Origin of the sequence: Methylobacterium tarhaniae, from assembly GCF_001043955.1 — a bacterium.
Classification (GTDB): Bacteria; Pseudomonadota; Alphaproteobacteria; order Rhizobiales; family Beijerinckiaceae; genus Methylobacterium; species Methylobacterium tarhaniae.
Genome location: NZ_LABZ01000058.1, coordinates 1 through 44,361 on the forward strand (window position 1 = coordinate 1; position 44,361 = coordinate 44,361).

Sequence of the window (44,361 nt, forward strand, 5' to 3'; positions counted from 1 at the left end):
GCCCTGAACCCTCCCCCCTCTGCGGGGGAGGGTGCCCCGCGGATGCGGGGCGGGAGAGGGGAACCACGCTTCCGGAGAGGTCGTGACCGCGGTGACGGGTGCCCCCCCTGGATCAGCGTCGCTCTGCCCCTCTCCCGGCCTGCTTCGCAGGCCACCCTCCCCCGCAGAGAGGGGAGGGTTCACGCGCGCCATGCATACGGAGTGCGGAAGTCGAGAGACGGCCTACCCCGCCTCCCCCCGAAACACCTCCTCCATCTCCCGCCGGAACCGGATCGCCGGATCGTCGGCCGCGAACGACACGTCGTCCCAGCTTACCGGCCGCCCGGCGGCGACGGGCCGGGTGAGGGTGAGGCCGTGGGCGAGCCCGATCGGCAGGCCGCCGGCGTGAAGGGAGTCCCGCGCCGGCATCAGCCGGCCGTAGACCGTATAGCCCCCCTCCCCGTCCAGGCGCTCGCCGGCCTTCAGGTCGCGCTTGGCCGTCGCCACCACGTCGCCGGAGAAGCCCCGCGTCGCACCGGTGGGCTCGCCCCGCACCGCGATGCTGGCGACCGAGAGGCCGAGCTCGAGCCCGATCAGGTGATAGGGCTTGTACATCGCGCTGTAGTGCCCGCTCGGATCGGTCTTCAGGCCGTACTCCGAAAAACACTTGCGGACGTAGTCGGAGGGCGCCTCGAAGGTGGCGTAGACGCCCCAGCGCAGGTCGCGGAAGACCGGGCGGCCGTCGCGCTCCAGGGACGAGACCACCTCGACCGTGCCGTCCACCGGCAGGATGCCGCCGGCGGCTTCCGGGCGCAGCAGGGTCGGCAGGTCGTCGACGCCGCAAGCCGGGAAGGCGAGGCCGGCGGGCGGGGGCGTCAGGTCGCAGGCATTGGCCACCGCCGCCATCTCCAGCGCCGACTTGGTGCCGTCGAGGAAGGAGTTGAACATCTGCGGGTTGAAGTCGCCGCCGGCGACCTGCTCCTCGGAGAAGCCGTAATGGCCCCAGACCGTGTCGGGGGTCGAGGCGTGGTAGACCGGCAGGTACTTCGTGCCCTTGCCGGCGCAGACCACGCGGAAGCCCGCCGTGCGGGCCCAGTCGACGATCTCGGCGATCAGCGCCGGCTGGTCGCCATAGGCGAAGGAATAGACGATGCCCGCCTCCGCCGCCCGGCGGGCGATGAGGGGGCCGGCCAGGGCATCGGCCTCGACATTGACCATCACGATGTGGCGGCGATGCCGGCAGCAGGCCAGCGCGTGGCGGATGCCGGCGCCCGGATGTCCGGTCGCCTCGACGATCACCTCGATCCCGTCCGCGGCGATCAGCCCTTCCGCGTCGTCGGTGAGGAAGGTCGTGCCGTTGCGCATCGCCTCGGCGGCGCTCTTCGCCGCGTATCGCTCCGCCGGCCAGCCGACCCGGGCCAGCGCCGCCCGCGCCCGCTGCGGGTCGAGATCGGCGATGCCGACGACATGCAGCCCCGGCGTGCGCGGCGCCTGCGACAGGAACATCGAGCCGAACTTGCCGGCCCCGATCACCCCGATCCGCACCGGATTGCCGGCCGCCGCCCGCGCGGCGAGCTTGTGGTACAGGCTCATGTCTCCTCCCCGGGGCGGCACCGCCGCCCTGCCGTTGCTTCGGCGCTCACTCGGGCACCGTTGCGGAAAGCGTCACGGATCGGCAGCCTGAGGTCAACCGGCGCGGATGGCCGGGTGGGGCTGAGGAACAAGCATGACGGTCACGTTCGCGCGGCTGACGCCGGAACTCCTGATCACCGACCTCGCGCGCAGCCTGCACTTCTGGGTCGACCTGATCGGCTTCCGTATCGCCTTCGACCGGCCGGAGGACGGCTTCGCCTATCTCGACCTCGACGGCGCGCAAGTGATGCTGGAGAGGCGCGATCCCGCCTCCCGGCAATGGGAGACCGGCCCGCTGGAGCCGCCGCTGGGGCGCGGCATCAATTTCGAGATCGGGGTCCCGGCGGTCGAGCCGATCCTGGCCCGGCTGGAGGCGGCGGGCTGGCCGCTCTTCCTGGCGGTCGAGGACCAATGGTACCGCGCCGGCGAGGTCGAGGTCGGGCAGCGCCAGTTCCTGGTGCAGGATCCGGACGGCTACCTGCTGCGCCCTGCGGCGAGCCTGGGAGAGCGGCCGGTGAGGATGCGTGGAGGTGAACCGGGGTCCCCTTGAGGATCCTCAGATCTCGATCTCGGTCCCCACCTCCACCACCTGCCGGGTCGGCACGCAGAAGAAGGCGCCGGTGCGTTCGCCGTTGCGCATCAGGAAGGCGAACAGGGCCTCGCGCCAGACGGCCATGCCGCGGTGGTCGCGCTTCGGGATGATGGTCTCGTGGCCGATGAAGACCGTGACATCCTCGATGAAATCGGCCGGCAGGCCGCGATGGGCCACCGCGCAGGCCAGGCCCTCCGGGATCGAGGCGTCCTCCATGAAGCCGTAGCGGAGCGTCACGCGGTAGAGGTCGGGGGCGAGCCGGATCACCTCGGCGCGCTCGGTCGCCGGCACCATCGGCTTCTCCTCGTAGAGCGCGGTGACGATGCTGCAGCGGGCCGGCAGGGCGTGGCTGCGCTCCAGGAGCCGGGTCATGTGGAGCGGGATGCCCTTGGTCGCGGAGGAGAGGAAGGCCGCCGCGCCCGGCAGGCGGATCGGCGGATCGGCGCGGAGAGCGGCCAGGAAGGCGCCCTCGTCCTGGCGGGCGCCGACCCGGTTGGCCTCGGTCAGCCGGGTGCCCTGGAGCCAGGTCAGCATCGTCACGGCGACGACGGCGGTGAGCACCAGGGGGTACCAGCCGCCCTCGAGCACCTTCACGCTGTTGGCGGCCAGGAACACGAGGTCGATCGCCAGGAAGAGGCCGTTGACCAGGAGGACCAGGAGCGGGTTGAAGCCCCAGCGCCGGGCGATGAGACCGCCGAGCAGCGTCGTGATCGCCATCAGCAGCGAGACCGCGATGCCGTAGGCGCCGGCCAGCGCATCCGAGGTCTCGAAGATCACGACGGCGCTCAGGGTGGCGGCGGCGAGCAGCCAGTTCACGACCGGCACGTAGATCTGGCCCTGCGCGTCGCGCGCCGTGTGGACGATGCGGATGAAGGGCAGGAAGCCGAGCTGCATCGCCTGCTGGGTCAGGGAGAACACGCCCGAGATGATCGCCTGCGAGGCGATGACGGTGGCGAGGGTGGCGAGCCCAATCAGCGGGTAATGCGCCCAGTCGGGGCTAAGCCGGTAGAACGGGTTGTCGATCGCGTCGGGCTCGGCGAGCAGCACGGCTCCTTGTCCGACATAGTTGATGACGAGGGCCGGCAGCACCAGGCCGAACCAGGCGAGGCGGATCGGCCGGGCGCCGAAATGGCCGAGATCGGCGTACATCGCCTCGCCGCCGGTCACCGCCAGGAAGGCGGCGCCGAGCATGGCGAAGCTGACCGCCCAGCCCGCATGGGTCAGGAATTCGATGGCCCTCAAGGGGTTGAGGGCCGCGAGGATCTGCGGTGACTGCAGGATGCCGCCGAGGCCCAGCAGCGCCAGGACGCAGAACCACGCCAGCATCACCGGCCCGAAGATCCGCCCGATGAAGGCCGCGCCCCGGCTCTGGATCAGGAACAGCCCGACCAGGATCACCAGGGTGATCGGCATCACCGCGGGGGCGAGGCCCGGTGCCTCGACCTTCAGGCCCTCGACGGCGCTCAGGACCGAGATCGCCGGGGTGATCGCCCCGTCGCCGTAGAGGAGCGCGGCGCCGACGAGGCCGACGACGAGGAGCAGGCCGGCCCAGCTGCGCGGTTCGGCGCTGCGGGCGCCGAGCAGCGCCAGCATCGCCACGATGCCGCCCTCGCCGTGATTGTCGGCGCGCAGGATCAGCACCGCGTATTTGAGCGACACCACGACGAGGAGCGCCCACAGGATCAGCGACACGGCACCGATCACCGCGGCGGGCTCGGCCTGGCCGTGGCCGGCCGCCCGCACCGCCTCCTTGAAGGCGTAGAGCGGGCTCGTGCCGATATCGCCGTAGACGACCCCGAGGGCGCCGAGGAGCAGAGCCGGCTTCAGCCGCCGCTCCGGCTCCCGCGCGACCGCCTTCGATGACGGATCCTCGTCCACCGTCGCGAGCTGACCCACGGGCGCCTCCGCCGGCACGCCCGGGCCTGTCCAGCCCCGCTGCCGCGTCTAGGAACGCGGATCCCCGCCTCCGGCTCCGTCCGGGTCGTGGCTTAGGCGAGGAAGCTATGCCACTCCATGGGGAGCGCCTTGCCAGCGCCGGGCTGGCCGGACGAGAGCCGCGAAATCAGCGATTGAGAGCTGCGCGAAGGACGGTTCGGATCATCGATTGATCAACAGCCGGCAAATGCTGATGGTGTTCCCTCAGCATTGAAGCCTTCGTCAGGTCGAGCGCGGATATCGGGTTCATCGATTCGACTGCGGCCAGAGCCTGGGCAGAACGGTCGGCTCCGCAGGCCCTTGAGACTACTTGGGCAATTTAAAACGCAAGCGGAAGCGGTGCTGACAGCAGGCACACCGGACGGGTGGAAGAAGAACCTCGAATAGCCGCCAGCCACGCGTCCAGATCCACAGCTTCAACTCGATCCTCGCCCATGGGCGCCCCCTCAGCCAGCAGGACAACGCACGAAGCCACTCTAAAATGCCCAGGTAGTGTTGAGCCTATTAAATTATCATCACAGACTGCGCCCAGGTATCAGAGTTGGTATCTGGGTACGCAGAAGTCTTAATAGGGCCCCCAGCTGCTCATCGGTAGTCGATTTCCTCGTCGATCTCGGGTCGAGAATGATGTCAACAATTGATTGCTTCACGCTTTCTTGTACTATTTCTTTGTCGGGAGTTTCAATCGCAAGACCGAAAAATTTGTTAATATCATTAATTATTTGACTCAAGTCCAAATAAGCTGAAGCATTTTGCCAAGCTGGTGTATTGCGGGTCGGCTCCCAATCTAGGGGAGTGACCGCCGACCCCTCTCCGGAAATGCCAACCTTACATCCCTTACGCGACAGCATGTTAACGAACAAATGTTCAACGCTCTGCCTGCTGCGGCGACAGATTATAAAAACCGAACTCTCTCTGACATCGCATAGTTCGAGGGTATGGATTGCGCTGCCTTCACTCAATATGATTGCGCTTGCGCTGTTAATTTTATTCATCATGTCAGAAATTGCAATTTCTTCTGGATATATAATTTCAAATCCAGCTTGATTTTTCAGTAATTTCTCAATCAGTCTTTCACCTAAATATGATCCAGAAAATGCATGCTTGGATCGTCTAATGTATATCTTGCCCGACCTCAACTCTCTATGCCTTTTTTCTGAAGACGTAGAGTCGTTTATTTTCTGAATGCAATCAATATACCGCCTGGATATTGGGCCAGCGCCGAGTACACTGCCTTGCTCAGGGACGAGCAATTTTTTAAACTTAATGTTTTTGTCTATGAAAATTATGTTGCTCTTATCGATACCAAACAGACTCAACGCCTGGATCATCCAAGGGTACAATTCATTGGCGAATCCGCGACCCAAAGGAAAAGGATGAAATGCAATAAAAGGCAGTCTTTTACTCTCGTTTTCAACAAATGCCCACAGTCTCGGTATCGACTCGGCGATAAAATGTCCAAAATGATTAAATAGCGGCCCTGCATACAAGCAATCATCATCTATAACAGTATAATCCAGTTCTTCGGTAGCAACATCGATCTTGGTTATGCTATATCCCCTGGCTGCGCGCCGATGCTCCATTGATGAGGCGTCTCCACCTACAACAGAAAATTGTTGCGAAACTTTTCCCGATCCCGATAGCAATGGCGTTACCAGGATATCTTCCAAAACATGTACAGACAATTTCCGGTCAATGAAACCATCAGACATAAATCGTAACTCCAAAGAAACGAACAACCTAGAAATGCCAAGCTGGCATGGGGGCGATAATAACCAGGTTCTGCGAGGCTTAGAAGGGCCCATATGATTTCTGTGAAGATCCGTCGTTCCTGCAACCAGCCGCTTGAGCGATTCAGCCATCCGCCGCAGGCGTCTCAGAGTTCGTTAGAAAAGATTTAATCCATAGTGATCGGCGCAAGAAGTCAGCCGATGGGCGCAAGCGTTGCGCCCGTCGAAACGTGACACAGTGTCTCGTAATATGTCTTGAGACGGAGCGAGATCTTCAGAACGCCGATTCTTTGAGTAACTCGCCATCGTTTTGGCAGATGAACAAATCCCTTCGACCCCTTTGGCCGAAGGACCACCTCAACGACGTGCTTCAATCCAGATTGAACGGCAGCGATGAACCGCGTCTTGTACCCACCATCGACGACGACGGTCTCCACCCACGGATAAAGACGTACCAGGCGCTTGACCAGCTTGAGGCCACCGTCCTGGTCCTGGACATGTGCTGGGGGCACCATCACGGCGAGCAAGCGTCCACCGCTGTTCACCACCGGGTGACGCTGGCGGCCCAAGACTTTCCTTGCCCGCATCATATTCAAGCGGCGAGCACATCATCCTCGCCGTCCTAATGAATAACAGCTGCGATGTCGAACATGTCGCGAGGCTGAAGACGAGTTTCGCGGGAATAAATCTACTTTTGCAGCAATCTCTGGCGCTGTTTCGAGACGATCGAGCCTGATGGAAATCTCATTTATATTACGCAGGCATCTCGGTCACAGGTCTGCAGCGGATGAAGTCGATCTCGCTCTTGCCGGCAAAAATCAGTTTCGCGACATGCGCGCCGTCGCTCTCATAACCGTCGGGTTGCCGATTCAAGCGATAGCCCTGGGTCGCCGGATGAAGAAAAGGCAGCAGCTGTGGATTATCCAGGAAGAGATCGATCTCATGGCTTTCGCAATGATCGATCTGGAGCATCAGGGCCATCTCGTTGCCGAAGGTCCAGTCAAAGGCGCAAGTTGCGGACTCGGCCTGCGCGATGATGTCCATCGCCAGATCGAACAACCACCATTGGCTGGATCGTACCACGCACGTGACATCAGCGAGCGAGAGGAAGCGAATACCCTGTCTTCAAGGCGAATTGGTCCGCGATCATCCGCACCTTACCTTGATCAAGCCTCGTAATACCGATAAAATTTTCCTATAGGCCTTCACGCCGCTCGGAAAAGAATGCGAAGACCGATCCATCATTCGCGGTAACGCTGGCGGGATCGACGATCCGCGCGGCGAGCTGCTGCGCGGCGAGGTTTGCCCCATAGGGCGCGTTCGCCATCGACAGCACTGTCATCGTCACATCGATCATGACGGCGTCTCAATCGGCAGAACACTTCTTTCTCGACATATGCCCCTTCTGCGACCCGAACAAAACGAGCGCATGGCAGTCCGAGGCAGGCGGCCGCACCGCGGCAAGGCCTGCGGGACCCTCCCGCCACTCAGACGTTGTCCCGGCAACCAAGCGCGAACAAAGGACCCGGGACATGACGGAAACCGTGCTGATCGTCGGGGCGAGCGGGATCGTCGGCAGCGCCGCGGCGGCGGTGATGGGGGAGGCCGGCTGGACGGTGCTGGGGCTCGCCCGCAACCCGCCGGCGCAATCCGGGGTCGTGCCGGTCGCCGCCGACCTGCAGGATGCGGAATCCCTCAAGGCCGCCCTCGCGCCGCACCGGCCGACCCGGGTGGTGCTCTCGACCTGGATGCGCCGGCCGACCGAGGCCGAGATGATCCGGATCAACGGGGCGATGGTGCGCAACCTCCTCGACGCCCTGCAACCGGCCGGCAGCGTGCGCCACGTCGCGCTGGTGACCGGGCTGAAGCACTATCTCGGGCCGTTCGAGGCCTATGGGAAGGGCGCCGTGCCCCAGACCCCGTTTCGCGAGGAGCAGGGGCGGCTGCCGATCGAGAACTTCTACTACGCGCAGGAGGACGAGGTCTTCGCGGCGGCGAAGCGCGACGGTTTCTCGTGGAGCGTGCATCGCCCGCACACCGTCATCGGCAAGGCGGTCGGCAACGCGATGAACATGGGCACCACCCTCGCGGTCTACGCCACGCTCTGCCGCGAGACCGGCCGGCCGTTCCGCTTCCCCGGTTCGGCGATGCAGTGGAACGGGCTCACCGACATGACCGATGCACGGCTGCTCGCCCGTCACCTGCTCTGGGCCTCCACCGCGCCCCAGGCGGAGAACCAGGATTTCAACGTGGTGAACGGCGATGTCTTCCGCTGGAGCTGGATGTGGGGCCGGCTCGCCGCCTGGTTCGGGATCGAGCCGGCGCCCTTCGACGGCACCGTGCGGCCGCTCGAGGAGCAGATGGCCGGCGACGCCCCGCTCTGGGCCGGGATCGCGGCGAGACACGGCCTCGCCGAGCCGGACCTGAACCGCCTCGCCTCGCCCTGGCACACCGATGCCGATCTCGGCCGGCCGATCGAGGTCGTCACCGACATGAGCAAGAGCCGCCGGTTCGGCTTCCTCGACTACCAGCCCACCGACGACGCCTTCATCGACCTGTTCGCGCGCCTGCGCGCCGACCGGCTGATCCCCTGACGGTCCCACTGGCGCTCACAAAGCACAGATCGACCGAGACAACCCCAGGTTTCCGAAATGCAGTAGGAATTGCTTCAGACCTCACCGTTATCCTCCATACGGTGAGGAGATAAAGAGAATGTCCATCAGGGCGCGCGTGTTCGGGGGGTTTGGTCTCATCCTCCTGCTGACGGTTGCAGTTGCGGCGATCGGGTGGCACAGCCTGACGGGCTTCGCCCGACGGGTCGATACGGCCAACGCGGCGCAGCTGCTGGCGGGGGAGATCGGCGATCTCGCCCTCGCCACCGACCGCGCCCTCAAGAGCGACGATGCGCGCCGGGACGAGGCGCTCAGGACGGCGATCGGGCGGGTGCGCGCCAGCGCCGGGGCCTTCTCGGGCCGCCTCGCGGACGACCCGCAGGCCGCCGCCGCCGCGGCCGGCATCGCCGGCGCCCTCGACGGGTTCGAGGCGGCCGTGAAGGCCTTCGGCACGCAGAGGGCCGAGAAGCAGAGTCTCCAGGACCGTCACGCCGCCCTCATCACCGAATTGCAGGCGACGGTGGCCGGCATCGGCACGGCGCAGGAGAAGCAGCTCGCCCAGGCCGCCAAGGACCTGGAGCGGGCGCTCGCCGACCAGAAGACCGCCACCAGCACCGGCGTCGTCGTGGCCTTCGCGATCCGTTCGGCGCTCGAGATGCAGGTGCTGCAGGTCGCCTCCCTCTCGGGCGAGAGCGACGAGGGCCGGATGGAGCTGGAATCGAAGGAGAATTCCGTCGCGGTGCTGATCCGGCGCCTCGGCGCCATGACCTCGACCGAGGCCGTCGAGCCGGCACAGGCCGCGCTCGAAGCCTACCGGGCCAAGCTCGACGAGCCGCTCGGGCCGGGCGGCAAGGCCGAGCGCCGGGACGAGCTCGCGCCCCTGTTCGGCAACCTGATCGTCGGCCTGCGCCAGATCGAGCAGGCGCAGAACAACGCCCAGACCGCCGCCCAGGTGACCCTGCGCCAGCAGCAGGACCGGGTCGCCTCGGGTACGAGCCTGCTCACCGCCAGCGGCAGGGCCATCACCGCCGCCAAGGAGGCGCAGATGCTGGAGCAGCGCCTGATCCTGGCCCGGGACGCCGAGGCCGCCCCGATCCTGGACGCGACCGCCGCCGAGCTGATCAACCAGGCCGAGACGATCCTGTACGGCGACATCGACGTCGGCACGCAGAACGTGCTGCGCGACCTGAACGCCAAGGTGCGCGAGTTCAAGGACAGCATCCCCGACATCGTGAGGGCCAACGCGGCGCAAGGGGCGATCTTTTCCGACCTCGACCGCCGCTCGGCCGAGCTGGTCTCGGCGGCGCAGGGCATCGGCGCGAGCGAGCTCTCCCAGCTCGCCGCCGAGCGCGACCGGGCGCTCTGGCTTCTCGCCGGCGGCGTCGGCCTCGCCTGCGCCATCGGGGCGGCCCTCGCCCTCCTGATCGGGCGCGGCATCACCCGGCCGATCGACCAGCTCTCGGGCGCCATGCGGGCGCTCGCCGGCGGCAACCTCGCCACCCAGGTGCCGGCGCAAGGCCGCCGCGACGAGATCGGCGCCATGGCGGGCACCGTGCGGGTGTTCCGCGAGGCTTTGCTCGCCAAGGATGCGGCCGACCGGGCCACCGCGGCGGAAGCCGCCGCCAAGGCCGAGCGGGCCGCGCGCCTCGATGCCGTGACCCGTTCCTTCGAGGCCAACGTGGTGGCGATGACCGAGACGCTGGGCGAGGCCGCCGCCGGCATGGAGGCGACCGCCCGGACGATGACCCAGGCCGCCGAGACCACCAACGGCCGCTCGACCGAGGTGGCGGGCGCCGCCGAGCAGACGCTCGCCAACGTCCAGATGGTGGCGGCGGCGAGCGAGGAGCTCTCGGTCTCGATCGGCGGGATCGCGGCCCAGGTCGCCCAGTCGTCGGAGATCGCCCGCGACGCGGTCGACCAGGCGCGCCGGACCGACGAGACGGTGCAGCGCCTGGTGAAGTCCGCCGACCAGATCGGCGACATCGTGAACCTGATCTCCTCGATCGCCGGCCAGACCAACCTGCTCGCGCTGAACGCCACGATCGAGGCGGCCCGGGCCGGCGAGGCGGGACGCGGCTTCGCCGTCGTCGCCGCCGAGGTGAAGGAACTGGCGAGCCAGACCAGCCGCGCCACCGCCGAGATCGCCCAGCAGATCGGCCACATCCAGGAGACCACCGGCGGCGTCGTGCAGGCGATCCGGGACATCTCGGGGGTGATCGAGCGGATGTCTGAGATCGCCGAGGGCGTCGCCGGCGCCGTCGACCAGCAGGGCGCGGCGACCCAGGAGATCGCCCGCAACGTCCAGCACGCGGCACAGGGCACACAAGCCGTGACGACCGGCATCGTGGCGGTGCAGCGCGAGGCCGGCAGCACGGGGGCCGCCGCGGCGGAGGTGCTCGGCGCGGCGGATCGGCTCGGGCGCTATGCCGGCGAACTGGAGCGCGAGGTGGCGGCGTTCCTGAACGGGGTGAAGGCGGCCTGAGGTAGGTCCGGGACGGGTGGAGTGAACAGGGGGGATGCGGGCAGGCCCGCATCCCCCCTTTCTCATTGCGAGGGCGTGCCGGGCTTCGTCCCGGTCCCGACGACCTGGCCGTCGGCCGCGCACGGATTGACCGGCCGGGCCGGATCGTCGGCGAGCATCAGATCACGCCGCGGGATCGGCGCCATGGGCCATGCTGCATCCGATCCCCGCATCGTCTCCGCGGCCCGGGCCGGACCGGCGCCGGGTACGGGGGCAGCGCGGAGGGCGAGACGCAGCAGCATGACGGCGGACTTTCGCGGGATGGTCGCATCCGTGTACCGCAAGGTCTGCCGGCAGATTCTCGACCCGGGGTTGCTCGCCGCCGCAACCCTCGCGCTTCGCCAGCTAAGCCTCGACCCGCACCGTCAGCTCGCCGAGGCCCCCCAGCTCCGCCCGCACCACGTCCCCCGGCTCGACCGGCAGCGGCACCGTGGTGGTGCCGGTGGTCACGACCTGCCCCTTGCGCAGGGTCAGCCCTTGGGCCGACAGGGCGTTGGCGAGCCAGGCGAGGGCGAGGCGCGGGTCGTCGAGGGCGTTGCCGCCGCGGCCCTGATGGGGCTCGCGGCCTTCCGCGGTGATCCGGGTCGGCATGGCGGCGAGGTCGATGCCCCGCCAGCCCTCGGGCGCCGGAGGGCCGAGGACGAAGAGGTGGGCGCAGGCATTGTCGGCGATCAGGGCCGCCTCCCCTGCCCTCTCGAAGGCCTCCAGGCGCGAATCCGGGAACTCGATCGCCGGATGGGCGTCGGCCACCGCCGCCATCACCTCCTCGACGGTGTAGGGCTCGGCGCGAGGCGGCAGGTCGGCCCCCATGCGGAACGCCACCTCGGGCTCGGCAACCCGCATCTGGTTGCCGGAGAGCGGCACCGGCGCGTCCGCCGCCAGCACCTGCTCGGCGAGGAGCCGGCCGGCGAGCGGCCCGTCGGCGCCGATATGGCGCTGGCCGGCGAGGCTCGTGGCGGCGATCTTCCAGCCGTAGAGCGGGGCGGCGCTGCGGGGTTCGAGCAGCGCCTGGATCCGGTAGGCCGCCCCGCGGTCGGCGGGCGCGAGGTCCGGCGGCAGGGCGGCCAGCAGGCGACCTTCGCGCCAGTGGCGCCAGATGAGGTCGGAGGCGGCTTGCAGGCTCATGCGATCCTCCCGGTCAGGCCGCCATCGACGGGCAGCGCCACGCCGGTGATGTAGGCCGCCTCGTCGGAGGCGAGGAAGAGCGCCGCGTTGGCGACGTCCCAGGCGGTGCCCATCCGGCCCATCGGGCAGGCGGCGTCGCGGGCGCGCACCATCTCGTCCGGGTCCTTGTACTGGCCGGAGATCTGCTGGTGGATCAGCGGCGTGTTCATCAGCCCGGGCATGATCGCGTTCACCCGGATGCCGTCCTTGGCGTATTGGAGCGCCAACCCCAAGGTGAAGTTGTTCACCGCGGCCTTGGCGGCGTAGTAGGCGGCATACGGGTAGCCGGTGTAGCGGATCGCCGCCGCCGACGAGATGTTGACGATGCTGCCCGCCCGCTGCGCCAGCATGTGCGGCAGCACGTGCTTGCAGGTGAGGAAGCAGGTGGTGAGGTTCAGGTCGAGGGTGCGGTGCCAGTCGGCCTCGCTCAGCTCCACGGGGCCGCCCATCTGCGCGTAGCCGACATTGTTGTGCAGCACGTCGATGCGCCCCTGCGCCGCCATCACCTCGGCGACCAGGGCGGCGACCGCGGCCGAATCGGTGGCGTCGCAGGCGGCCGCCGTGGCGGCGCCGTCCTCGCGCCGGATGATCTCGGCGGTCTCCTCCGCCGCCTCGCGCCGCAGGTCGACGCAGACCACCCGGGCGCCGTGGCGCGCGAAGGTCACCGCCGCGGCCTTGCCGTTGCCCCAGCCCGGTCCCGCCGAGCCGGCGCCGAACAGCAGCGCCACCTTGCCCTCGAGCCGCCGCGAGCCCGGGGCGCTCCCGCCCTCCGCCATGTCGTCCTCCCTTGGGGCCCCTTGGGGGGCCTGTCGTCCTCGCGCCGGTCGGCGCATCGGATTCTTGCTTGAGCGCGCCTGTCGGCGCCTGGCGGCACAGCCTATAGAGATCGGCGAGCGGCCGCAAAAGCTGAAGACGGCCCTTCGAGGAGGAGACGCCATGCCGACCCGCATCATCGCCGAGACCCCGCCCCGACTCTCCGCCGACCTCATCAAGCGGTTTTCCGCCGTGCCGGTGGCGGTGGTGGTCGATCTCCTGGAGGGCAAGACCCAGGTCGATCCGGCGATCCGGCCGCTGCGGCGCATCACCGGGGGCCCGACGCTGCTGGGTAGCGCCGTCACCGCCGTCTGCGACCCGAAGGATTACGGCGCCGTCCACCACGCCATCGCGGTGGCCGAGGCCGGCGACGTGGTGGTGATTGATGCCGGGGGGCGCAGCGACGTCGCGATGATCGGCGACCTGCTCTCGACCGCGGCGCGGCGCAAGGGCATCGTCGGCCTCGTCGCCGACGGCGCGGTGCGCGACACCGGCATCCTCGGCGGCTGGGACGACTTCGCGGTGTTCACCCGCCACGTCACGGCCCGCGGCCCGGCCTCGAAGGACGGCGGCACCGTCGACGCCCCGGCGACGATCGGCGGCGCGACGATCCATCCCCGCGACCTGATCCTCGGTGACGACGACGGCGTCGTGGTGATCCCGCGCGAGGCGGCGGAAGGCCTGATCGCCAAGGCCGAGGAGCGGGCCCGGGCCGAGATCGGCTGGGAGAAGCGGTTGTCGGCCGGGGAGACGACGCTCGCGGTGTTCGGGGTGCCGGACGCGGTCAGGGGCTAGGCCCCCCTCTCCTCTTCCCGGGACCCGCCTCGGGCCTCTTGTGGCGTGACCCGGGGCACCGCGAAGCGGTCGCCGGTGCGGGCGTAGAGGTCGCCGTAGAGCCGGCCCACCGGCAGGAAGGCGCCGTCGCGCAGGTGGCGCCCGTCCGGGGTGAACAGCGCGGGCTTGGCCTGGAGCGAGACCACCTGCCCGAGGACGATCCGGCGCTCGGGCGAGAGGTCGAGCACCGTATGGGTGCGGCAGCCGAGGCTCGCCGGCGCCTCGGCGATCCGCCCCGGCCGCACGCCGGTGCAGGGCAGGAGCGTCAGCCCCGCCGCCGGGATCTCGCTCTCGCCCGGCGGGAACTCGGCGGCGCAAATGGTCATCGCCGCGACCAAGCCCTCGTCCACGAGGTTGACCACGAACTCAGCCGTCTCGGCGATGTTGCGGGGCGTATCCTTCAGGCTGCCGTCGGTGCGCAGGTTGAAGCTCAAGGCGACGATCGGCGGCTCCTCGGCCAGGACCTGGAAGAAGCTGATCGGCGCCGCGTTGTCGATGCCGCTCGACGAGCGGGTGGTCACGAGGGCGATCGGCCGGGGCGTCACCAGCGCGGTGAGCAGGCGGTAGCGGTCGCGGGGCGGGAGGTCGTCGAAGCGGAGGTCCATGCGGTCACGGCGTCCCGGGAAGCGCGCTTTTCGGCAGGAGCATGTGCACGCCCTTGTTGCCGTCGACGGTCTGGGTGATGCGCAGGTTCCCGGCGAGCGAGCACAGCATGTAGGCCTGGTTGCGGGTGAGCCCGGTGCGGGCGCAGACGTGGCGGATCATCTCGCGCACGGCCTGGCGCATCGCCTCGTCCAGGCTCTCGTGCAGGCCGATCGCCATCAGGTCGGTCGGCGTCTCGGCGAAGGGCCAGTCATAGGCGAGGTCCTTGCGGACCGTCAGCCGGAACGTGCCGGTGAGCCCGGTCTCGAGCGCCGTGATGCAGACCTCGCCGTCGCCCTGCACGCCGTGGCCGTCGCCGGCATAGAACCCCGCCCCTTCCGTGAAGACCGGGAGATAGAGGGTGGTGCCGGGCTTGAGCTCCTTGTTGTCCATGTTGCCGCCGAAGCGGCGCGGCACCGGCGAGGTGACCCGGCCCCAGGCCGGCGGCGGCGCGGTGGCGAGGATGCCGAAGAACGGCTCGAGCGGCAGCTCGGTGCCCCAGGGCAGGATCGCGACGCCGCGCTCCGCATCGATGTCGGGATGGATGGTCTCGTAATCCTCGAACTCATCCGGCAGGGTGCCGAGCAGCGGCAGGATCGCGACGAAGCCCCAATCCATGCGGAACGTCAGGTCGAGGATGTCGACCTGCAGCACGTCGCCCGGCACCGCGCCGCGGACATGGACCGGCCCGGTGACGAAGTGCGGGCCGAGGCCGGGCGAGAGCGCGTCGAGGGCGGCGAGGTAGTCGGCCGGGTGGCGGGCGGGATCGGGATGGAGCGAGGCGCGCCCGCCGGCCGGATGGGAATGCAGCGTGACGGTGTCGCCGGAATCCACCGTCAGCACCGGCTTCAGGGCGGCGTCGAAGTAGCCCAGCACCATCGTGTCGGGCGTGGCGGGGATCTCGTGGTGCGTCGGCATGGGATCCTTCCGGGGCGCTGGGCCTTCACCCGCCTGCAAGAGCCGAGCCGACGGCAAGACAGCGGCGTGCGGCCGGCGCATGATGGCTCCCAGGATCGAGGGAGGCACGCCATGGCGGAGATCTGGATCGAGGCGGCCCTGAACGGGCCGTGGGGGCGCGAGCGCCAGCCCGGCATCCCGATCACCGTCGCCGAGGTGGTGGCCGACGGGCTCGCCGCCGCCGAGGCCGGGGCGGCGATCGTCCACGTCCACGCCTACGATCCCGGGACCGGGCGCCAGAACGACGACTGGGAGACCTATGCCCGCATCATCGAGGGCATCCGGGCGAAGGCCGACGCGATCGTCTACCCGACGATCCCGCTCGCCGGCTCGGACTACGCCGCGAGCGCGGCGCAGCGCTACGCCCATACGGAAGAGCTGGCCCGGCGCGGCCTGATCGAGTGGGCGGTGTGCGATCCGGGCTCGACCACCTTCCTGCGCTACGACGAGGCCTCGGCCGAGGAGAGCGGCTTCCTCTACCAGAACCCGATGGCCGATATCCGCGAGGGCCTGCGCATCGCCCGCACCCATCGGATCCGGCCCGGCTACGCCATCTACGAGCCCGGATTCACCCGGCTCGGCGCGGCGCTCGCCGCCCTGGAGCCGCGCCCGCCGGTGCCGGTCTACCGCTTCATGTTCTCGGACGAGTTCGCCTGGGGCTTCCCGCCGCGGCCGGGCTATCTCGACGCGCATCTGGCGCTGCTCTCCGAATGCGCGCCGGGCGCCCCCTGGATGGTGGCGGGCCTCGGGGTCGACATCCTGCCGCTGGTGCCGGCGGCGGTCTCCCGCGGCGGGCATGTCCGGGTCGGGCTGGAGGATGCGCCGTGGGGGAGCGAGAGGGGCAACCGGGCCTGGGTGGAGGCGGCGCGGCGGGCGATCGAGGCGTCGGGCGGGACGGTGGCAGGGGTGGAAGCGGTGCGGCGGGAGTTAGCTTTGCGGGACGGGGCGGGCTGACGCCCCGCGCCTTCCCTCACCCTTTGTCAGTGCCGCGATGGGCTCTCACGCCGCCCGCAACGTCTCGATCTGCTCCAGCGCCGCCGCCCGGGCCGCCTCGATCCGGCATTGCAGATCCGGCAGGTCGGCGCCCGACAGGCAGGCCTCCTCGATCTCGCGGCAGAGGTCGGACAGGCCGGTGAAGCCGAGGAGGCCGGCGGCCGAGATCAGCGCGTGGGCGTCGCGGGCGAGGCCGGCGCGGTCGCCGCTGCGGGCACGGAAGCGCTGTTCCAGCTCCGCCGCCAGCATCCCGAGCAGGCCGTCGATCCGCTCCGGGCCCATCAGGGTGCGGGCCGCCGCGAAGGCCTCGAAATCGATCAGCGCGGGGAGCGGCACCGGCCCGCCGGCATCGGCGCGGTGGCGCGCGATGGCGGCGGCGAGCTCGGCGCGCTTGAACGGCTTGCCGATATGGCCGTCCATCCCGGCGGCCCGGAAGGTCTCGAGCTGGGCCGGCAGCACGTTGGCGGTCATCGCGACGATCGGCACCGTGCCGGTGGGAGGAGGCAGGTCCCGGATCGTCCGGGTGGCGGTGATCCCGTCCACGCCGGGCATCTGCACGTCCATCAGCACGAGGTCGTAAGCCCGCGCCCGCACCGCCTCGATCGCCGCCGCCCCGTCGCCGGCGACGTCGACGCTGTGGCCTTCCGCCTCCAGCACCGCCCGGGCGAGGTCCTGGTTGATCGGCACGTCCTCGACGAGAAGGAGGCGGGCCGGGCGCACCGGGGCGGGCCGCCCCTCCGCGGCCTCCGCCGCCGGCGCCGGGCAGGCCGGCAGCGTCACCCGGAACCAGAAGCAGGAGCCGGCACCCGGCCGGCTCTCGACGCCGATCGTGCCGCCCATCAGCTCGACCAGTCCCTTGCAGATCGCGAGGCCTAGCCCGCTGCCGCCGTATTGCCGCCGGATCGAGCCGTCCACCTGGCTGAAGCGCTGGAACAGGCGGCCATGCTGCTCGGGCGCGATGCCGATGCCGGTATCGGTCACCGAGAAGCGCAGCGTCTCGCCCTCGGCCTCGACCCGCAGCGCGACCCGGCCCGCGGGGGTGAACTTGACCGCGTTGTTGAGGAGGTTGAGCAGGATCTGGCGCAGGCGGTCGGGGTCGCCCCGGACCCAGTCCGGCACCGTGGGATCGAGGGCGACGTCGAGGGCGAGGCCCTTGGGCTCGGACAGGCCGCGCACGATCGAGGCGGCGTTGTCGACCAGGGCGGCCGGCGCGAACGGGACCTCGGCCAGCGCGATGCCGCCGGCCTCGATGCGCGAGAAGTCGAGGATGTCGTCGACGACGGTGAGGAGCGCCCCGCCCGCCGCGGCGATCCGGTCGAGGTAGCGCCGGTGGCGGCCCGGCAGGGTGCGGTCGGCGAGCAGCAGGTCGGCGTAGCCGATGACGCCGTTGAGCGGCGTGCGGATCTCGTGGCTCATCGAGGCCAGGAAGTCGGTCTTGGCCTGGCTCGCCCGTTCGGCGGCGATCCGCGCCTCCTCGAGCGCCCGGGCGTGGCGCTGGCGCTCGCCGACGTCGCGGAAGGTCGCGATGATCGCGGGCTCCCCCGGGGCGGCGCCCGGGATGCGCCGGAACGCGCCCTCGACCCAGACCCACCCCCCGGTCCGGTGGCGGGCGCGGCAGACCACGCTGACCTGCGTCTCCCCGGCGGCGAGACGGCGGGCCTGGGTCACCAGCAGGGCCAGGTCCTCGCGGTGGACGCAGTCGCGCAGGCGCATCGCGACGGCCTCCTCGGGCGTGTAGCCGAGCAGGCGCCGCACCGCCGGCGAGACGTAGCTGCGCCGGCCGTCGTCGTGGGCGAGCACGATCAGCTCGCTGGTGTTCTCGGCCAGCAGCCGGTAACGCGCCTCGCCGGCCGAGAGCATGCCGGCGGCGCGCCGGGCCTCCTCCTCGAGGTCGCGGTGGCGGATCAGCGCCCGGGTCAGCCCGAAGCCGAGGCCGACGAGCACGGTGCTGATCCCGAGTACCACCGCGGCATCCTGCCGCACGCCCTCGCGCCAGGCCGCCAGGGTCTCGTCCTTCGAGACGCCGGTGGTGACGAGGAGCGGCGCGCCGGCGACGCGCTGGAAGCTGCCGTAGCGCGGCACGCCGTCGATCGGCGAGGCGTTGCCGCCGAAGGTGCCGCCCGACGCGCTGGCGGCGGCGCGCATCAGGGCGCCGCCGGCGACGCTGCGGCCGACCTTGTCCGGCACGTAGGGGTGGCGCACCAGGATCACGCCGTCGCTGCGCAGGAGCCCGATGGCGCCGTTGGGCCCGAGGTCGAGCCGGCCGTAGAGCCGCTGCAGCTCGGTGAGCGACAGGTCCGCCACCGCCACGAGCGGCGTCTCGCCCGGGCGCGGCACCACCAGGCGGGCGACGCTGACGAACCAGGAATCGGCCGGCCCGACCCGGGTCGGCCAGCCGATCGTGAGCTCGGACTGGCCCACCGCCTGGGCGGCGCGGACGAGGTCGGCGTCGGCGGGACGGCCCTCGCTGCCCGCTCCGCCCTGGCCGAACAGCACGCCGGCGGTGCTGCCGTCGAGCACCCGCACGGCCATCACCGCCGGGATGTGGCCCATCAGGCCGGAGAGGAGCTGGCGGGTGTAGTGCGGGCTCGCCCCGAGGGTGTGCGCGTCGACCCGGGCGCCGGCGGCGCTGAGCAGCATGTCGACCGAGGAGACGAGGCGGTTGGCCTCCTGGCCCAGCGCCTGCGCCACCGCCTCGGCGGTGCTCTGGGCGTCGCGGATCGTGCGCTCGTAGTCGCGGCTGTCGTTCCAGACCGTGACCGTGGCGAGGCCGAGGCAGGTCGTCAGCACGCCCGCCCAGACACCGCCGACGAGACTGCGGTAGGACCGTTTCAGGTTCATTGCTCACACGCCCCGCGTCCCGTCCGGGCGCCGCGGACGGCAGCCCGGGCGGGCCGTCCGACAGGCGTAGGCGGCAGGCCGGCCCGCCGCAAGGGAATCTTGTGAGACCAAACCCCGCGGCGGCGAGGGGCCGGGCGGTTATGTCATCACGCTGATGCATCGACACGTCGGCGCATCCGCGCCTGGCGCCTGGGCGCAAACCCGTTCGGGCTTGGCCAGCGCCTTCGAACGCGTCCGTTCGAAGGCGCGGCGGTGTTACATCGCCTCGAAACGGATCGGCTGGGCGCCCTTGAGCAGCGTCATGCGGCCGAGGTCGTAGACGTGCTCGATGCCGGTCGTGATGGTCAGGAAGTGGTTGCCGGCCAGCTGGCCGACCTTGCTGGCGAAGTGCACGCCGCCATAGGCGAGCAGGATCTCGGTCTCGCTGATGCCGCCCGGATAGAGGATCATCTGGCCCGGGGCCGGGTAGCTGGTGTGGTTCTCGTAGCCGACGCCGAAATCGAGGTCGCCGAGGGGCATCCACACGCCCTCGCCGCTCCAGCGCACGTGGATGACCTCGCTCACGAACGGCAGCGCCTTGAGGAAGGCCGCGCAGGTCTGGGGCGCCTTCTCGAGCTCGAGCCGGCCGACGAGGTCGAACGGGCCGGCCTTGATCTTCAGTTCCTTCACGGGGTCTCTCCTGGTTGAGGATCGGGAAGCGGGCCCGGACCGCAAGCGAAGGCCGGGCCAAGGGGTCACGGCCGACAAGTTTCCGGCCGGAGATGGCGCAGCACGTCGACGAGCAGGCGCGTCGCCGCGTCGATATCGGCCTCGGTCACGGATTCGGCCGGGGAGTGACTGAGCCCGCCGGCGCAGCGCACGAAGATCATGCCGATCGGGCACAGGCCGGCCAGCGCCAGGCCGTCATGGCCGGCCCCGCTCGGCAGGCGCAAGGGGGTGAGGCCGAGGCGGCGGATGCCGCCCTCGACCGCGTCCATCAGCCCGGGCGCGCAGGCCGCCGCCGGCTCGTCGTAGCTCCCCTGCGCGCTCAACCCGACGCCGCGGCGGGCGGCGATCGCGTCGAAGGCGGCGCGCAGGCGCGCGAGGGCGGCGCGGCGCACGGCGTCGCTCGGGCTGCGCAGGTCGAGGCTGAACCGGGTCAGCGCCGGGATGACGTTGACGGCGCCCCGCGGTACCTCGATCTGGCCCACCGTGGCGACGAGGTCGGGGGTCGCCTTCGCCTCGGCCTCGATCGCCAGCACCATCTCGGCCGCCGCCGCCAGGGCGTCGTGGCGCAGGGCCATCGGCACCGTGCCGGCATGGCCCGCCCGGCCCTCGACGGTGACGACGAGGCGGCTCGCCCCCGCGATGGCGGTGACGATGCCGACCGGCAGGTCCGCCTCCTCCAGGACCGGGCCCTGCTCGATATGGACCTCGAGGTAGCCCAGCACCGTGGCCGGGTCGCGGGCGAGGCCCGGCACGCCGTCGGGGTCGCAGCCGAAATCCCGCAGGGCCTGGGCCAGGCTCACCCCGTCGCGGTCGCGGGCTTCCTGGAAGTCGGGCCGGACCAGCCCGGCGAGCGCCCGCGAGCCCGTGAGGGTGACGGGAAAGCGGACCCCCTCCTCGTCGCCGAAGGCCAGCACCTCGACCGCGAAGGGCAGGCGCTCGCCCAGCCGGTGCAGCACCTGCACGGCGGCGATCGCCGTCACCACCCCGAGATTGCCGTCGTAGTGGCCGGCATTCCGCACGGTGTCGATGTGCGAACCGAGGAACAGGGTCGGGGCGCCGGGCGTCGCGGCCTCGTAGCGGCCGACGACGGTGGCGGCGGCGTCGAGCCGGACCTCCATGCCGGCCTCCTCCATCCAGGCGGCCACCTGCCGGGTGGCCTGCGCATGGGCGGGGGTCAGGTAGAGGCGGGTGAGCCCGTCGGGATCGGCGCTGATGCGCGCCAGCGCGGCGAGGCGCGCCATCACGGCGGCGCCGAGGCTCGTAACGGTGGGCGGCCGGTCGTGCTGCATGGCGGTCGGGTCCGATTCGGTGGCTTTGGGGTATGGCCCGGACGGAAGGCTGTCCAGCCGCCGATCCGTCCTCGACGGGGGCCGGGACGGCGCCGGTCGAGGCCGGGACCCCGCCGTCGCGCACGCGGCGCGCCCACTCGCGGTCGATGCCACGCGATGGCTCAACGACAGCGCCCGGACGACGCCGACGAACCGGCCTCACTCCTGGGGCTTGCCAAGCTGGACGTCCAATATTCCGTTGCGTATGGTCCAGTCGTCTTTCGTCTGGATCCGGCCGGCTCGTCGTGGAACTGCGCCACCTGCGTTATTTCGTGGCGGTGGCGGAATCCCTGAGCTTCACCGGAGCGGCGGAGCGCCTGGGCGTCTCGCAGCCGCCGCTGAGCCAGCAGATCCGCGACCTGGAGGCGGAGCTGGGCACGCCGCTCCTCTGGCGCACCAGCCGCAGCGTCGCCCTCACCCCCGCCGGCACCGCCTTCCTCACCCGGGCGCGGCGCCTCCTGGCGGAGGTGGAGGAGGCCTGCGCCGAGGCCCGGGCGGTCGGGGCCGGGCGCAGCGGCACCCTCGATATCGGGCTCACCGGCTCGATCCTGGCCGGCCCCCTCGGGCGGCTGATCCGCCGCTTCGGCGAGCGCTACCCCGCGGTGCTGGTGCGCCTGCACGAGATGCCGCCGGGCGAGCAGCAGGCGGCGTTGCACGCCCACCGCACCGACCTCTGTTTCCTGCGCCGGCCGCCGGACGATCCGTCCTTGCGGGTGGTGCGGGCCTGGCCCGAGCCGGTCGGCGTCGCCCTGCCGGCGGAGCACCGCCTGGCGGGTCGCGCCGCGATCGCCTTGAGCGACCTCCGCGACGAGCCCTTCGTCTCGCTGCGCCTGCGCGATTCCCGCTTCGCCACCCATCTCCGGGATGCCTGCCTGTCCGCCGGCTTCGTGCCGCAGATCGTGCAGCAGGTGGTCGAATCGGCCTCGCTCGTGAACTTGGTGGCGGCGGGGCTCGGCGTCGCCCTGGTGCCGGATTCGATCGGCGCCCTGCCGCGGCCGGATGTCGCCTACCGCCCCCTCGCCGGCCCGGCCCCGGCCGCCGATGTCTGCGCCCTCTACCGGGCACCGGCCAGCGCCGTGACGGAGAATTTCCTGGGCCTGATGCGCGACGAACTCGGCCGTACCGCCGCGTAGGGTTTCTGAAATCCTCGTCCGGCGATAATCAGGGCCGCCCCGCGGGTGCCGCGCGGCATCGGGTTTCATGGATTCCAGGGGATCGAGGGTTCGCGCATGACCGAGAAGACCCGCGTCGCCGTCCTGTACGGCGGCAGATCCGGCGAGCACGAGGTCTCGCTGCGCTCCGCCGCCTCGGTGATCCGCCATCTCGACCGCGACCGCTTCGAGGTGATCCCGGTCAGCATCGACAAGGCCGGGCGCTGGCAGCGCCACGACCTGCGCCGGATCACGCAGACCGGGGACGAGTCCCTGGCGATCCCGCCGGAGAGCCCCGAGGTGCGGCTGGCGCAAGGAGCCGACGGACGCGCCGCCGTGGTGGCCCTCGACGGCGCGCCGGCGCGCGTCGCGATCGACGTGGTCTTCCCGGTCCTGCACGGGCCGCTCTGCGAGGACGGGACCCTGCAGGGCCTGCTGGAGCTGACCGAGACCGCCTATGTCGGCTCGGGCGTGATGGCCTCGGCGGTCGGCATGGACAAGGACGTCACCAAGCGGCTGGCCGGCCTCGCCGGCATCCCGGTCGCGCCCTACCGCGCCTTCACCCGGCGCGCCTACGAGCGCGGCGCGGTCACCCTCGCGGCGATCACCGAGGGCCTGCAGCTCCCGGTCTTCGTCAAGCCCTGCAACATGGGCTCCAGCGTCGGCATCCATAAGGTCAAGGCGTGGGGCGACCTGCCCGACGCCCTCGACGACGCCTTCCGGTACGACGTCAAGGTGCTGGTCGAGCAGGGCATCGACGCCCGCGAGGTCGAGGTGGCGGTGCTCGACGGCGACCCGCCCTTCGTCAGCGTGGCGAGCGAGCTGAACCCGCAAGCCCACCACGACTTCTACTCCTACGCCGCCAAGTACCTCGACCCCGAGGGCGCCAGCGTCGACCTGCCGGCGAACATCACCCCGGACCAGATGGAGCGGGTGCGCGCCCTGGCCCTGCGCGCCTTCGAGGCGCTCGAATGCAGCGGCATGGCCCGCGTCGACTTCTTCCTCGACCGGCAAAGCGGTGAATTCTACCTCAACGAGGTCAACACCCTGCCGGGCTTCACCTCGATCAGCATGTACCCGAAGATGATGGAGGCCTCCGGCGTTCCTTATCCGGAGTTGCTGACGCGCCTGGTCGATCTGGCGCTGGAGCGTCACCGGACGCGGCGGGGGCTGAAGCGGGAATTCGCGGGGTGAGACGAGATCCGGAAGATTGCTTCATCCGGAAGATTGCTTCCGGACCTCGTCTGACCAGCCCGCGCGGCGCCTGAGCGAAGCCGATTTCCGCATCGCAAATGCGATCCGATAGGATCGCGTGAAGCGATCGTCGGAAATCGTGTGAGATCCGACGGACGGGACGTGCCGGGGTCCGGGCCTGACCGGCTCGCCCCCCTGCAAGGGACCGCGTCGCACTCCCCTGACGACCTCCGCCTGCCGCAAGAGAACGTCCGATTCGGAGCAGGAGATCGGACGGGCCGAGCGACCGGGACCGGCGCATACGGGAATGTCCGCGTCCCGGCTCGTGTCCGGGTTCCGCTTTCGGCCCGGGCCGGCCGCGAGGCTTAGCCGTTTCGACAAGACGGAGACTGCCGCCACCTCGCCATCCGTTGATCTCGCGGTTCGTTGATCTCGCGGTCGTCGCGGACTATGCATCGGCGCCATGGAACTCCAAGCTCTCGCCGACCGATCCGTGGCTCCCCAGGCCTGCAAGCCTCTGGCCTGCAAGCCGCCGCTTGCCCGAAAGGCGGCGCCGTTCCTGCCCATGAGCCGCGCCGAGATGGCGGCGCTCGGGTGGGAGTCCTGCGACATCGTGCTGGTGACGGGCGACGCCTACGTGGACCATCCGAGCTTCGGCATGGCCATCATCGGCCGGCTGCTCGAGGCACAGGGGTTCCGGGTCGGCATCATCGCGCAGCCCGACTGGCAGTCGGCGGAGCCGTTCAAGGCGCTCGGCAAGCCGAGGCTGTTCTTCGGCGTCACCGGCGGCAACCTCGATTCGATGGTGAACCGCTACACGGCGGACCGCCGCCTGCGCCACGACGACGCCTACACGGCGGGCGGCGAAGGCGGAAAGCGCCCGGACCGCTGCACCATCGTCTACACGCAGCGCTGCCGCGAGGCCTACAAGGACGTGCCGATCGTGCTCGGCGGCATCGAGGCGTCGTTGCGCCGCATCGCCCACTACGATTACTGGTCCGACAAGGTGCGCCGGTCGATCCTGGCGGACGCCAAGGCGGACCTGCTCATCTACGGCAATGCCGAGCGCGCCGTGGTCGAGGTGGCGAACCGGATGGCCGCCGGCGAGGCGCCGCACGACCTCGATTCGATCCGGGGCGTCGCCCTGTTCCGCCGGGTGCCCGAGCATTACACCGAGCTGCCCGCCGACGACCTCGATTCCGCCGACGAGGCCGCCACCCGCCGGCCCGGCGACACCGTGATCCGGCTCCCCGCCTACGAGCAGGTCAAGGACGACAAGGAGGCCTATGCCCGCGCCTCGCGCGTCCTGCACCGGGAGGCCAATCCGGGCAATGCGCGCCCGCTGGTGCAGCGCCACGGCGACCGCGACCTGTGGGTGAATCCGCCGCCGATCCCGCTCTCCAGCGAGGAGATGGACGCGGTCTACGACCTTCCTTACGCCCGCGCCCCCCATCCGTCCTACGGCGACGCCAAGATCCCCGCCTGGGACATGATCAAGTTCTCGGTGACGATCATGCGCGGCTGCTTCGGCGGCTGCACCTTCTGCTCGATCACCGAGCACGAGGGCCGGGTGATCCAGAACCGCTCGGAAGGCTCGATCCTGCGCGAGATCGAGCGGATCCGCGACAAGACCCCGGGCTTCACCGGCGTGATCTCGGATATCGGCGGGCCGACCGCCAACATGTACCGGATGGCCTGCAAGGATCCGAAGATCGAGGCGGCGTGCCGGCTGCCGTCCTGCGTCTTCCCGGACATCTGCCCGAACCTCAACACCTCGCACGACGACCTGATCCGGCTCTACCGCAAGGTCCGCGAGGTGAAGGGCGTCAAGAAGGTGATGGTCGCCTCCGGCGTGCGCTACGACCTGGCGGTGAAGAGCCCCGAATACGTCAAGGAACTCGTCACCCACCATGTCGGCGGCTACCTGAAGATCGCGCCCGAGCATACCGAGCGCGGGCCGCTCGACAAGATGATGAAGCCGGGTATCGGCGCCTACGACCGCTTCAAGGAGATGTTCGAGGCGGCGGCCAAGGAGGCCGGCAAGAAGTACTACCTGATCCCGTACTTCATCGCGGCGCATCCGGGCACGACCGACGAGGACATGATGCACCTCGCGCTGTGGCTCAAGAAGAACCGCTACCGGGCCGACCAGGTCCAGACCTTCCTGCCCTCGCCGATGGCGACCGCCACGGCGATGTACCACACCGAGATCAACCCGCTGCGGGGCGTGCGGCGCGGCGGCAGCGAATCGGTCGAGGCGATCAAGGGAATGCGGCAGCGGCGGCTGCACAAGGCGTTCCTGCGCTACCACGACCCCGAGAACTGGCCCCTGCTGCGCGAGGCGTTGCGGGCGATGGGCCGCGCCGACCTCATCGGGCCGCGGCCGGACCAGCTCGTGCCGTTCTCGCAGCCGCCGGGAACCGGCCTGGGCGCGAAGCCGGGTGCCGCCAAGGGGCGGGGCCCGCAGCGGCCCGTGCGTCCCGCGGGCGGCGGGCAGCGCTTCACCACGAAGGGCGTGCCGCCGCTGAGGAAGTGACGGTCCCGCACGTCCGGCGAACGGATGATCCGGTGCCGCAGCACCTCCGGACGAGCCCGTCCGGAGGTGCTGCGGCAAGCCCGGATGGGCGTCGAACCACGCCCCCTCGGCGCTCCTCCGCAGGGTCGGTCCGGCAGGCCGGCCGCGGGGCGGCGCGGCGATGCTCGGCCATCGCCTCACCGCCCTGACGTCACCCCGACGCCGGCCTTCCCCTCCTCCAGCCGCGCGATCTCCCACGGCGGTGCGATCTCCTCCCGCGTCGCGCAGAGCCCGGCCCGGACCATGGCGCGCCCCACCTCCGGCGCCGCCGTGAGGACGCAGAACGGCACCGCCAGCAGGCTGCCGAGGGTGAGCGGCAGGCTCCAGGCGAGGAGCGCCGGCGAGACGAGGGCGAGCGCCCCGCAGACGAGGAGCCCGAACAGCGTGACGCCGCAGAGGGCTCTGGCGGCCTCGCCCCAGCGCACGCCCCGCGCGTCCCGGTCCTGCGCCGTCCACAGCCCGGCGCGGCCGGTCAGGAGCCCGATCAGCACCGCCGTGAGCCGCACCGACGAGGCGCCGAGCAGCAGGAACGAGGCCGCGATCTCCGCCGCCATGCCGGCGAGGAAGCGCACGGCCCCGCCATGGGCGGCCCGGGCTCGCCCGTCCGCCAGCACGGCGGCGTAGCCGGCGAGCTTCGGGGCGAGGGAGAGCAGGAGCCAGACGAGGTAGAGCCCGGCGGCACCAGCCGCCGGGCCGCCTTGCGTCGCGGCGCGCCAGGGGAGGAGCAGGAGGGCCAGCGTCAGGGCGGGCGGGTTGAGGAACATCATCACCGCCCAGGCGAGCTGGAACCGGCTCATCGGCAGGAGCCCGGGCATCGCCGGCAGGCGCAGGTACTGCATGTTGCCGCGGCACCAGCGGGCGTCGCGGGTGAGGTGGTCGAGGAGCGTCGGCGGGTTGTCCTCGAAGCTGCCCTCCTCGATCGGCAGCACCCGGACCTCGTAGCCGGCCCGGCGCATCAGCACCGCCTCGACCTGGTCGTGCGACAGCACCGCCCCGCCGCCCCGCAATTCGGGCAGCCGGCCATGCGCGGCGAAGGGGGCGATGCGCACAACCGCGTTGTGGCCCCAGAACGGGCCGCACTCGGCCCCCCACCAGGCGGCGCCGAGGGTGTAGGGCAGCATGCCGTGGCGCATGCCGAACTGGAACAGCCGGGCGAAGGCGCTCGAGGCCGGCGCGCCGACCGCCAGGCTCTGCAGGATGCCGAGGCGCGGATGCGCCTGCATGATCCGCACGAGGCGCAGGATCGCTTCGCCCGTCATCAGGCTGTCGGCGTCGAGGGGCAGCATCAGGTCGGCGTCGCTGCCGGCGCAGAAATCCTGCAGGTTGCCGGCCTTGTAGCCGGCATTGTCGCGGCGCCGGCGGTACCGGATCCGGGCGGCCTCCGCGTCGGGCAGCCCGGCGCGCCAGGCCGCCACCCACTCCTCCTCGGCCCGGATCACGCGGGGATCGTCGCTGTCGCTCAGCACGTGGTAGCGGAAGGCGGCCCCGTGGCCGGTGCGCGCCAGGCTCTCGCGCACCAGGGCGAGGCGGGCGAGGGCCCGGGCCGGATCCTCGTTGCGCAGGGTCATCACCACGGCGGTGGTCAGGTGGAGCGGCGCCTCCCCCTCCCCTGCCGCGGCCTGCGGTGCGGCCGCCATCAGGCCGACGCGGCCGGCCCGCAGGAGCAGGAAGCCGATCGCGGCGTTCCAGAAACCCAGCACCGTCCAGGGCAGGGTGGCGAGGCCGCAGGCGAGGAGCGCGAGGTCGAGCCCGTCGATCCCGTCCTGCGCCAGGACGACCCAGAGGGACGCCGCGAAGGCCAGGATGGTCGCGAGGGCGAGCCCGAGCACCAGGAGGCGACGGCGACGCAGGGTGGCGCAGGCTTGCAGGCCCGTCGGCGTCGTGAGAGGAGCGCGGGCGGGCCCCTCCGCGAGGGTGACCACCGAGGAGTCGGTTTGCGGCATCGTCAGGCATCCGGGAGCGGCACGGCGGACGCCGTGCGGGCGCTCTGGTATAGCGCAGCCGGCCAAGCGGAGCTGCGGCAAGAGCGCCTGCCGGCCCCCGGCCCGGACGAGGTGCGGGCGCGCACCCTGTGGACGGGCCTGAGCCGTGGCACCGAGCGGCTGGTCTTCGAAGGGCGCGTGCCCGAGGCGGTCGCCGAGCGGATGCGGGCGCCGGCGCAGGCCGGCGACTTCTCCTTTCCGGTCAAGTACGGCTACTGCGCCGTCGCCGAGACGGAGGCGGGCGAGCGGGTCTTCGCGCTCCAGCCGCATCAGGAGGCGTTCAACGCCCCCCGGGCGGCGCTCTGCCCGCTGCCGGAGGGCCTGCCGCCGCGTCGCGCCGTGCTCGCCGCCAACATGGAGACGGCGCTCAACGCCCTGTGGGATTCGGGCGCCGGGCCGGGGGACCGGATCGCGGTGGTCGGCGGCGGCGTGGTCGGGCTCCTCGTCGCCCATCTCTGCGCCGGCCTGCCGGGAGCGGAGGTCTGCCTGATCGACCGCGACCCCGCCCGGGCCGGGACGGCGCGGGCCCTGGGCCTCGCCTTCGCCCTGCCGGAGGCGGCGCCCCGCGAGGCCGACATCGTCTTCCACGCCAGCGCCAGCGCGGCCGGGCTGGCGCTCGCCCTGTCGCTCGCCGGCGAGGAAGCGGCAATCGTGGAGCTGAGCTGGTACGGCACCGATCCCGTCGCGGCACCGCTGGGCCTCGCCTTCCACGCCCGGCGCCTGCGACTCGTCGCCAGCCAGGTCGGGGCGGTGGCGGCCTCGCGCCGCCCGCGCTGGAGCCACCGGCGGCGCCTCGCCAAGGCCCTCGACCTGCTCCGCGACGACCGCCTCGACGCCCTCCTCACCGAGGAGGTCGCCTTCGAGGCCCTGCCCACCGCCCTGGCCCGCCTGCTGGCCCCCGGTGCGCCGGGCCTGTGCACCGTGATCCGGTACTAAGCGGAGTTGCCTGCCAACCCTGCTTAGTTCCTGCTTCTGCATCATTTTCACCGCCGAACCGGTGACCGCTTCGGCGAATGATGCTGAGAACGGCGCCCGATCGGGCGCCGGCCTCGATCTTTGGTTCTGCCGTATTTCCTTCGACGAACCGGTGCCCATTTCGTCGGACGATGCCCGTGAGGAAACCACCCATGTACGCCGTCGAGGTCCGCGACCACGTGATGATCGCCCACAGCTTCCGGGGGGAGCTGTTCGGGCCCGCGCAAGGCCTGCACGGGGCGACCTTCGTGGTCGACGTGGCGTTCTTCCGCGAGAGCCTGACCCCGGACGGGGTGGTGGTCGATATCGGGCGGGCGAGCGAGGCGCTGAAGGCGATCCTGGCACCGCTCAACTACCGCAACCTCGACGACCTGCCGGACTTCTCCGGGCAGAACACCACCACCGAGTTTCTGTGCGGGCACATCCACGCCGCGATGGCGGCCGCCACGCGGGCCGGCGATCTCGGCCCCGGCGGCGAGGGCGTGAGCCGGCTGCGCGTGACCCTGCACGAATCGCATCTGGCGCGGGCCTGGTTCGAGGCGCCGCCCGCCTGATGCGCCTCGTCCTCGCCGTCCCGGGCGACCTCGCGGCGCCGACCGGGGGCTACGCCTATGCCCGCCAGCTCCTGCACCACCTGCCGGCGAGAGGGGTCGCGGCGACGCATCTGGCGCTGCCCGGCGGGTTTCCGGACCCCGAGCCCGACGACCTCGCCCGCACGCAAGCGGCGCTGGCGGGGGTGCCGACCGATGCGGGCCTCCTCGTCGACGGCCTCGCCTACGGGGCGCTGCCGCCCGCCCTGATCCGCGCCGCCGGGCGCCCGATGGCGGTCCTGGTGCACCACCCCCTCGGCTACGAGACCGGCCTCGCGCCGGAGCGGGCGGCGGCCCTGGTCGCGGGCGAGCGGGCGGCCCTGGCGCTGGCCCACCGCGTCGTCGCGACGAGCCGCTACACCGCCCGGATGCTCGCGGCCGAGTTCGGCGTGCCGCCGGAGCGGATCACCGTCGCGGAGCCGGGCACGCCGCCCGCCGGCCGGGTGTCGCCGCGGCCGGGTCCGCAGGCCCGCCTCCTCGCGGTCGGCGCGGTGACGCCGCGCAAGGGCTACGACGTGCTGGTGCGGGCGCTGGCGACGCTGGCCGACCTCGACTGGTCGCTCACCATCGCGGGCAGCCTCGACCGGGCGCCGGACTGCGCCGCCGCCCTGCGCGCCGCCATCGCCGCGGCGGATCTCCAGGACCGCGTCGCCCTCGCGGGCGCGGTGACGGCGGAGGCCCTGGACCGGCTCCATGCCGGGGCCGACCTCGCGGTCTCGGCTTCCCTGTTCGAGGGCTACGGCATGGCGCTCGCCGAAGCCCTGGCGCGGGGCCTGCCCCTCGTCGCCACCCTGGGGGGCGCCGCCGCCGAGACGGTGCCGGCGGGGGCCGGGCTCGCGGTGCCGCCGGGCGACGCGCCGGCCCTTGCCGCCGCCTTGCGCGACCTGATCGCCGATCCGGCCCGCCGCGCCGCGGCTGCCGCCGCGTCCTGGGCGGCGGGGCAGCGCCTGCCGGACTGGCCCGACACCGCCGCGGCGGTCGCCGCCGCCCTGACGATTCCCGTGACGATTCCCGTGACGATGCCATCGTGAGGACAGCATGAGCGGCTTCAGCCCCGACTGGCTCGCCCTGCGCGAGCCCGCCGACCACGCCGCCCGGGACGCGGACCTCGTCGCCGCCCTCGCACGCGCGCTGCCGTCGCCGCTGCGGGTGGTCGATCTCGGCTGCGGCACCGGCTCGAACCTGCGCGCGCTGGCGCCCCATCTCGGCCTCCGGCAGGACTGGGTGCTCGTCGACCACGATCCCACGCTCCTCGCCGCCGCGCGCTCGCGCCTCGCGGCCTGGGCCGAGCGAGCCGAGGAGGCCGGGGACGACCTGATCCTGCATCGGGGCGGCGCGCGGATCGCCGTACGGTGTCGCGCCCTCGACCTCGCGGCCGATCCGGCGGCGGCCCTGGCAGGGGGCCCCGACCTCGTCACGGCGGCGGCCCTGTTCGATCTCGCTTCGGAGGCCTGGATCGCCGCCGTCGCGCGGGCGGTCGCCGGCATCGGCGCCGTGTTCTACACCGCCCTCACCTATGACGGGCAGGAACGCTGGACCCCGCCCCACCCCTCGGATGCCGCGATCCATGCCGCCTTCCTGGCCCACCAGGCCGGCGACAAGGGGTTCGGGCCGGCCGCCGGCCCGGGCGCGACCGACGCCCTGGCGAAGGCGTTCCGGGGCCACGGCTACGCGGTCGAGACCGCCGCCAGCCCCTGGCGCCTCGGGCCGGACGAGGCGGCGCTGCTGCACCCGCTCGCCGAGGGCGCGGCGCGGGCGGCCGCGGAGACCGGGCGGGTCGCGGCGGCGGAGGCGGCGTCCTGGCAGGCGGCGCGGCGGAGGCCGGGCACCGGGGCGGTGATCGGGCACCGGGATCTGCTGGCGGTCCCGCCCGGATAGGCCCCCGGCACGGCCGCTTCGCGCAAGCCCGGACGGGACCGGTCGCTCACCCCGCGGCCCGCCCGGGCCACATCCGCCGCAAGGTCCCGTCCCGCCGCACGAGGTGATGGTGCAGGGCCGCCGCCACGTGCAGCCCCACCAGGGCGACCAGCGTGAAGGCCGCGACCTGGTGCACCCGGAGGATCGCCTCGCCCACCGGCATGCCGCCGGAGATCGGCAGGGTGAGGGGAACCGTGAAATACAGCATCACCGGCGCGCAGCAGGCCGAGGTGCCGGCCCAGCCGAGGATCGGCACCAGCACGATCAGGAGGTAGAGCGCGAGATGCGAGGCATGGGCCGCCCGGCGCTGCCAGGCCGGCAGGCCGGCCACCAGCGGCGGAGCCCCGCGGGCGGCCCGCACCAGGAGGCGCGCCAGCGCCAGCGCCAGCACGGTGAGGCCGAACGACTTGTGCCACTCGTAGAGCGCGTTCTTCAGGGATCCGTCCGGCAGGTTGGCCATGGTGAGCGCGATCGGCACCAGGGCGAAGATCAGGGCGGCGATGACCCAGTGCAGCACCTTCTGGGACGGCGCGTAGTGGCGCGGCGGCGTCATGCGGCCTCACTCCCGGGATGTATGGATAATCTGGACAATCGCGAAAGGTTGATGGAGGGATTCGCGGCGAAGCGGGGCAGGAAGCCCCACATGTCCTCCGGCGTCGAACCGTGGCCCTGCTCTTTCACCGGTTCTTCCTCACGGTTCCCGGCCCGTCGCGACCGCGCCGGGGCCATCTCTCTCAAGGTCGATGATGTCGGTCACGATGCAGAGTCACAGTCTAGACCCGGCCGCGGGCCGCGAACAGATCCAGCAGCAGATCGAGGTCGAGCGGGCGCTGGCGGAGGTCCGCGCCGGCCGGCCGGTCGCGTTGCGCGGCGCGGACCCGGTACTGGCGCTGTCGGTCGAGGCCCTCGACGGGGACGCGGCGGCCGCCCTGACGGCACTCGCGGGAACCGGCGCGCGCCTCGTCCTGCCGGCGCCGCGCCTGCGCCGCCTGGGCCTCGTCGACCGGCAAGAGGCCGGTGCGGTCGCCCTGCCGGTGATCGACCCCGCGCGGGTCGAGGTCCTGGCCCTGCGCCTCGACGGGCGGATCGACGCGCCCGTGGCGCCGGTCTCGTCCGGCGACGAGGCGGCCCTCGCGCTGATGGCGCTCGCGCAGGTGCTGCCGGCCGTCCTGGTGGTGCCGGGCGAGGCTATGCCTCCCGGCACCCTCGCGGTCGGGGCGGAGGCGGTCGCGGCCTATCCGGGCCGGCAGGCGGCGGCGTTGCGGCCGGTCAGCCGGGCGCCGGTGCCGCTCGCGAGCGCGCCGGACAGCGAGTTCGTGGTCTTCCGCGGCGGCGAGGGCCTGCGCGACCAGGTGGCGGTGGTGGTCGGCCGGCCGGACCTGTCCGAGCCGGTGGCGGTGCGGCTGCATTCGGCCTGCCTGACCGGCGACCTGTTCGGCTCGCTCAAATGCGATTGCGGCGACCAGCTCCGCGGCACCGCCGGCTGGATGGCGCAGCATGGCGGCGGCATCGTGCTCTATCTCGACCAGGAGGGCCGCGGGAATGGACTCGCCAACAAGATCCGCGCCTATGACCTGCAGGCGCGCGGGCTCGACACCTACGAGGCCGACGAGGCCCTCGGCTTCGGCCTCGACCAGCGCCGGTTCGACTTCGCGGCCGCGATGCTGAAGGCGCTCGGCGTCACCCGGGTCCGGCTGCTCAGCAACAACCCCGAGAAGGCCGCGAGCCTGGAGGCCGCCGGACTCACCGTGGTCGAGACCCAGCGGGCGTTCGGCCGGATCACGCCGGAGAACATCCGCTACCTGACGGCCAAGCGCGACCGGGCCGGCCACGCCCTCGACCTCGACGCCTTCGCCTGCCTCGACGTGTGACCTTCGCAGGCGGCGGCCGTTAAGTTAGGTCTTGAGTTAGATCCTGCCTCCTGTGGCCCTGCGGCACGTTCGCTGCTAGCTAGGGCCCCGGTTGGGCCGGCACCCGCCCGGCCCCATGGACGATCGACACGGGAGATCGAGCGATGAAGGGTGACGCCAAGGTCATCGAGTACCTCAACCGCGGCCTGCGCAGCGAGCTGACCGCAGTGAGCCAGTACTGGCTCCATTTCCGGATGCTGAACGACTGGGGTTACGTCGATCTCGCCAAGTTCTGGCGCAAGGAATCGATCGAGGAGATGAACCACGCCGATCGCTTCGTCGATCGGATCCTGTTCCTCGAGGGCTTCCCGAACCTGCAGGAGCTGGACCCGCTGCGGATCGGGCAGAACGTCCAGGAGATCATCGAGTGCGACCTCGCCGCCGAGGTCGAGGCGCGCAGCCTCTACCTCGAGGCCGCGAAGTACTGCGACTCGATCAACGACCGCGTGTCGAAGCAGCTCTTCGAGGCCCTGGCCGCCGACGAGGAAGGCCATATCGACTTCCTGGAGACCCAGCTCGAGCTGATCCGCCAGGTCGGCCTGCCGCTCTACGCCCAGCGCCACATCGGCGGCCTGGAGAAGATCGAGCCCGAGGCCCTCTGATCCCGGGGGTCATGTGATCCCGGAGGTCATGTGATCCCCGGATCACGCGACCCGAGATCCTGCCAGCCACCCCGAGAGCACGCTCCGACGAAGCCGACATCGATTCGTCGCAGACGATGCTTCACGAGCGAGGACCTGGCGCAGCGCCCGATCGCAACGCGATCGGGCGCTGTCCGTGCTTCGACCGGGCAGGGCCGCCTCACGCGGCCTCCTCCTTCAATTCCTTCAGCGTGCAGGCCGAGCCGCAGGTGGTGGTGCAGGCCGCGTGCGCGTCGGCGAGCGCCCGGTTGAGGATGCCCCGGATCGTGCGGGCGCAGCGCCCGCATTTCGGGCTGCAGCCGAGGCAGGCATAGACCTGGGCGGGCGTGCGCGGGCAGGCCGGGCCGGGATTGAGGCAGGCGCGCACTTGGCCGTCGGAGAGCACGTTGCAGGAACAGACGATCATGCTGTGACTGAGGCACCCGGTTCGCGGAGCGCCGCCGGATCGCTCCCGCTGATCGCTCTCAGATTAGAACTTTTGAAAACTACAACATAATCAACAGGTTACCGATTCGGCGCGGTGTCCGCAACCCGGACGGGTGCGGTCATCACGCCGCAGGCGGTCGCCCGCGTCGCAGCCCGGGCACATTCCGGAAACCCTGCGCCGTCTTGGCGGTTGCCTGCGGAGTATCGCTCCGTCTATCCGCTGCGGTTCCTCAGGGTCCGGCGGAGACGGGCCGCAACGATCAGCCATGAGCAGCCACGACGCGAGCGGACAGATGGAACCGGCCGGCGACCCGGGACCGGACCTCACAGACATCGCCAGCCTCGCCCGCGCGGTCTGCGGCAGCGCCTTCGCGCTGGTCCATCGGCCGGGCGCGCCGTTGTCCGGGCTCGTCCCGCCCGGGCTCTCCCCGCGGGATGTGGCGGCGCTCGGTCATCTCGCCGGCGCCGCCGCCCTCGTCGTCCCGGACCTGACGCGGGACCGGCGCACCGCCGATCTGTCTGCCGTGACCGGTCCGCCCGCCCTGCGGTTCTACGCCGGCATCGCGCTGCCGGGCCTGGACGGACGGCCCTTCGGCACCCTGTGCGTGCTCGATCCGGAGGCGCGGCCGGAGGGGCTGACGGTGCGCGAGGCCGAAGGGCTCGCCGCCCTCGCCCGGCAGGCGGCGCGGGACCTTCGCCTCGCCCGCGCGCTCGCCGAGGCCCGGGCCGACCGGGACGACCTGCGCAGCATCACCGAGGCCGCCCCCGCCCTGATCGCCGCCCTCGATCGCGACGAGGTCTGCCGCTTCGCCAACGGCAATTTCGCGCGCTGGTTCGGCTTCGCGCCGCACGAGGTCGTCGGGCGCCCCTTGCGGGCGATCGTCGGCGAGGCGTTCTACGCCGCGCGGCAGCCGCTGCTCGCCCGGGCCTTCGCGGGCGAGACCGTCTCGTTCGAATCACCCCATCCCGATGCCGACGGGCGCCATGCCCTGGTGCGCTACGTGCCCCATCGCGGGCCGGACGGTGCGGTCGCCGACCTGCACTTCCTCGGCGTCGACGTCACCGCCGACAAGGAGGCGCGGGCGGCGCTCGCCGACAGCGCCCTGAAGTTCCGGGCCATCGCCGAATCGCTGCCCCAGATGGTGTGGTCGACCCTGCCGGACGGCTATCACGACTACTACAACACCCGCTGGTACGAGTTCACCGGCATGCCGGAAGGCTCGACCGACGGCGAGGGCTGGAACGCGATCTTCCACCCCGACGAGCAGCCGGAGGCCTGGCGGCGCTGGCGCCACTCGCTCGCCACCGGCGAGCTCTACGAGATCGAGTACCGCCTGCGCCGGCACGACGGGGTCTATCGCTGGGTGCTGGGCCGGGCGATGCCGATCCGCGATCCCGCCACCGGGGCGATCGAGCGCTGGTTCGGCACCTGCACCGACATCGACGACCAGGTCCGGGCCCGCGAGACCCTGGCGCAACGCCGCGAGGCGCTGGAGGCGGAGGTGGCCGACCGCACCGCGGCCCTCGCCGAGGCCAATGCGCGCCTGACCGCCGAGATCGAGGAGCGTGCCCGGATCGAGGAAGCCCTGCGCCAGTCGCAGAAGATGGAGGCGGTGGGCCAGCTGACGGGGGGCATCGCCCACGACTTCAACAACCTGCTCACCGGCATCGTCGGCTCCCTCGACCTGATGCAGGCTCGCATCAACGAGGGCCGTACGCAGAACCTCACCCGCTATGCGGGCCTCGCCATGGCCTCGGCCCAGCGCGCGGCAGCGCTCACCCACCGGCTCCTCGCCTTCGCCCGGCGCCAGCCGCTCGAAGCGCGGGCGGTCGACGTCAACCGGCTGGTGAGCTCGATGGACGAGCTCCTGCGCCGGACCTTGGGCGAGCGGGTGCAGCTGGAGGTGGTGGTGGCGGGCGGCCTGTGGCTGACGCTCTGCGACCCCAACCAGCTCGAGAACGCGATCCTCAACCTCGCCATCAACGCCCGCGACGCGATGCCGGAGGGCGGGCGTCTCACCATCGAGACCGCCAACGCCCATCTCGACGATTCCTACGTGTCGAGCGAGATCGGCGTGCGGGCGGGCCAGTATGTCTGCATCTGCGTCAGCGACACCGGGTCCGGCATGCCGCCGGAGGTGATCGCCCGCGCCTTCGACCCGTTCTTCACGACGAAGCCCATGGGCGAGGGGACGGGCTTGGGGCTGTCGATGATCTACGGCTTCGCCAAGCAGTCGGACGGGCACGTGCGGATCTATTCCGAGGTCGGCGCCGGCACGACGGTCAAGCTCTACCTGCCGCGCCACCGCGGACGGATCGCCGACGAGCCCGCGCCGCAGACGGGCCTGCCGGTGCCGCGGGCCGAGCACGGCGAGACGGTGCTGGTGGTGGAGGACGACGCCACCGTCCGGGCGTTGATCGGCGAGACCCTGACCGAGCTCGGCTACCGGGTGATCGAGGCGCCCGACGGGCCGACCGGCCTGCGCCTCCTCGAAGCGCCCGGGCGGATCGACCTCGTCGTCACCGATGTCGGCCTGCCTGGCCTCAACGGCCGCCGGATGATCGACGAGGCCCTGGCGGCGCGGCCGGGGCTGCGGGTGCTGTTCATCACCGGCTATGCCGAGAACGCCGCCTTCGGCAACGGCCACCTCTCGCCAGGCATGCGGATGATCACCAAGCCCTTCGCCATCGATGCCTTCGCCGCCAAGGTCCGGGCGATGATCGAGCCGGGACTGGATTGACGGTGCCGCGAAGAGTCCGGACGCGCGGCTTTCTCGCGGCGATGGCTTTCGGGTAGGATCGGCCTGCAGCCGGACGGAGCCATGCCGTCCGCCGCCCTCGCCGCCAGGACCCGGATCGCCCCCTTGCCCCAGCCGCCGCTCCGCGTCTTCCTGGCCCTCGGTCTCGGGACCGCGGGCCTGGTGGCGACCCTGGTGCTCGCCCTGGTGGCGTCCCGGGTGGCCAGCGACCGGCTCGAGGCGCGCATCGAGGCCGAGCTCGGCGACCTCGCCAGGACCATGGCCGGCCGGCTCGACCGCGGCCTGTTCGAGCGCTGGCGCGACATGGTGATCCTGGCCGAGAACGACACGATCCGGGATCCGGCCGTTCCGGTCGAGCGCAAGCGCCGCGTGCTGCGACGGGCGCAGGAAACCTATCCCGACTACGCCATCATCGGGCTGATCGATGCGAACGGCCGGGTCGCGGCGACGAGCACCAGCGCCCTGGAGGGGATCGACGTCGCGCATCGGGACTACTTCACCAGGGGCCGTGACGGCCCCTTCGTGGGCGACGTGCACGACGCCCTGCTGCTCGCCACCCTGAAGCCGAACCGCGATCCGGCCGACCTGCCGCGGGTGCTCGACATCGCCGCCCCGGTCCGGGACGATGACGGCCACCTCGTCGGGGTGGTCTCCGGCCATCTCGACTGGGCCTGGTCCCGGGCGGCCGAGGCGTCGCTGCGCGAATCCGCGGCCGGCCAGCGCGACCTGACCCCCCTGGTGGTCGCCCGGGACGGCACGGTGCTGCTCGGCCCCGAGCATTTGCGCCGCACAGGCCTGCCGGCGGACCTGCCGGCGGACCTGCCGAGCATCGCCGCCGCCCGGGCGGGCCGCTCGGGCACCGCGGCGGAGATCTGGCCGGACGGGCGGCGCTACCTCACCGGCTACCGGCCGAGCCGGGGCTACCGCGACTTCCCGGGCCTCGGCTGGACCGTGCTGGTGCGCCAGGATGCCGGCACCGCCTTCGCGGCGGTGTCGGACCTCCGCCGGCAGATCCTGCTCTGGGGCCTCGTCGTCGCCACGGTGGCGGCCGGCATCGGCTGGTTCGCCGCCGGCCTGCTCGCCCGGCCCCTGCGCCGCCTCGCGATCGCCGCCTCCGCCCTCGGCCGGGGCGAGCCGGCAGCCATACCGGCCTCCGCCGTGCGGGAGGCGCAGGCCATCAGCCACGCCCTGACCTCCGCCGCCGACGCCTTGCGGCGGCAGGAGGCGGAGCGCCGGGCGGCGGATGCCCGCCAGGAGCTGCTGATCCACGAGCTGAACCATCGGGTGAAGAACACGCTCGCCACCGTCCAGTCGATGGCCCGCCAGACCGCCCGCAGCGCCGCCTCCCTCGCCGACTTCACCGGGAGCTTCGAGGCCCGGCTGCTGGCGATGTCCCAGACCCACAACGTGCTGACCGCCAACCACTGGGAGGGGGCGGGCCTGCGCGGCATCCTGTCGGCGGAGCTGGAGCCCTATGCCGCCGGGCGGGCCGACCGCATCCGCCTCGACGGGCCGCCGGTGTCCCTCACTCCCGCGGTGGCCCTGCCCCTCGGGATGGCGATCCACGAACTCGCCACCAACGCGGCGAAGTACGGTGCGCTCTCGGTCGAGACGGGGCAGGTGGCGGTGGAGTGGAGGGTGGCGTGGCAGGCCGGGTCCGAGACCCTCTCCCTGCGCTGGCGCGAGAGCGGCGGTCCCGCGGTCGTGCCGCCGGCCCGGACCGGCTTCGGCACGCGGCTGATCCGCACCAGCCTGGAACGGGAACTCGCCGGAGAGGTCCGGCTCGACTACGCGGCGGGGGGCCTCGCCTGCCTGATCGCGGTGCCGCTCGCGGCCCGGACCCAGGCCGCATGATGCGGTTTCCGGAAAATTCCTTCCGGAAACCGTGTCACCGGCCCGCGCGGCGCCTGAGCGATGCCGATTTCCGCATCGCAAATGCGATCCGACAGGAGCGCCTGAAGCGATCGATCGGAAGCCGCATGACACCGAGCCGCATGACGGCCGCATGACGGGCCGCGCGAGGAGAGGTCATCGCCCGTAGGGGTAGCAGCGGCCGCGCTCGAGCGGGAGGCCGAGATGCGCAGCCAGCACCCGGATCGCCTCGGCATGTTCGACGTATGGATCGCGATTGCCGATACCGACGATGATCGGGCAGCCCGCTCCCCACGGCACCATGGCGGTGGCGAGCCCGTTGCCCTCCGCATCCCGCAGGGTGAAGAAGCGCGGCATGGTCCGGCGCAGGTGAGCCTTGAGGCCGATCTGCTGCTCGATGAAAGGCCCGGAGGGCGGCACGTAGGAGGCCTCGGCGCGCGCTTGCGCCTGGCGGAAGTGCTTCTCGACGGCGTGGCCCATCAGGGCCGATTCCTGGATCGCTTCCGCCTCGGTCTCGATCTGGAACCAGGTCTTCCCGCCCGTGACGTCGCAGACATAGTCCATCGCTCACCTCGGCGGCCTGTCCGGGCCGTGGCCCTTCCTTCTTCCGAGTGTAGGCTCGAACAGGCCGGTTTTGAAGCGCCGGTGCGGCCCTAAGCCCTTGCGGCACCGAAGCCCTTGCGGCAGCGGGCGGCCCTCAGGCGTCCCGCAACGCCTCCCGGCCCTGCGCGGTGATGCGCCACTCGGCCGAGGCGCTGCCGGGCGACGGGCCGGGCTCCTCACCGAGGAACAGCAGGTGGCCGTCATTCTCCAGGGCGCAGAGCCGGCTGTGGTCGCCGGGCCAGGCCCGGTCCGGCTCGCGCCGGACGGTGATGCGGCCCTCGTCTGTGAGAGCGGCGCGGCTCAGGAGGCGGCGGCGGTGATCGATCATCGCGTCGGATCCTTCGGCTGGTGCAGCCACGCGCGAAGAGCCCGAGGCGGGAGCGACGGGCGACGTGGCCGCGAGACGCGGGAGCCGCGTCCGGATGGATAAGGGCCTCGCCCGCGTCCGGGGATCACGATGCGCGGCGCGGTCGATGCCGGCGCCGCCGGCCGGCGGCGCGGGAGACGTGTGGCGCCACCCGTGTTCGGGCAGCGAGGCGGCCCGGCAAACCGTGCGGCGTGCAGGCTGACACGGCCAAGCTTAGCAGCTGAGCCCGAGGATGCAACCCGGATGGTTTCGAGACCGTACCCGACCAGTGAAGTCGCGGGTCTCACGAACGAGGCGGAAGCATGCGGCGTGCAATGCGGCCGGCGGACGCCGCCGCAGCAAGACGATGCAGGACGGGAATACTGCCGCGCCGCGGCGGCGTGCTCCCTCGCTGCGGATCTCGGGCCGCCCACATCTGAGAATCGACGATGGAGCGATGTTGGGCCCCGGCGTCGTCCTTCAGGTGTGCGACCACGACTTCCGGAAGGATCAGCCCCTGCCGGTGAGGAGCCGGCCGGCCTGCTCCCAGCCGCCGAGAAGGTCGGCTCCCGTGCAGGCGAGGCCGACCGCCAAGAGGGTGATCCAGAGCGCGATATGGCCGACCGCCTCGAGCGGACGCCAGCCGTGGTGGCGAAGCTGTGAGTACATCGCTGGCTCACTGAACCGCGATGGTTAACAATTTATGAGCGAGACCGGGGATGTCGACGGATCGGTCGTGCCTCGGTTCGTTCGGCGTGGCCTGGGCTGCCCCGCGGGTCGGCCAGATGGTCCGCGCTCGGCCATCCCCCTCAAGCGCAGCATGGATGCCGGGACCGTTCATCGATGCAAGGCGAATGGATATCACTGCCCCGGACCCGAAACATGCAGAGCGCATCCGCGCCTATCGCTCGGTACCGGAGCGCGACGGACGTGTACTGCGAGCCGTATACGTGCCGACCGATGGAGGTGCACACATCGTCACCGCCTTCCTCGACCGTGACCGGAGACGGTTCCCGTGAAATCACGGCATGATGCAGAGACAGACGCGCTGTACGTGCGTTTTGCCGACGCCCCCGTGGTGGGGAGCGAAGAGGTTCGCCCGGGCCTGATCCTTGACTTTGATGCCGACGGACGGATCGTCGCCGTCGAGATCCTCGGCGCGTCGGAGCATCTCTCCTCGGATGCGGATCTCCGGCATATGACGGTAGCTTGAACGCGGGCGGAGGTAGGATACCGCCACGACCCGCGATGTCATCCGCGCAGGGCCTGCCGACCGGGCTGAATGGCTGGCAGCGATCGCTGGCCGGCCCAGATCAGGAAGCAAGATTTTCAGAAGATCGCTCTGAAGAGAAGAATGGTGCCGCTGGGGAGGATTGAACTCCCGACCTCATCATTACCAATGATGCGCTCTACCACTGAGCTACAACGGCGCGCCGGTGCCGCGCTGCCCTCCCGATCGGGATCGAACAGCCTTCAGACACACCGAGCGAAATTCAAGACTTTCACTGTGGTGGATGGTGCCGCTGGGGAGGATTGAACTCCCGACCTCATCATTACCAATGATGCGCTCTACCACTGAGCTACAACGGCCCGTCGGCGCCGCTCGTCCCGCCCGCGGCCTCGTGGCCGGGCGGTTCGTGGTGCGCCGAAGACGAGCGGGGGGATAGCGGATCGCCCGGCGCATTGCAACAGGCTCGCGGCCAGGAATCGCGGCCAGGAATCGCGGGCGTTGCCGGACCGCGCCGCGCGGCCCGGCCCGGTAGCCCTGGCCCGCGCCTTGCTTTGCCCTCCCGCAACGAGAGCCGCGAGGGGAGAGCGCGTGGACATCGAACTCGTCAGCCTGACCAAGCGCTACGGCGACACCGTCGCGGTCGATGGGATCAACCTGAAGATCCGCTCGGGCTCGTATTGCTGCCTGCTCGGGCCGTCCGGTTGCGGCAAGACCACGACGCTGCGGATGATCGCCGGCCACGAGACGGTCTCCTCGGGCGACGTGGTGATCGGCCCGAAGGCGGTCGGCGACCTGCCGCCGGCGCAGCGCGGCACCGCCATGATGTTCCAGAGCTACGCGCTGTTCCCCCACCTCACCTGCCGCGACAACGTCGCCTTCGGGCTCAAGATGCGGGGGGTGGCGAAGGCCGAGCGCCAGAAGCGCGCCGAGGCGATGCTGGCGCTGGTCCAGATGGACAAGCTCGCCGGCCGCCTGCCGGCGCAGCTCTCGGGCGGCCAGCAGCAGCGCGTCGCGCTCGCCCGCGCCCTCGTCACCGGGCCGAAGGTGCTGCTCCTCGACGAGCCGCTCTCGGCCCTCGATCCGTTCCTGCGGGTGCGGATGCGCACCGAGCTGAAGCGGCTGCAATCTGAGCTCGGCATCACCTTCGTGCACGTCACCCACAGCCAGGAGGAAGCGATGGCCCTCTCCGACTTGGTGGTGGTGATGAATGGCGGCCGCATCGAGCAGGCGGCGGACCCCCGCACGGTGTTCGAGCGCCCGGCCACCGCCTTCGTCGCCCGCTTCATCGGCGGCCACAACGTCATCGCGCTGCCCGACCGGCGCATCGCAGTACGCGCCGACCGGATGCGGCTCGGGCCTGAGGCCGGCCCGGAGGCCGGAAGCGCCCGCGTGGTCGCGGTCGAGTACCAGGGCAGCACCGTCCATGTGAGCCTGGAGGCGCCGGACCTCGCGGCCGAAGGCGGTGCGCCGCTGACCGCGATCCTGAGCGACCACGCCTTTGCGGCAAGCCCACTCGCCCTCGGAGACACTGTGCGGGTGGGCTGGCCGGCCGGCGAGGCCCACCGCCTCGACGCCTGACGATGTCGAAAAGGGAGACTTTGCGATGACCGACACGAAGACACCCCGCCTGTCGCGCCGCACGCTGCTGCAAGGGGCCGGCGCCGCGGCCGGCCTCGCCGCCGGCTCCGGCGTGATCACCGGCTTCCCGGCGATCATCGCCGCCGAGCCGGTGACGCTTCGCTATCTCGGCACCGCCGTGAACCAGAGCGGCGACATCGCCCGCAAGGTGAAGGAGGATCTCGGCATCACGATCGAGTACATCCCGGTCGTGACCGACGAAGTCTCGAAGCGCGTCGTCACCCAGCCGAACTCGTTCGACATCGTCGATTCCGAGTATTTCAGCCTCAAGAAGCTGATGCCGTCGGGCAACCTCGTCGGCATGGATGCGCGGCGGATCAAGAATGCCGACAAGATCACCCCGGTCTTCACCAAGGGTGAGGTCGGGGGGAAGAAGATCGGCGACCAGGGCACGGCGCCCAAGAAGGTGTTCTACCTCGAAGGCCAGAACTCGACCAAGTTCGCCGCCTCGCCGACCGAGTGGATCACCCTGATCCCGACCACCTACAACGCCGACACCCTCGGCATCCGGCCCGACCTGATCAAGCGCCCGATCACCTCGTGGAAGGAACTGCTGAACCCCGAGTTCAAGGGCAAGGCCTCGATCCTCAACATCCCGTCGATCGGCATCATGGACGCCGCGATGGTGGTGGAGGCGACCGGCGACTACACCTATCCCGACAAGGGCAACATGACGAAGGCGGAGATCGACCGCACCATGAAGGTGCTGATCGAGGCCAAGCGCGCCGGCCAGTTCCGCGCCTTCTGGCAGGATTTCAACGAATCCGTGAACCTGATGGCGTCGGGCGAGACGGTGATCCAGTCGATGTGGTCGCCCGCCGTCACTAAGGTGCGCTCGCAGGGCGTCGCCTGCACCTACCAGCCGCTGAAGGAAGGCTACCGCGCCTGGGCCACCGGCTTCGGCCTGCCCAAGACCCTGACCGGAAAGAAGCTCGACGCTGCCTACGATTTCATCAATTGGTTCCTGTCGGGCTGGGCCGGTGCCTATTTGAATCGCCAGGGCTACTATTCGGCGGTGCTGGAAACGGCAAAGGCTCACATGGAGCCCTACGAATGGGCATTCTGGATGGAGGGCAAGCCGGCCGAGAAGGACATCAAGGCCCCGGACGGCACCATCATGGAGAAGGCCGGCGCGGTGCGTGACGGCGGCTCGTTCGAGAGCCGCATGGGCGCCGTCGCCTGCTGGAACTCGGTGATGGACGAGAACACCTACATGGTGCGCAAGTGGAACGAGTTCATCGCCGCATGAGCAATGCGGCGGCTCCCACCC

At 70.9% G+C, this 44,361-nt stretch carries 38 protein-coding genes, 2 tRNA genes and 1 pseudogene; 19 read left to right on the plus strand and 22 right to left on the minus strand.

All coding sequences use genetic code 11. The features are described from left to right. Positions 1–222 precede the first annotated feature (222 nt). Positions 223–1,572 carry an NAD(P)H-dependent oxidoreductase gene (locus VQ03_RS09335; RefSeq protein ID WP_048450609.1) on the minus strand — a complete coding sequence of 450 codons (1,350 nt, stop codon included), beginning with the start codon at positions 1,570–1,572 and terminating at the stop codon, positions 223–225. Between the two features lie 133 nt (positions 1,573–1,705). Between VQ03_RS09335 and VQ03_RS09340 the strand changes: the two genes are divergently transcribed. Further along, positions 1,706–2,161 carry a bleomycin resistance protein gene (locus VQ03_RS09340; protein WP_048450610.1) on the plus strand — a complete coding sequence of 152 codons (456 nt, stop codon included), beginning with the start codon at positions 1,706–1,708 and terminating at the stop codon, positions 2,159–2,161. Between the two features lie 6 nt (positions 2,162–2,167). Here the strand turns inward: VQ03_RS09340 and VQ03_RS09345 are convergent, their stop codons facing one another. From VQ03_RS09345 to VQ03_RS34290, 5 genes and pseudogenes are all read right to left on the minus strand, one after another. Next, positions 2,168–4,081 carry a potassium transporter Kup gene (locus VQ03_RS09345; protein WP_048450635.1) on the minus strand — a complete coding sequence of 638 codons (1,914 nt, stop codon included), beginning with the start codon at positions 4,079–4,081 and terminating at the stop codon, positions 2,168–2,170. Between the two features lie 572 nt (positions 4,082–4,653). After that, entirely contained in the window at positions 4,654–6,000 is a 1,347-nt protein-coding gene (locus VQ03_RS31720) for a glycosyltransferase family 61 protein (protein WP_083467886.1), read from the minus strand. A gap of 62 nt (positions 6,001–6,062) precedes the next feature. Continuing rightward, positions 6,063–6,449, minus strand: a pseudogene (locus VQ03_RS32910) (transposase); the annotation flags it as partial. Between the two features lie 172 nt (positions 6,450–6,621). Further along, positions 6,622–6,912: a hypothetical protein gene (locus tag VQ03_RS32915; protein WP_157064041.1), complete on the minus strand. Its 291-nt coding sequence runs from the start codon at positions 6,910–6,912 to the stop codon at positions 6,622–6,624. 151 nt (positions 6,913–7,063) lie between these two features. Beyond that, positions 7,064–7,225 carry a hypothetical protein gene (locus VQ03_RS34290; protein ID WP_157064042.1) on the minus strand — a complete coding sequence of 54 codons (162 nt, stop codon included), beginning with the start codon at positions 7,223–7,225 and terminating at the stop codon, positions 7,064–7,066. Between the two features lie 175 nt (positions 7,226–7,400). On the opposite strand from VQ03_RS34290, the gene VQ03_RS09360 reads away from it, so the two are divergent. Both VQ03_RS09360 and VQ03_RS30940 read left to right on the plus strand, forming a co-directional pair. Continuing rightward, positions 7,401–8,462: an SDR family oxidoreductase gene (locus VQ03_RS09360; protein ID WP_048450611.1), complete on the plus strand. Its 1,062-nt coding sequence runs from the start codon at positions 7,401–7,403 to the stop codon at positions 8,460–8,462. Between the two features lie 118 nt (positions 8,463–8,580). After that, positions 8,581–10,962, plus strand: coding sequence for a methyl-accepting chemotaxis protein (locus VQ03_RS30940; RefSeq protein WP_053078475.1), 2,382 nt, complete (start codon positions 8,581–8,583; stop codon positions 10,960–10,962). A 62-nt stretch (positions 10,963–11,024) separates the two neighbouring features. Here the strand turns inward: VQ03_RS30940 and VQ03_RS32925 are convergent, their stop codons facing one another. The 3 genes from VQ03_RS32925 to VQ03_RS09375 all read right to left on the minus strand — a co-directional run bounded on the left by VQ03_RS32925 (position 11,025) and on the right by VQ03_RS09375 (position 12,941). After that, positions 11,025–11,243, minus strand: a complete 219-nt coding sequence (locus VQ03_RS32925; RefSeq protein WP_157064043.1) for a hypothetical protein — start codon at positions 11,241–11,243, stop codon at positions 11,025–11,027. A 103-nt stretch (positions 11,244–11,346) separates the two neighbouring features. After that, a complete protein-coding gene (locus VQ03_RS09370) occupies positions 11,347–12,126 on the minus strand; it encodes a 2-keto-4-pentenoate hydratase (protein WP_048450612.1) in 780 nt (259 codons plus the stop codon). Further along, positions 12,123–12,941, minus strand: coding sequence for an SDR family NAD(P)-dependent oxidoreductase (locus tag VQ03_RS09375; protein WP_048450613.1), 819 nt, complete (start codon positions 12,939–12,941; stop codon positions 12,123–12,125). Before VQ03_RS09375 ends, VQ03_RS09370 begins: the two co-directional genes overlap by 4 nt. 160 nt (positions 12,942–13,101) lie before the next feature. Here VQ03_RS09375 and VQ03_RS09380 point away from each other — a divergent pair, with 160 nt between their 5' ends. Then, positions 13,102–13,773: an RraA family protein gene (locus VQ03_RS09380; protein WP_048450614.1), complete on the plus strand. Its 672-nt coding sequence runs from the start codon at positions 13,102–13,104 to the stop codon at positions 13,771–13,773. On the opposite strand, the gene VQ03_RS09385 is transcribed toward VQ03_RS09380, so the two are convergent. Further along, a complete protein-coding gene (locus VQ03_RS09385; protein WP_048450615.1) occupies positions 13,770–14,417 on the minus strand; it encodes a flavin reductase family protein in 648 nt (215 codons plus the stop codon). The genes VQ03_RS09380 and VQ03_RS09385 overlap by 4 nt on opposite strands. Before the next feature lie 4 nt (positions 14,418–14,421). Continuing rightward, positions 14,422–15,372: an acetamidase/formamidase family protein gene (locus tag VQ03_RS09390; RefSeq protein WP_048450616.1), complete on the minus strand. Its 951-nt coding sequence runs from the start codon at positions 15,370–15,372 to the stop codon at positions 14,422–14,424. A gap of 111 nt (positions 15,373–15,483) precedes the next feature. On the opposite strand from VQ03_RS09390, the gene VQ03_RS09395 reads away from it, so the two are divergent. Further along, a complete protein-coding gene (locus tag VQ03_RS09395; protein ID WP_048450617.1) occupies positions 15,484–16,365 on the plus strand; it encodes a beta-keto acid cleavage family enzyme in 882 nt (293 codons plus the stop codon). Between the two features lie 45 nt (positions 16,366–16,410). Here the strand turns inward: VQ03_RS09395 and VQ03_RS09400 are convergent, their stop codons facing one another. The 3 genes from VQ03_RS09400 to VQ03_RS09410 all read right to left on the minus strand — a co-directional run bounded on the left by VQ03_RS09400 (position 16,411) and on the right by VQ03_RS09410 (position 21,242). Further along, entirely contained in the window at positions 16,411–19,245 is a 2,835-nt protein-coding gene (locus tag VQ03_RS09400; RefSeq protein ID WP_053078476.1) for an ATP-binding protein, read from the minus strand. 255 nt (positions 19,246–19,500) lie between these two features. Beyond that, complete coding sequence (locus VQ03_RS09405; protein WP_048450618.1) at positions 19,501–19,914, minus strand: DUF3830 family protein; 414 nt, start codon at positions 19,912–19,914, stop codon at positions 19,501–19,503. Between the two features lie 65 nt (positions 19,915–19,979). Then, the gene (locus VQ03_RS09410; protein ID WP_048450619.1) at positions 19,980–21,242 is read right to left on the minus strand and encodes an allantoate amidohydrolase; all 1,263 of its coding nucleotides are present in this window, start codon (positions 21,240–21,242) and stop codon (positions 19,980–19,982) included. Between the two features lie 284 nt (positions 21,243–21,526). On the opposite strand from VQ03_RS09410, the gene VQ03_RS09415 reads away from it, so the two are divergent. The 3 genes from VQ03_RS09415 (at position 21,527) to VQ03_RS09425 (ending at position 26,162) form a co-directional block, all read left to right on the plus strand. After that, a complete protein-coding gene (locus tag VQ03_RS09415; RefSeq protein WP_048450620.1) occupies positions 21,527–22,414 on the plus strand; it encodes a LysR family transcriptional regulator in 888 nt (295 codons plus the stop codon). Between the two features lie 96 nt (positions 22,415–22,510). Then, positions 22,511–23,626 carry a D-alanine--D-alanine ligase family protein gene (locus tag VQ03_RS09420; protein WP_048450621.1) on the plus strand — a complete coding sequence of 372 codons (1,116 nt, stop codon included), beginning with the start codon at positions 22,511–22,513 and terminating at the stop codon, positions 23,624–23,626. 463 nt (positions 23,627–24,089) lie between these two features. Continuing rightward, a complete protein-coding gene (locus VQ03_RS09425; RefSeq protein WP_048450622.1) occupies positions 24,090–26,162 on the plus strand; it encodes a YgiQ family radical SAM protein in 2,073 nt (690 codons plus the stop codon). Positions 26,163–26,338: 176 nt separating this feature from the next. Here VQ03_RS09425 and mdoH read toward each other — a convergent pair whose 3' ends face one another. Then, the gene (mdoH, locus tag VQ03_RS09430) at positions 26,339–28,144 is read right to left on the minus strand and encodes a glucans biosynthesis glucosyltransferase MdoH (protein ID WP_048450623.1); all 1,806 of its coding nucleotides are present in this window, start codon (positions 28,142–28,144) and stop codon (positions 26,339–26,341) included. Between the two features lie 72 nt (positions 28,145–28,216). Between mdoH and VQ03_RS09435 the strand changes: the two genes are divergently transcribed. From VQ03_RS09435 to VQ03_RS09450, 4 genes are all read left to right on the plus strand, one after another. Beyond that, entirely contained in the window at positions 28,217–29,119 is a 903-nt protein-coding gene (locus tag VQ03_RS09435) for a zinc-dependent alcohol dehydrogenase (protein WP_245292020.1), read from the plus strand. Positions 29,120–29,310: 191 nt separating this feature from the next. Continuing rightward, positions 29,311–29,712 (plus strand): 6-pyruvoyl trahydropterin synthase family protein, encoded by a 402-nt coding sequence (locus VQ03_RS09440; protein ID WP_048450624.1) that lies wholly within the window; start codon positions 29,311–29,313, stop codon positions 29,710–29,712. Then, on the plus strand, positions 29,712–30,779 hold the full coding sequence (locus VQ03_RS09445; protein WP_048450625.1) for a glycosyltransferase family 4 protein: 1,068 nt from the start codon (positions 29,712–29,714) through the stop codon (positions 30,777–30,779). The genes VQ03_RS09440 and VQ03_RS09445 overlap by 1 nt, the downstream gene beginning before the upstream one ends. 7 nt (positions 30,780–30,786) lie before the next feature. Beyond that, positions 30,787–31,626, plus strand: coding sequence for a methyltransferase domain-containing protein (locus VQ03_RS09450; RefSeq protein ID WP_048450626.1), 840 nt, complete (start codon positions 30,787–30,789; stop codon positions 31,624–31,626). A gap of 46 nt (positions 31,627–31,672) precedes the next feature. Here VQ03_RS09450 and VQ03_RS09455 read toward each other — a convergent pair whose 3' ends face one another. Beyond that, a complete protein-coding gene (locus VQ03_RS09455) occupies positions 31,673–32,218 on the minus strand; it encodes a cytochrome b (RefSeq protein ID WP_048450627.1) in 546 nt (181 codons plus the stop codon). A gap of 205 nt (positions 32,219–32,423) precedes the next feature. On the opposite strand from VQ03_RS09455, the gene ribA reads away from it, so the two are divergent. Continuing rightward, positions 32,424–33,536 carry a GTP cyclohydrolase II RibA gene (ribA, locus tag VQ03_RS09460; protein ID WP_048450639.1) on the plus strand — a complete coding sequence of 371 codons (1,113 nt, stop codon included), beginning with the start codon at positions 32,424–32,426 and terminating at the stop codon, positions 33,534–33,536. Between the two features lie 143 nt (positions 33,537–33,679). Next, positions 33,680–34,177 (plus strand): bacterioferritin, encoded by a 498-nt coding sequence (gene bfr / locus VQ03_RS09465; RefSeq protein WP_048450628.1) that lies wholly within the window; start codon positions 33,680–33,682, stop codon positions 34,175–34,177. A gap of 199 nt (positions 34,178–34,376) precedes the next feature. Here the strand turns inward: bfr and VQ03_RS09470 are convergent, their stop codons facing one another. Beyond that, positions 34,377–34,622: a (2Fe-2S)-binding protein gene (locus VQ03_RS09470; protein WP_048450629.1), complete on the minus strand. Its 246-nt coding sequence runs from the start codon at positions 34,620–34,622 to the stop codon at positions 34,377–34,379. Between the two features lie 286 nt (positions 34,623–34,908). Between VQ03_RS09470 and VQ03_RS09475 the strand changes: the two genes are divergently transcribed. Together VQ03_RS09475 and VQ03_RS09480 are read left to right on the plus strand one after the other, a co-directional pair. Next, on the plus strand, positions 34,909–37,383 hold the full coding sequence (locus VQ03_RS09475; protein ID WP_053078477.1) for a hybrid sensor histidine kinase/response regulator: 2,475 nt from the start codon (positions 34,909–34,911) through the stop codon (positions 37,381–37,383). 81 nt (positions 37,384–37,464) lie between these two features. Continuing rightward, on the plus strand, positions 37,465–39,255 hold the full coding sequence (locus VQ03_RS09480) for a sensor histidine kinase (RefSeq protein ID WP_048450630.1): 1,791 nt from the start codon (positions 37,465–37,467) through the stop codon (positions 39,253–39,255). Positions 39,256–39,429: 174 nt separating this feature from the next. On the opposite strand, the gene VQ03_RS09485 is transcribed toward VQ03_RS09480, so the two are convergent. From VQ03_RS09485 to VQ03_RS32930, 3 genes are all read right to left on the minus strand, one after another. After that, positions 39,430–39,837: a hypothetical protein gene (locus VQ03_RS09485; protein ID WP_048450631.1), complete on the minus strand. Its 408-nt coding sequence runs from the start codon at positions 39,835–39,837 to the stop codon at positions 39,430–39,432. 133 nt (positions 39,838–39,970) lie between these two features. After that, on the minus strand, positions 39,971–40,204 hold the full coding sequence (locus VQ03_RS09490) for a hypothetical protein (RefSeq protein WP_048450632.1): 234 nt from the start codon (positions 40,202–40,204) through the stop codon (positions 39,971–39,973). A 528-nt stretch (positions 40,205–40,732) separates the two neighbouring features. Beyond that, the gene (locus tag VQ03_RS32930) at positions 40,733–40,891 is read right to left on the minus strand and encodes a hypothetical protein (RefSeq protein ID WP_157064044.1); all 159 of its coding nucleotides are present in this window, start codon (positions 40,889–40,891) and stop codon (positions 40,733–40,735) included. 346 nt (positions 40,892–41,237) lie between these two features. Between VQ03_RS32930 and VQ03_RS31735 the strand changes: the two genes are divergently transcribed. After that, entirely contained in the window at positions 41,238–41,435 is a 198-nt protein-coding gene (locus VQ03_RS31735; RefSeq protein ID WP_083467884.1) for a DUF2283 domain-containing protein, read from the plus strand. Positions 41,436–41,577: 142 nt separating this feature from the next. On the opposite strand, the gene VQ03_RS09495 is transcribed toward VQ03_RS31735, so the two are convergent. After that, positions 41,578–41,652: transfer RNA gene (locus VQ03_RS09495), tRNA-Thr, on the minus strand. A gap of 85 nt (positions 41,653–41,737) precedes the next feature. Further along, a tRNA-Thr gene (locus VQ03_RS09500) sits at positions 41,738–41,812 on the minus strand. A gap of 229 nt (positions 41,813–42,041) precedes the next feature. On the opposite strand from VQ03_RS09500, the gene VQ03_RS09505 reads away from it, so the two are divergent. Both VQ03_RS09505 and VQ03_RS09510 read left to right on the plus strand, forming a co-directional pair. Beyond that, positions 42,042–43,031, plus strand: coding sequence for an ABC transporter ATP-binding protein (locus VQ03_RS09505; protein ID WP_048450633.1), 990 nt, complete (start codon positions 42,042–42,044; stop codon positions 43,029–43,031). Between the two features lie 25 nt (positions 43,032–43,056). Beyond that, complete coding sequence (locus VQ03_RS09510) at positions 43,057–44,340, plus strand: ABC transporter substrate-binding protein (protein WP_048450634.1); 1,284 nt, start codon at positions 43,057–43,059, stop codon at positions 44,338–44,340. The last annotated feature ends 21 nt before the right edge of the window (positions 44,341–44,361 follow it).

What these genes read in the sequence shown, in the direction of transcription:
- VQ03_RS09335 (WP_048450609.1), bottom strand. Translation starts at nt 1,572, where the DNA reads ATGAGCCTGTACCACAAGCTCGCCGCGCGGGCGGCGGCCGGCAATCCG.
- VQ03_RS09340 (WP_048450610.1), top strand. Translation starts at nt 1,706, where the DNA reads ATGACGGTCACGTTCGCGCGGCTGACGCCGGAACTCCTGATCACCGAC.
- VQ03_RS31720 (WP_083467886.1), bottom strand. Translation starts at nt 6,000, where the DNA reads ATGGCTGAATCGCTCAAGCGGCTGGTTGCAGGAACGACGGATCTTCAC.
- VQ03_RS32915 (WP_157064041.1), bottom strand. Translation starts at nt 6,912, where the DNA reads ATGGACATCATCGCGCAGGCCGAGTCCGCAACTTGCGCCTTTGACTGG.
- VQ03_RS34290 (WP_157064042.1), bottom strand. Translation starts at nt 7,225, where the DNA reads ATGATCGATGTGACGATGACAGTGCTGTCGATGGCGAACGCGCCCTAT.
- VQ03_RS09360 (WP_048450611.1), top strand. Translation starts at nt 7,401, where the DNA reads ATGACGGAAACCGTGCTGATCGTCGGGGCGAGCGGGATCGTCGGCAGC.
- VQ03_RS30940 (WP_053078475.1), top strand. Translation starts at nt 8,581, where the DNA reads ATGTCCATCAGGGCGCGCGTGTTCGGGGGGTTTGGTCTCATCCTCCTG.
- VQ03_RS32925 (WP_157064043.1), bottom strand. Translation starts at nt 11,243, where the DNA reads ATGCTGCTGCGTCTCGCCCTCCGCGCTGCCCCCGTACCCGGCGCCGGT.
- VQ03_RS09370 (WP_048450612.1), bottom strand. Translation starts at nt 12,126, where the DNA reads ATGAGCCTGCAAGCCGCCTCCGACCTCATCTGGCGCCACTGGCGCGAA.
- VQ03_RS09375 (WP_048450613.1), bottom strand. Translation starts at nt 12,941, where the DNA reads ATGGCGGAGGGCGGGAGCGCCCCGGGCTCGCGGCGGCTCGAGGGCAAG.
- VQ03_RS09380 (WP_048450614.1), top strand. Translation starts at nt 13,102, where the DNA reads ATGCCGACCCGCATCATCGCCGAGACCCCGCCCCGACTCTCCGCCGAC.
- VQ03_RS09385 (WP_048450615.1), bottom strand. Translation starts at nt 14,417, where the DNA reads ATGGACCTCCGCTTCGACGACCTCCCGCCCCGCGACCGCTACCGCCTG.
- VQ03_RS09390 (WP_048450616.1), bottom strand. Translation starts at nt 15,372, where the DNA reads ATGCCGACGCACCACGAGATCCCCGCCACGCCCGACACGATGGTGCTG.
- VQ03_RS09395 (WP_048450617.1), top strand. Translation starts at nt 15,484, where the DNA reads ATGGCGGAGATCTGGATCGAGGCGGCCCTGAACGGGCCGTGGGGGCGC.
- VQ03_RS09400 (WP_053078476.1), bottom strand. Translation starts at nt 19,245, where the DNA reads ATGAACCTGAAACGGTCCTACCGCAGTCTCGTCGGCGGTGTCTGGGCG.
- VQ03_RS09410 (WP_048450619.1), bottom strand. Translation starts at nt 21,242, where the DNA reads ATGCAGCACGACCGGCCGCCCACCGTTACGAGCCTCGGCGCCGCCGTG.
- VQ03_RS09420 (WP_048450621.1), top strand. Translation starts at nt 22,511, where the DNA reads ATGACCGAGAAGACCCGCGTCGCCGTCCTGTACGGCGGCAGATCCGGC.
- VQ03_RS09425 (WP_048450622.1), top strand. Translation starts at nt 24,090, where the DNA reads ATGGAACTCCAAGCTCTCGCCGACCGATCCGTGGCTCCCCAGGCCTGC.
- mdoH (WP_048450623.1), bottom strand. Translation starts at nt 28,144, where the DNA reads ATGCCGCAAACCGACTCCTCGGTGGTCACCCTCGCGGAGGGGCCCGCC.
- VQ03_RS09440 (WP_048450624.1), top strand. Translation starts at nt 29,311, where the DNA reads ATGTACGCCGTCGAGGTCCGCGACCACGTGATGATCGCCCACAGCTTC.
- VQ03_RS09445 (WP_048450625.1), top strand. Translation starts at nt 29,712, where the DNA reads ATGCGCCTCGTCCTCGCCGTCCCGGGCGACCTCGCGGCGCCGACCGGG.
- VQ03_RS09450 (WP_048450626.1), top strand. Translation starts at nt 30,787, where the DNA reads ATGAGCGGCTTCAGCCCCGACTGGCTCGCCCTGCGCGAGCCCGCCGAC.
- VQ03_RS09455 (WP_048450627.1), bottom strand. Translation starts at nt 32,218, where the DNA reads ATGACGCCGCCGCGCCACTACGCGCCGTCCCAGAAGGTGCTGCACTGG.
- ribA (WP_048450639.1), top strand. Translation starts at nt 32,424, where the DNA reads ATGCAGAGTCACAGTCTAGACCCGGCCGCGGGCCGCGAACAGATCCAG.
- bfr (WP_048450628.1), top strand. Translation starts at nt 33,680, where the DNA reads ATGAAGGGTGACGCCAAGGTCATCGAGTACCTCAACCGCGGCCTGCGC.
- VQ03_RS09470 (WP_048450629.1), bottom strand. Translation starts at nt 34,622, where the DNA reads ATGATCGTCTGTTCCTGCAACGTGCTCTCCGACGGCCAAGTGCGCGCC.
- VQ03_RS09475 (WP_053078477.1), top strand. Translation starts at nt 34,909, where the DNA reads ATGAGCAGCCACGACGCGAGCGGACAGATGGAACCGGCCGGCGACCCG.
- VQ03_RS09480 (WP_048450630.1), top strand. Translation starts at nt 37,465, where the DNA reads ATGCCGTCCGCCGCCCTCGCCGCCAGGACCCGGATCGCCCCCTTGCCC.
- VQ03_RS09485 (WP_048450631.1), bottom strand. Translation starts at nt 39,837, where the DNA reads ATGGACTATGTCTGCGACGTCACGGGCGGGAAGACCTGGTTCCAGATC.
- VQ03_RS09490 (WP_048450632.1), bottom strand. Translation starts at nt 40,204, where the DNA reads ATGATCGATCACCGCCGCCGCCTCCTGAGCCGCGCCGCTCTCACAGAC.
- VQ03_RS32930 (WP_157064044.1), bottom strand. Translation starts at nt 40,891, where the DNA reads ATGTACTCACAGCTTCGCCACCACGGCTGGCGTCCGCTCGAGGCGGTC.
- VQ03_RS09510 (WP_048450634.1), top strand. Translation starts at nt 43,057, where the DNA reads ATGACCGACACGAAGACACCCCGCCTGTCGCGCCGCACGCTGCTGCAA.